A 57,237-nucleotide genomic window follows, 5' to 3' on the forward strand; every position below is an offset into this window, starting at 1 on the left:
GTGACGGCGGTCGCGCAGGAGTACCGCAAGCTCGGACGGCTGGTGCTGGAGAGCGAGTTCGGGCCGTATCTGGCGGAGGCCACCGGTGCTTGAGGGGCGGGCCGCGTGGCGTGACGTGACTACGTATACTCCCGCTACTCCCGCGGGCCGACCAGTTCCTCGTACAGCTTCCGCTTCTGGGCGGTGTCCTTGGCTGCCTCCAGCTTGCCCACCCAGTCCTTCTTGATGGTCTGGAGGAAGTCGTGCCAGTCCTCCCCGCCCATCTCCCCCAGTTTCACCCTCGTGGCACCGATCTTGTCCTGCTTGTGGCCGTGCAGCACGGACTCGGGGTTGGCGGTCGCCTCCGTGGACCTGATGCCGTGGTGATAGCCGACCGGGCTGCGGGCGTCGGGCTCCACCGTCTCGAGGCCGACCAGCAGGCCGCCGTCCGTGTCACCGGTCGGCGCGGTGAACACCAGGAGCATGTGGCCGTAGGAGCCGTTCGGCAGGACAACGTCGCCGTTCCAGTCCTTGGTTCCGAAGCCGCCGCCCGAGAAGTTGACCGCCAGCAGGTCCGGGTTGGTCATGCCGGGGGTGTATTCCGAGAGCTTGTTCTTCACGGCCGCCCCGACGCCGCCCTCCTCCTTGAACCTGCCACTGCCGGGCTCACCGTCCTTGTTCTTGCGGACGGAGGAGCGGTGCGTGGCGTAGTCGCGCTTCAGCGTGTGCTCGTGCGGGGTGCCTTCCTCGGTGACGCCGAGGAAGTCGAGCAGCTGATGGGTGCTCTCCCCCTCGCGGAGGGCGGGGATGCGGATGTTGACGCGTCCGCCGTGGGCGAGCGCCCGGATGACGTCGCCTTCCTTGTAGTCGACGTAGTCGCCGTCCTTGCCCGCGACTTGGAGACCGTGCCGCAGGATGAGCAGGACGTTGGTGAGGATGTTCCGGGCGAAGGCGTCCCGCCCTTTCATCTCCTTTGTCGCGTGTTCGCCGGCGGACTCGTGCTTCTGCTCCTCGCGCAGGCCGTCCGGGAACAGGGTGTCGACGGCCGTTTCCCGGATCTGCGCGTCCCGTTCGTTCTCCAGCGTCTCCCGTTCCGGATCGTCGGGCTCCAGCTGGTTGGTCCGCATGAATCGGCCCAGGGTGTAGGCCGGATTGATCGGCGTGGAGGCTCCCTCGACCGGCGCCTGTGTCTGGAAGGCGAGGGTCGCGGCGAGGATACGCCGTCCCGGGCTGAGCTTCAGCCAGGTCGAGTAGTCGGCACGCTCCCGCTCCGCGGCCTCGGCCTGCGCGTCCTTCCCGCCCTTGCCCTTGCCGCTCGCGCTCTTGCCCGCGGCGGCCATCTTGCCCTTGCCCGCGGCGATCAGCCTGCCCTCTGCCAGGGTGCCGATGCCCACTTTGTTCAGCCAGCCCGGCCTCTTCGCCGAAAGGATCTCGATGTCCCTGAGTTCGTCCGGCTGGAAGGCCTCCCCGAGGACAAGCCGCCGTTCCAGGACCCACTGCAACCGGGTATTCTCCGGCAGCCAGTCCTCCGGCCACTTCTTGTGCGGCTCCCAGAAGTTGAACTTCCGTTTCTTCTGGAGCGTGTGAGCCTCGATCGACGCGCTGAGCCGGACCATCACCGCGTCGGGGTCCTGGGAGGCCAGCAGTTCAGCCTCGTCGGCCGGCGGCGTGCTCTCCCTCGCGGGGGCGTCCGCTTCCATCTGGCTTTCCCCGGCCCGCTGGACGATCTCCGTCGTCGCCTGGTTGCCGGCCGCGGTCTGGAGCGCCGCCACCTCGTACTCCGCCGCCTCCTCGGTCACCCGCTGTACCGCCGCACCGGCGGCCGGTGTCCGCAGGCCGGGGCCGACGTCGTGATGCGTGGGCGCCGGACCGGACATGACACTCCTGGCATTGGCTTCCGCCGCCCGCTCGAAGCGGTCGGACGGGTCGGAGATCTTCAGGCCTGATCCGTTGTCGGTTCCCGCCACCGCGCCCTGGCGCTGCTGGATCACATGCGTCAACTCATGTGCCAGCGTGTGCTTGTCCCCGCCGCCCTCGCCGATGACCACATGGCTGCCGGAGGTGTACGCCCGTGCCCCGACCTCCGCCGCCGAGCGCCGTGCCTCGGTGTCCGCGTGCACCCGGACGTCGGAGAAGTCCGTGCCGAGCCGAGCCTCCATCTCGGCGCGCAGCGGCCCGTCCAGCGGCCGACCGGTCGAGCGCAGCACGCCGTGCACCGCCGACCGCTGCACCGGCTGTTCGTCCGCGCGGGTGCCGTCCCGCTGCTCTTCGAGCATCCGCGCCACCGCCGTGTTTCCGACGGTGCGTTGTAAGGCCGCTGCCGCCTGCGGGGACATGTGCCCGACGGCAGGTGGCACTCCCGCACCGGCCTGCCGCGGCGGGTTCGGCACGTGACGTGGACCAGCGCCCTTCTCCGGCTGTTCCTTCGCATACATGGCGGGACCTTCCTCGCGCCTCGGTCCGCTCGATGCGCGGCCTGGACGTCCGCACTCGCTGCTTCCTCGTCGGCGCACGCCTGCTGTGCCCTCCAGTCGACCGCGTGGGCCAACGGGTGTCCAGGTCCGCACGGGCAGTGCGAGGGCAAGGGCGAGCCACGCCCGCATGGTCGGCCCGGGGGCTCGGAAGGCAGCAGTCCTGCACCCGGCCAGGTCCGCAGGTCCCTGTCGTCCTGCCGGACCCGCCGCGCGGACTCGCCCTGGACACAGGTGACCCGTAAGGAAGCGAAGGAGTGAGTGGGCACTGGCCCGTGCTCCGTGGCCTCGTACATGCGTCGATCCACCCGAATGGTCATCCAGTAGCCGACCGGAACCCCGTCCGGGGTTCTCGGTAACAGGCCCAGGCGGCGAGGCGGGCAGTGCGAGCATCAGGCTGACACCAGATCAGCCTGGAGCGAGGCCCGGCTGACGGCCGGGCCCTGGCCGCCCGGGATCGTGAGCGGCTCGGGTCAGCGCGGCTCTGCCTGGGGAATCCAGCCGAGCGCGCCGACCTGACCGCGGCCTGCCTCGCGGCGGAGTCCGGCGAGCCGCTCACCACGCGGCAGGTGGTGACGGCGGTCGCGCAGGAGTACCGCAAGCTCGGGCGGCTGGTCCTGGAGGGCGAGTTCGGGGCGCACTTGGGGGGAGGCCACTGGCGCTCGAGGGGCGGGCCGCGTGGCCCGCCCCCGTCGGAAACGCGCGCCGGGCATTGCCCGTTTGGCCACGCTTGTCTGCCCTCTGGTGGTCTGGCGCCGCGATCGTCCACCGCGTATCCAGGAAGGGTTGCTGTTCCTGCGTGGGAAAGGCTCCTCTTCGTGCACGCCCGAGACAACGACAGAACCCCACGGACCGAACGCGGCCGTACTCCGGACCGCACCCCCGCGGGGGGCGGGACACCGCTGCGGGGTCTCATGGCGCTGCAGGCCGGGGCCGGGAACGCCGTCGTCGTCCAGATGCTCCGCCAAGCCGGCCACCCCTGGGCCCAGGAACAGCACCAGCACAGCTCCGGCTGCGGCCACCACCAGACCGAACCGGCCAAGCAGCCGGCCGTACAGCGGCGCTCCGCCGTCCACGACGTGCTCCGCACCCCCGGCCGCGCGCTGGACGACGCCACCCGCACGGACATGGAAGGCCGGCTCGGCGCCGACTTCTCCGACGTCCGCATCCACAACGACAGCGCCGCCAAAGCCTCCGCCGCCGAAGTCGGCGCCCGCGCCTATACCAGCGGCAGCCACATCGTCATCGGCGACGGCGGAGCAGACAGACACACCCTCGCCCACGAACTCACCCACGTGATCCAGCAGCGCCGTGGTCCGGTCGCGGGAACGCCCACCGCCGACGGGCTCAGCGTCAGCGATCCGTCGGACGCCTTCGAGAGGGAGGCCGAGGCCCAGGCGACGCGCGCGCTCGCCGGCCCGTCGCCGAAGCGGACTGCTCCCGGCGAGCCCGCTCGCCAGGACACCGCTCATGGCCAGGTGCAGCGCGTGCCCGCTCCCACGGACCTCACCGTCCAGCGCCTCACCATTGAGGACGCGCCTTCGTCGTGGCAAGGCCAAGCGGTGCGGCGCTCGGGCGAGGGAGCCGACGGAGTCTTCTTCGTGGGCCCGCCGGGGGCGGAGGTCGTGGTCAAACCACTGGAGGCCACGGGCAATGTGGAATACGCCCATCGGTTTCTGGAGCACATGAATATCCGGGCGCCCCGGATCGTCCGCCATGCGGTCACCACACCTGAGGGACAGGCGATCCATGACCTCCTGATGAAGAACCAGGCAGTTGGCCGGAACCCGGAAGAGATTCCGAGTCAGCTGGGCAGGGCTCAGGCATTCCTTGTCATGGAGGCAGCCCCGGGGGCCACGCTGCAAGCCATGGACCCCAATGCGGCACTGCAATTCCTGGGCGACCAGGCAACCTTGCGTCAAACCGGCCGCACGATGGTCACCGATGCCTTCCTCGGCAACGACGACCGGGTGATAGGCAGGGTCAACCTCGGGAATTTCCTCTACCAGGCAGCGACAACCATCGTGCCGACGGCACAGCTCACTGCGATCGACAACGACTCCAGGTTCACGGCCCCGCAGGTCGTTCCCACCCGGGCGGGCGGCAAGCAGCTGGACCAAAGGCTTGTGTTAAAGATCAACTACCTCCAGATGCTTCGCACTCCCGCCCGCGACAACATTTTCATCACCAGGTTCCTCCAGAGGTTCCGTCAGGCCCACCGCAACAGCCCGGAGGTCACTGGGATTCTGGACGACGATGCGCAGTCGGGCCCGATCAAGGACCGGATAGGAGAAGGGATCACATCCGCGTTCGCCGATCTCGCGAAGGTCTTCACCGACCACGTCCTTCTGCTGCGTGCCATCGGTTCGGGCTACGACGAGGCGAGTGCCGAGGACCGGTCCGTCTCCGGAGCCAAAGCCAGCGCGAAGTACGTCGCGGACACCCAGAAAGGCCTGACTCATGATGAGGCGGTCGACGAGCTGATCGGCTATGTGGAGCGACGCATCGCCAAGGACAAGCTGCCCACTGGCCTCAAGTGGATGGGCCAGCTGGTCGCCTGATCTTTCGAGATGGCGACTGTGTTCAGAGGCGTAGCCGCTGGAATAGCGGAGTCCTGCATTGCAACGTGTGGCAGCAGTGAGCCTCCGCCAACTTGAAGGCGCAGGTCAAAGGGCTGGTGTGACCGGCTCTGGGGGTGCTCACGCTGGTCGTCGGCGGCAGTCTGCGCAGTAGATCGTCCGTCAGCGGCTGACTTCGAGGTTTGTCAGAACAAGCAGGGCGCGCAGGAGGTGGGTGGCGCGAGCGGGATCGGTGCGGAGCTTGGTGAGGATCCGCCAGTTCTTGAGGTGGGCGAAGCCGTGCTCGACCGGTGCGCGGCCGACGGCGATGACGCGGTTGGCGGTTTTCTGGCCGGGGGTGAGCTTGTGGGTGCGGCTGGGGTGGAAGCCGGTGACGATCACGGGATCGCGTACGTCGCTGTCCAGGCAGCTCGGGGTCCAGCATGCACCGGATCCTAGAAGGCCGCCCGGTCACGGTGACCAAGATCATTACGATCTCGTAGGACACGGTCTGATACCGCAACGGTCTTTGGCGCGACTGGTTGCCAGCTATTCGCCGGCCTGGGCATGGATGGGGATTTTGGTGATGTCAGGGCGTAACGGGGAGGCTAGGGCCCTTCTGATGGATCTCCGCAGCGTCGCGACGCCCGGCACGCACGCTCGCCGCACGGTGCGGAGGGCCAGGTGGCTCCGCCACATGACCCTCCGCTCCGCACGCCGATCGCACGCACCGAACGCCGCTCCTTCTCCTGCGGAGATCCATCAGAAGGGCCCTAGCGAGGTGCCGCGAGTACGTCCCGGAGTACGTTCTCGAGCGTGACGCGGGCCAGCTCGTGTCTCAGGGTCTCCTCGATGCCCTCGTAGATGCCCTGCATTGCCGGCTGGATGCCGTGACCCACCACGCATCCCTGGTCCGGGGTGGTGCGGTGCATCGCGAACAGCGGGCCGGGTTCCACTGCCTCGTACACGTCGAGCAGGGTCATCGACTCCAGCTCGCGTGCCAGCGACCAGCCCGCGCCCACGCCCCGCCGGGACTCCACGAGCCCGGCCCTGCGCAGCTCGCCGAGCAGCCGTCTGATCACCACTGGGTTGGTGTTCGCGCTGGTCGCGATCTGCTCGGAGGTGGCGACCTCATGGCCCTGGCGCTGGTAGAGGCCGATCCAGGCCAGCGCGTGGGCGGCGATGGTCAGCCTGCTGTTGGCGCTCATGGACTCATCCTCTCGGCCGCAACGCTTCATGTTACGACAGTGCCGTCGTAACAGTGAAGGTTGCAACAGTGCGTCGTAACAATTAGCGTTACGACTGCCAGGAAGGGTCAATCAACGAGGTGAGAAGAATGAGCAAGCCACTCATGGGCAAGGTCGCCCTGGTCACCGGGGGGTCGCGCGGACTGGGAGCCGCGACCGTACGGCTGCTGGCCGAGCAGGGCGCCGACGTCGCCTTCACCTACGTCAGCTCCGAGAAGCAGGCGCAGGCCGTCGTCGACGAGGTGCACGGCAAGGGAGCCAAGGCCGTCGCCTTCCAGTCCGACCAGGCAGACACGAGCCGGGCGCCGGCGCTGATCGACGACGTGGTCGCGCGCTTCGGCGGCCTGGACATTCTCGTCAACAACGCGGCGATCTCCGTGGCTGGCACGGTGGACGACCCGGACGCCGACACCGCCGCACTGGACCGGATGCACGCCACCAACTACCTCGGCGTGATCGCCGTCATCCGGGCCGCCTCCCGAGTGCTGCGCACGGGCGGCCGCATCATCACGGTGAGTTCCGGACTGGGCTCCCGGGTCGGTGTGCCGGGAGCTGCCGACTACTCGGCGACCAAGTCAGGGATTGAGAGGTACACCATGGGCGTCGCACGCGACCTCGGGCCCCGGAACATCACGGCCAACGTCGTGGAGGCCGGACTGATGGAGGGCGGCATGCAACCGCCGGACCCCGAGACCCTCAAGGCCCTGGTCAGCTCGCTGTCCCTGCAACGCATGGGGCACCCCGACGAAATCGCCGCGGCGATCGCCTTCCTGGCGAGCCCCGCCGCGTCGTACGTCACGGGCGCGGTGCTGGACGCCCACGGCGGCTACAACGCCTGAACCCGAACCCCTGCCGCGCGCCCCGAAGGACATCGCGCCTTCGGGGCGCGCACCGCCGACGACCCGCGACAAGGCGTACGACTCGAAGGCTGTGCGCGGTGAGCTGCGACGCCGCTGCATCCAGGCGGTGATCTCCCGCAAGGGCTCCCCGAACATCAAGGGCCTGGGCAAGCTCCGCTAGTACCTGGGCAAGCTCCGCTAGTAGCCGAGCAGACCTTCGCCCTGCTCCACCGGTTCAAACGCCTCGCGGGTGTTGAGGCTCTTTGAAAATGGCTCTGGCCGTAGTTCCGTGAACAGTTGGTCGTGGGTGCTGCAAGACTGCTGTCGGCCGTCACATCGTGGCCGCCGCGTGCTGGCTGACTGTCCCTGTGACCGAACTGATGTGCATACCGGATGCCGAGGACGGCTGGGAGCCCGCGACGACAGCGGTCCGGACGCCGACCCGGCGGTGATCACTGGCTACAAGGCAGCCCGGAACCGGCCCCTGACCCGCGGTCAGAAGCTGTCCAACAAGGCACTGGCCGCGGTCCGCGCCCCGGTCGAGCACGGCTTCGCCCATCTGAAGAACTGGAGGGTCCTGGGCAAGGTCCGCACGGATCCGAGGTGGGCGACCGCGCTGGTGCGGGCCCTGCTGGTGCTGACAAACCAGGAAGTCGCCCGCTGATGACCGGTGATCTTGTCGATGGACTACCGCCCCGGACCTGGCCGAGCTTCCCGACGCCTACGCACACCAGACCATCTGACGTGCACTTTTCACGATGCACACTGCTCAGTGGACCGCGCGGGCGAACGGGCCGTCCAGGCCCGCGCGGGCAGTGCACGGGCAAGGTCGGGTGCCCCCCGGACGGTCAGCGCGGGAAGTACGGAAAGGCAGCGGTCCTGCCCCCGTCCAGGCCCCCCGGTCCCTGTCGCCGCGGCGGACCCGCCGCCCAGACTCGCCCTGGACACAGGTGACTGACCCGCAAGGACGCGAAGGAGCGAGCATGCCGACGTACCTCACCCCGGGCGTGTACGTGGAGGAGGTGCAGTCCGGTGCCCGACCGATCGAAGGGGTCGGCACCGCCGTCGCCGCGTTCGTCGGGTTCGCCGAGACCGGCCCGTTCCACGCGCCGACGCTGGTCACCAGCTGGGACCAGTACACCCAGCACTTCGGTGGCTTCACCGAGGGCACCTACCTGGCCCACGCGGTCTACGGGTACTTCGCCAACGGCGGCGGCTCCGCGTACGTGGTGCGGATCGGCGGGTCCGCCGAGAACGCCTCCGCCCCGGCGTCCGGCGGCGACAGGCGGCGGGGGACCAAGGCCGCGGAGCCGGTGGAGCTCGGTGGCTTCCTGGTCGGGGCCCGGCCGGGCGTGTCCGGGGTGTCGGTGGAGATCGCCGACGTGGAGGGCGAGAACCCGCCGGAGGACCGCTTCAAGGTCCTGGTCCGCCAGGGCGACCAGGTGGTGGAGACGTATGACGCCTCCACCCGTAAGAACGTCAAGGGGTACCTGGTCAACCAGGCCCGCGCCTCGAAGCTGATCGAGGTCACCGAGCAGCGGGGCGCCACCCAGAGCAGGCCCGCCGGCCAGACCGTGGCGGTCCCCGACGCTCCGGCCGCACCCGGCGCGCCCGGTTCCGGCGAGGTGTCCCGCCTCGACCCCGCCGAGTACGTCGGCGACTCCGCAGCCCGTACCGGGTTCGGCGGTCTGGAGACCATCGACGAGATCACCATGGTCGCGGTGCCGGACCTGATGAGCGCCTACCAGCGCGGCGACATCGACGCCGAGGGCGTACGCACCGTGCAGCTCGCCGTGATCTCGCACTGCGAGCAGATGGGCGACCGGGTGGCCGTCCTGGACACCCCGCCCGGGCTCTCCGCCCAGCAGGTGCGCACCTGGCGCAACGACGAGGCGGGCTACGACTCCCGGTACGCCAGCCTCTACTACCCGTGGGTGCGGGTCTTCGACCCGGCCGTCGGACGCAACACCACCGTCCCGCCGAGCGGTCACATCGCCGGTGTCTGGGCGCGCAGCGACGCCGAGCGCGGCGTGCACAAGGCGCCCGCCAACGAAGTGATCCGCGGCGCGGTGGACCTGGAGCTCCGGCTCAGCAAGGGCGAGCAGGACCTGCTGAACCCGATCGGCGTGAACTGCGTACGGGCCTTCCCCGGCCGGGGCATCCGGGTGTGGGGCGCCCGCACCCTCTCCTCCGACCCGGCCTGGCGCTACCTGAACGTGCGCCGCCTGTTCAACTACCTGGAGGAGTCGATCCTCCTGGGCACCCAGTGGGTGGTCTTCGAGCCGAACGACGACCGGCTGTGGTCGAGCATCCGGCGCAATGTCACCGCGTTCCTCACCGAGGAGTGGCGCGGGGGCGCGCTGTTCGGCCGCACCGCCGAAGAGGCCTTCTACGTGAAGTGCGACCGCGACAACAACCCGCAGGAGTCCATCGACCTGGGCCGGGTCATCTGCGAGATCGGCGTCTCGCCGGTCAAGCCCGCGGAGTTCGTGGTGTTCCGGCTGGCCCAGTTCTCCGACACCACCAGCCTCATCGACGAGTGAGACGAGTGACCCGCGGGTCCGCAAAGGAAGGTGACAGACAGTCATGGCAACGGGCGATGCTCTTTCCACCCACGTCTTCGGCGTGCAGCTTGGCGGCTACCTGGTCGAGTCGATTCAGGAGATCAGCGGGCTGACCGTCGAGGAGGAGGTCGTCGAGGTCCGCCAGGTCAGCCCGGAGGGCAAGCAGATCATCCGCAAACAGCCCGGCGCCCGGCAGGCCGGCGAGGTCACGATCGTCCGGGGAATGGACAAGAGCAGCGAGTTCACCAAGTGGATCAACGAAACCCTGAACAAGGGCGCCGTGGACGCCGCGCGGCAGAACCTCACCATCGAGATCAAGGACTCCGAGCTCACCACGGTCCGCCGCATCCAGCTGATGCAGGGCTGGGCCTCCAGGTGGGAGGGCCCGTCCCTGAGCGCGGGCGACTCGTCCCCGGCCACCGAGACCGTCACCATCGTGTTCGAGGAGATCATCGTCGAATGAAGCGCCGTACGGTGACGGCGGGCAACCTGGAGGAGATCCTCCAGGTGACGGCGCCCGCCCAGGCGACCGAGCAGGCGGCGGCACAGCCGGCCGCCGCCCCGCCGCCACGGGAGGACCACGGCCTGCGCACCGAGTTCGAGTTCGAACTGCCGCGCGGATACGTCGACGAGGCGGGGACCGTGCACCGCCACGGCGCGATGCGCCTGGCCACCGCCCGTGACGAGCTGCGCCCGCAGATCGACCTGCGGGTCAAGGAGAACCCGGCGTACCTGAGCGTGGTGCTGCTGAGCCAGGTGATCACCCGGATCGGCACGATCACCGATGTGCACGCCGGGATCGTGGAACGGATGTACGCCACCGACGTCGCCTTCCTCCAGGACTTCTACCGCCGCGTCAACAGCGAGGGCCACACCCGCGCGGCGGTGACCTGCCCGCACTGCGAGGGCGGCTTCGAGGTCGACCTCTCGGGTGGGCGCCTGGGGGAATCGTGACGTACGCCCTTCCCCGGCTCCGGGAGGAGATCGCGTACATCGCCTATCACTTCCACTGGCCACGCGAGGAGATCCTCGACCTGACCCACGGCGAACGCCGGCAGTGGGTGGCAGAGATCGCCCGTATCAACACCCGTGTGAACGAAGGCGGTTGAGCACATGGCATGGCGGGACAGGGTGCGCCGCCGGGCCGCCGCACCGGACAGCGCGGACCGTCCGCGGCGTACGGAGCGCTCCGGCGCCGGAGGGGACGATCCGTCCGGCGAGGGTCCGGACCGGAGCGTGCCCGGCGACCCCGGTGCCTCCGTGCCTGACGCCCCGGGTCCCTCCGTGCCCGGCGACTGGGACGGCGGCTGGCGCCGTACCCCACCGCCGGAACTCACCGTGTCCCGCGCCGCGCTCGGCGTCAGCGACGGCCTCGCCTTCCGCGCGGGCCTCGCCGCCTGGCAGAACCCGTCGTTCGACGCCGGCCTCGGCCACGCCCTGCTCCCCACGGCCCCGACCGGCCTGGTGCGCGGCGTCACTCGCCCCGCCGCCCCGCAGCCCACCCTCACCGGCGGGGGGCCGCTGCTGCTCCGGGCGCTGCGCCCGGAGGGGGCGGACGGCCCACGGGACGACGGTACGCCGGACGCCCCGACATCTCAGGGCGCGCGCGGGATGCGTCCGGGGGCGCGGCCGTCCGGTACGGCGCCGCTGTCCGGTTCCGTCTCGCCCGGTTCCGTCTCGCCCGGTTCTGTCTCGTCCAGCCCGGAGTCCTCCACCGCACTGCCTTCGCGTGGCGGTTCCGGGGCGCGTCCCGGTGCCAACAGCACGGCGGGAAAAGGGAGTTCGGATGACGCTCCACGGCCCCGTGGCATCACGTCCGCGGATTCCCCTGCCGCGCTCTCTCCGCCACGTCCCCCTGTCCAACGGGCCGCGGAGCCGGACACCGGCCCGGTCGTGACCCCGGCCGACACCGGCCGTCCGTCGGCCGCTCCGGAGACTGCGCTGGTACGACGTGTGTCGGTGGTCCCGGGCGCAGCCGCCGACGGGGGCGTGGCCCGGCCCACCTCGCCGACACTGCCCGGCGTGCCCCACCCGAACTCCGGGCCCGCGTCCCGGTCGTCGGCCGGTTCAGGGGCCCGTACGCCTTCCGGCCCGACCGTCCAGCGCACTACGACGGGGATGACAGGGCCACAGTCCGCCCGCGAAGGCGGCCGGCCGGAAGCACCCCGGACCTCCGGTGCCGAGGTGTCCCCACCGGCCGTCCGGCTCCGCCCGGTTGGGCCTTCCATGACCGTCGCTCGGCACCCGGCCGGACCCGTGCGCCGCGTTCCAGCCCTGCGGCCCGCCGCCACCCCTGCGCCGCCCGACCACAGCACAACCCCTGAAGCATCCGGCCCCGCCTCCACCACGACGGCACAGCGCGCCGCCCCGCGCCCGGGTAGCCGCGCGCCCCTCGGCGCCCCGCTGAGCGAACTGCCCTCCACGGCCGCACCGTTGGCGGAGGGCAACCCCGCCCCGCCCCCCGCGCCCGGTCCCGCGCTGCCCGTCGTCCAGCGCCACGCGGACGGCACGGTCGGCACCCCGCGCCCGTACGACAGCGCGCAGGGAACGGCCCACGACGCCACGGACGGCCCCGCCGCACCGGCCGACGCCCCGCGCCGGGCCCCCGGCCGTGCCGGGGCACGCGTGCGCGGCGGCCTGGGCGCGCCGCTGCCCGCGCTGCCGCCGAGCGCCGACCTGCCCGGTTCTGCCGCGTCCGGCGCCCGTGCCTCCCGCCCGGCGCCCGACCCGGCCGCGCAGCGCGCTCCGGCACGCCAGGACCGAAGGTCCACAGCCGCTCCGGCGGCGGCCACGACGGATCACGACCGGACGCCCACCGAGGCCGTACCGCGTACGGCACCCCTCGCGCCGGGAGAGAGCGGAGCGGACGCGCCGCTGCTGGGGGCGGCCGACGTCCAGCGCCGCCTCGCGGACCACTCCTACACCGGGGGCACCACGGAGCCCGGCGGCCCAGCGGGGCACGGAAACGGGCCCGCCACACCGATGGTGACGCCGTCCCCGGCTGCCGCGCCCCAGCGCCCGGCAGCACCTGAAGGTGCGTTGGGCACGGCAGGGTCGGCGGGGAACGCCACGCCGCTGGTGACACCTTCCCCGGCCGTCGCCCCCCACAGCCCGGCAGGACCGGCAGGACCGGCAGGAAACGCGCGACGACCCGGTACGACGTCCGGCGGGCCGGGCCCCGGCAGGCAACGGCCCCAAGGCCCCGCCGCCCCAGGCCCCGCAAACCCGACCCCCGTCGTCGTCGCCCGCGCCATAGCCCAAGGCGCCGGCGGCGCCCGGCCCTCCGGCGCGGCCGGACCGCCCCCGCTCACCGGGACCCGCTCCTCCGTAACGCACTCCGCCCCGGCGGCACCCCGCACCCTCTCGCTGCTCGCCGCGCGCCCGCTCCCCCTGAACACCCGGGCCCCGGAAGGGGTGGCACCGCCCGCCGCCTCCCGCTCCGGCGCCCGTCCCGTGGTGGCGGCGCGCTGGCCCGGCGCACCGGCTGCCGCCCAGGGCGACTCCGCGCCGCCCGCGCGGCCGACGCCGGGTCGGTCCGCGGCCACCCCGGCGACGCCTCAGGTCCAGCGGGCCGCGACCGCGCACCCCGGACCGGGGAACTCGGGCGTACGAAGGGCGAGTTCCGCAGGCTCCGTCCCGGCCTCCTCCGTCCCGGCCTCCTCCGTCCCGGCCTCGGTCCAGCGTGTCCCGGTCGTCCGCCCTGCGCCGCCCCACGGGGAGACACCGCCGCCCCACGGGGACACACCCGGGACGGTCGTCGCCCCTGCCGCCGCCGTACCGGCGCGGTCCCTGCCGGTGACCGCCCCGCCGGCGCCGCCGCTCACGGACCGCCCGTCGGTCCCGTCGGCACAGGCGCCGGTAGGGTCCGTCCCCGTGGTCCGGCCGCGGACCGTCGCGCCGGGCCGCGGAACGGCGGCAACCCCGGTCCAGCGTGACATCAGCGTCGCCGGCGACCTCGCCGTACCCAAGGACGCACCGGCCAAGGACGCACCGGCCAAGAAGGCACCGGCCAACGAGGTGCCGGCGCGCGGCCGGCCGCGGTCGGCCTCCGCGTCGACCACCTCGGCGTCGGCCACAGCCGGCAAGGGCGCGGCCCGGCGCGCCGAGACACCGCAGGACCCCGGCCTCGACCTGGACGACCTGGCGCGCCGCCTGCTCGACCCGGTGGCCCGGCTCCTGCGCACCGAGCTGCGGCGCGGCCGGGAACGCACGGGCCGTCCCTACGACGGACGCCGCTAGAGCCGGAACGAATGAACGACGGACGGATGACGGACGAATGACGGACAGCATCTTCGCGACGAGCGTGTTCTTCCGGCTCGCGATCGGCGGCAACGACCTGGGCGCCTTTCACACCTGCTCCGGCATGGGCGCCGAGGTCGAGATGGAGAACTACGCCGAGGGCGGCAACAACGGCTTCACCTGGAACTTGCCCGGGCGCGTGACCTGGTCGAACATCACGCTCACCCGGCCGGTCACCGCCGATACGGCGAAGATCGGCCGCTGGCTCGACGAGACGCTGCGGCGGGTGGAGCCCAAGGACGGCGAGATCGTGGCGCTGAAACCGGACCTGACCCAGATCATCAGCTGGCAGGTGTTCGGGATCGTCCCGGTGCGCTGGCAGGGGCCGTCCTTCGATCCCGCCAGCTCGGAGGCCGCGGTGGAGACCCTGGAGATCGCCCACGAGGGGCTGCGCCCTTCCTGACAGACCGTCAAAAACACTGTCAAAACTGGCCCCCACCCTACGCATCTTCTCCCGGAAAGGAAGTCCCGACATGTCCCCAGCGGCGCGCTCCAGCCGGGCCAGGGCTCAGCTGACCCTGAAGGAGCCCCCCGCTTCGGTCGGCGCGAAGCCCGGCGGGACGATCACGCGACTGAACCTCCAGTTCAACCCCTCCACCCTGGAGCTGCGCAAGAGCACCGAGTGGCGGCGTACCCCGTCCCGGATGGCGGGGCAGTCGGCGCTGCCCGAGTTCGTCGGCAGCGGCCCGCGCGAGCTGAGCCTCGAAGTGTTCCTGGACGCCACCGCCACTCACGACAACTCCGTGGAGAAGGCGGTGGAGAAGCTGATGAAGGCATGCGTGCCGACCCCGAAAAGCCTGGGCCGCAAGAAGCCGGCCAGCCCGTGGGTGCGGTTCCAGTGGGGCACCGCGCGGACGACCTCGTTCGACGGGGTGCTGTCGAGCCTGTCGGTGTCGTACACGCTGTTCGACGTGGACGGCAGGCCGCTGCGGGCCACCTGCGCGCTGTCGATCGAGGAGGCGAGCGTCGGCCCGGCGGGCCAGAACCCGACGTCCGGCGCGCGCACCGCCCGCAGTACGCACACCGTCGTGGCGGGCGACAGTCTGGCCCTGCTGGCCTGGCGGGAGTACGGCGACGCGACGGCCTGGCGGGTCATCGCGGAGGCGAACGAAATCGACGACCCGATGGCGCTCGCGCCCGGCACCGAACTCGTGGTGCCGGCGCTGGGGGACACGGGCGATGAGGAGGAGCGGTGACCACACCCGGGGCACGGGGCGGCCGGTCGTTCGCGGCGGACCCCGTCGTGGAGACGCCCGCCGAACTTCCGCAGGTCTGGGCCACCCAGCTGGTCAGCTGCGTGGTGGACGAGAACATGGGCCTGCCGGACGCGGCGGTGCTCACCTTCCGCGACCCCGACCACGAGTTCCTGAAGGCGACCGGCATCACCATCGGCACCCCGCTGCGGGTGTCGGTGGTGACCGTGTCCGGCAAGGCGCGCGAGCGGCTGTTCAACGGCGAGGTGACGGGCCTTGAGCTGGACCATGACGGCACGGGCTCGTTCACGGTGGTGCGGGCCTACTCCAAGGCGCACCGCCTCCAGCGGGGCCGGAAGGTGGTGGCGTTCCGGAACATGACGGCGGCCCAGATTGTCCGCCAGGTGGCCCAGGGCGCCGGGCTGACCTGCGGAACCGTGCAGGCCGCGCCGATCACCTACAAGCAGCTCTCGCAGGCGAACGTGTCCGACTGGGAGTTCCTGCAGTACCTGGCGGGCGAGAGTGGCGCGCAGGTGAGCGTCGACGACAAGGGGCTGCTCCAGTTCACCCAGCCGAAGAAGGCGTCCGGCGCGCCCGCGCCGTCGACGTCGGCCGTGCGCAACCCGATGGTGCTGGAGTACGGGGCGAACCTGCTGGCACTGCGGGCCTCGCTGTCGGCCGCGGACGGCGCGTCGTCGGTGGAGGTGCGCGGCTGGAACGTCACCACGAAGATGCCGCTGGTGTCCCCGAAGGCGTCGGTGATCAGCGACACGGTGGTGCCGGGCCTCAGCCCGGCGATGGCCGCCCGGTTCGGCAAGACGTCGAAGCTGACCGTCACGGACACCCCGTACCGCACCCAGGCCGAGACGAAGGCGGTCGCGGACGCGACGGCCGCCCAGGTCAGCGCCGGCTTCGGGGAGCTGGAGGCGGTGGCCGAGGGCAACCCCCTGCTGCGGGCGGGCAAGCCCGTGGCGCTCGGCAACGTCGGGCAGTTGTTCTCGGGCCGCTACACGGCCACGGCGGTGCAGCACGTCCTCGAGCCGAACGGCGGGTACCGGACGACGGTGTGGGTCAGCGCCAGCCCGGACCGCTCCCTGGCCGGCCTGGTGACCGGCGCCAACGCGCCGAGCCGGGGGCCGCGCATGCCGGGGCTGGCGATCGGCGTGGTGACGGACGTACGCGAGCCGGGCGGCGCCGAGAGCGGCGCGGTGAAGCTGAAGTTCCCCTGGCTGGACGACACGTACACCACCGACTGGGTGCGCACCGTGCAGTGGGGCGGCAAGGGCGGCGGAGGCGTGGTGAGTCCGGAGGTCAACGACGAGGTCCTGGTCGGGTTCGAACAGGGCCTGCTGGACAGCCCGTACGTCATCGGAGGGCTCTACAACGGCGTCGACAAGCCGTCACCCCACGACGTCCCGCTGATCGACAAGACCACCGGGAAGGTCAACCGCCGCTCCATCGTGTCGCGTTCGGGGCACCGGGTGGAGCTGCTGGACACGCGGGCACCGGGTCCGTCCGGACTCAAGCTCGTGACCGCTGACGAGCGCCTCGAAGTGAGCCTCGACGACCGGCTGGACCGGATCGAGCTGACGGTGTACGGCCCCGGCGCCGGCCCCAAGCGCACCCCCCTCACCTCCGTCCTGCTCGACAAGAGCGGCATCACGCTGGACGCGGGGACGGGCACCGTGAGCGTGAAGGGCCGGCAGGTGGAGATCGAAGGCACGACCGGGGTGACGATCGACGGCTCTTCGGTGGAGGTCACCGGCAAGTCGAACGTCACCGTCGACGGCGGTGCGCTGGGCGTCCTCAAGGCCGTGACGGTCCGGATCAACTGAGGCCCGGAGCCGTAACCGATGACCCGCCGGCCGTAACCGATGAACCGATGACCTGGAGCCGTAACCGATGAAAGGAGCACCGCATGCCGGCCGCAGCCCGTATCGGTGACCCCACCAACCACGGCGGTGTGATCGCCCTGCCGCCCGGCCCCGCCGCCCAGGCGGTGGCGCGCGTGCTGATCGGCGGCCGTCCCGCCGCCGTGACCACCGGCGTGGGCACCACCGCCGGCGTGGGCAGCCTGCACACCTGCCCGATGGGTCCGCACGCGGCCCTGCCGCTCAACGCGGTCCTGCCCAACCCGGCCGCGGCGGCCAGGGGCCAGGTGCTCATCGGCGGGTTGCCGGCCGCGCGGGCGCGCGACCAGACCACGTGTGGCGCGATGATCCTCACCGGCGCCCCGAACGTCCTGATCGGGGGTATCTGATGAGCGAGCGGTTCATCGGGCGCGGCTGGGCGTTCCCGCTGCGGGTCGGGCCCACCGGCGGGATCGGCATGGTCGAACGGGAGCGGGAGATCGAGGAGGCGATCCGCCTGGTGCTCGGCACCGCGCCCGGCGAGCGCCCCATGCGCCCCGAGTTCGGCTGCGGCATCCACGACTACGTCTTCGCCCCCGGCGACGGCGCCACCGCCGGACGTGTCGCGCAGCAGGTGCGCGAGGCCCTGGAGCGGTGGGAGCCGCGCATCGCGGTGGACGACGTGGTGGTCGCCTTCGACTCCGTCGAGGCCGGCACCCTCTACATCGACGTGCACTACACGCTGCGTTCCACCAACGACCGGCGCAACCTGGTCTTTCCCTTCTATACGATCCCCTCCGACGAGGGGCTTGAGGAATTGGTCGCCGACTGATGGCCCTGCCCTCCCCCAACCTGGACGACCGGCGGTTCCAGCAACTCGTCGACGAGGCGAAGCGGTACGTGCAGCAGCGCGCCCCGGAGTGGACCGACCACAACGTCTCCGACCCGGGCGTCACCCTGATCGAGACGTTCGCCTACCTCGTGGACCAGTTGCTGTACCGGCTGAACCGGGTCCCGGACAAGAACTACATGGCGTTCCTCGACCTGTTGGGGATCGGCCTGTTCCCGCCGGCCGCGGCCGGCGCCGAGGTCGACTTCTGGCTGTCGGCGCCGCAGCCCGACACGGTGGTGCTGCCCGCGGGCACCGAGGTGACCACCGCGCGTGGCGAGAGCGGCGGGACGGCCGAGAGCGACGAGGCCGTGGTGTTCGCGACCACGGACGAACTGCGCGTCGTAGCCAGCGAGTTGACCCGGCTGGTGACCGCGCCCCGGACCGGTGAGCAGACCGACCGGACCAGGACACTCGACGAAGGCCACGACGTGCGCTGCTTCCAGGCGGCACCGGAGCCGGGCGACGCGCTGCTGTTCGGCCTGCCGACGGCGGTGCCGCGCTGCGTGGTCGCCGTGCACCTGGACAGCCGCGTGGAGGGCGTCGGTGTGGACCCGCGCCAGCCCCCGCTGGTGTGGGAGGCGTGGGACGGTGGCGGCTGGCGGGTGTGCGAGACCGGCACGGACACCACCGGCGGGCTGAACCGGCCCGGCGAGGTCATCGTGTACGTACCGGCCGGGCATACGGCGTCGGTGATCGGCGGGACGCGGGCCGGCTGGCTGCGTTGCCGCGTCACCGAGGCGGAGCCTGGCCAGCCGTTCTACTCGGAGTCCCCGACGGTGCGCGAGGCGGAGGTGTTCACCGTGGGCGGCACCATGTCCGTCGAGCACGCCGAGACCGTGACCGACGTGCCGCTCGGCACCTCGGAGGGGGTCGCGGGGCAGACGTTCCGGCTCGGCCGCCCGCCGGTCCTCCTCGACGGCGAACCCCCGGTGGTGGAGGTGTCGTCGGACGCGGGGTGGCAGCGCTGGGATGTGGTGGAGCACTTCGGCCGCTCCGGGCCCGCCGACCCGCATGTCCGCGTGGACGCCACCACCGGCGAGTTCAGCTTCCCCCCGGTGCTGCGCGAGCCGGACGGCACGCTGCGGCAGTGCGGCGCCGTGCCGCCCAAGGGCGCCCAGATACGGGTGGCCCGCTACCGCACCGGCGGCGGCCCGGCGGGCAACGTCGCCCGCGGCGCGATCTCCGTGCTGCGCAGCTCCGTTCCGTACGTGGCACGGGTCGTCAACCGGGAGGCGGCGCGCGGCGGCGTCGCCGGTGAAACCGTCGCCAACGCCAAGCTGCGGGCGCCGGACGCGCTGCGGATGCAGGAGCGCGCGGTGACCGCCGAGGACTACGAGATCATCAGCCGCCAGGCGGCGCCCTCCGTGCGCCGGGTCCGCTGTCTGCCCGCCGCGGACGGTGCGGACAGCGCGGGCGCGGTGCGGGTCCTGGTGGTGCCGGACGCGGTGGCCGACGAGGGCGACGACCGGCTCCGCTTCGAGCAGCTGATCCCCTCGGACCAGGTGCTTCAAGCGATCACCGCGAGCCTCGACGAGCGACGCCTGATCGGCACCCGCCTGGTGGTGGAGCCGCCGGTCTACCAGGGCGTCACCGTGGTGGCCCGGCTCGCGGCGGCACCGGGCGACACCGACCGGGTGCGCGAGGCGGCGCTCGCCGCGCTGTTCCGGCACCTCAACCCGCTGCACGGCGGACCGGACGGCACCGGTTGGCCGTTCGGGCGGCCGGTGCAGTACGGGGAGGTGTTCGGCGTGCTGCAACGCGCCACCGGCGACGCGCTGGTGGAGGAGGTCCGGCTGTTCGCCGCGGACCCGATCACCGGGCGGCGCGGCGCGCCGTCGGACCGCATCGACGTGGCCGCGGGCGCGCTGGTCTTCTCCTACCAGCACCAGGTGGTCGTCACGGCCATGGAGCCGGAGGTACGGGGATGAGCGTGGTCGTCACGGTCACCGGGCCGGGGGTGTGGGGATGAGCCGCGCCGCCGTACCCGGCCTGCCGAGCCGGTACCCGATCGGCGGGCAACTGCCCGCCCTGTACGCCGACGACGACTTCGCGCAGCGGTTCACCGCCGGTCTCGACACCGTCCTCGCCCCGGTGTTCGCGACCCTCGACAACCTGCCCGCCTATCTCGACCCCCGGGTCACTCCGAGCGACTTCCTGGCCTGGCTGGCGTCGTGGGTGGGCGCCGCCGACGACCCGCGGTGGCCCGTGGAGCCGCGCCGCGAGGCTGTGGTCCGCGCGGTGGAGCTGCACCGGTGGCGCGGCACCAGGCGCGGCCTGGTCGAGGGCCTGCGGCTCGCGCTCGGTGTGCACGCCGAGGTGACCGGGGACGGCGGCGCGACATGGTCGAGGACCGCGGGCGCCGACCTGCCGCCGCAGCCCCCCGGCCGGCCCCTGGTCCGGGTGTGGCCGGACCACGAGGCGCGGGTGGACGCGGCTCGGGTCCACGAGATCGTCCGGGCCATGTGCCCGGTACACACCGTCTGCCGGGTGGAGATCCTGCCCGGCCCGCCCGCCGATGAAGGGAGGTGACGCCATGCGCGCGTGTCCCGCGTGCGGGGCGTCCAACGGCTCCGCGGACGACTTCTGCGGCAACTGCGGTGCGTACCTGGGCTGGTCGGACACCACGCCGGCCCCGAGCACGCCCTCGGAGCCCTCGGCTCCGCCTGACCCCACCACCCCGCCGGACCCCACCCCGGCGCCCGCATCGCCCCCGGCGGAGGAGCCCGCGTCCGCCGCGGCTGGTGGCACCTCGTCGTCGCGCACCCGGCTGACCGGCCGCGGCCGCAGCGAGGCGAGGGGGAGGGGACCGAGCGCTTCGCATGCCGCGGGCTCACGCTCCGGCGGCGACGAGAATCCCGGCGCCGACCCCGGCCAGGAGGAGGCCACGAGCCCTCCGCCCGAGGCCGGACCCGACGATGTCCGCACTGAGCACCCCGCCTCCGCGCACCACTCGACCACCGGCGAGACCACCGGCGAGACCACCGGCGAGACCACGAGCGAGACCACTGGCACCGAAGAAACCCCCCACACAGGCGAAGCTCCCCCCACCGCCCCGGCCGCACCGTCGACCCCCAGCACCCCACCTGCTCCGACCGTCCGGAACATGCCGGGCCCTCGGACCCCGGCCACCCCCACTCCCGAGGTTCCGTCGCCGGACCCCGTGCTGCCCGTACGCCCGGCGAAGCCGGTGGCGCCCCGCCCCGTCGTACGTCCCTCGGCGGTGCCGGACGAAGCGGCGGGGGAGCCCTGCCCCGCCTGCGGCACGCCCAACCCGCCGGACCGCCGGTTCTGCCGACGCTGCGCGACTGAGCTGAACCCCGCCGCGAAGCCCGCCCCGCTGCCGTGGTGGCGGACCATGTGGCCGCTGCGCCGCCGGGTGCGGGCGAGCTCGGGCAGGTTGGTGCGGCTCCTGGTGATCCTGGCCGTGGTGGTGGCTCTGTGCGCGGGCGGCCTCCTGCTGCTGCCGGTCGGACGCGCCCTGGTCGAGGACACCCGGGACAAACTGAGCAAGGCCAAGCCCGTGACCCCGGTGGACATCGAGGCGAGCGCCGAGCTCCCTCGGCACCCGGCGAAGAACACCACGGACGGGCTGAGCAACAGCTACTGGGGCGCCCCCGCGCCGGGCGCTTCGCTGACCTACACCTTCCGCGAGCCGTTCCGGTTGGTCGACCTGATCATCACCAACGGCCCGTCCGCGTCTCCGGAGGAGTACACCCGCCAGGCACGCGCGCTCCAGCTGGACCTGGAGGTGACGACGCCGGACGGCACGAAGCACGACAAGACACTCACCCTCAGCGACAAACCGGGCCCGCAGACGATCCCCACCGGGATCAGCGACGCGAAGACGGTACGCCTGGTCCTGCGCTCGGCCGCCGGCCTGACTGCGGGCCGTCATCTGGCCCTGGCGGAGGTGGAGTTCTTCCAGCGAAGCTGACAGCGACCGCCCCTGCATCCATCCAAGGCGCGCGGGGCCGCGCCCGCATCGGCGCGGCCCCGCGTTGTCACAGTCCTCCGGTGTACTCGAAGATGTAGAGCCCGTGGTCGCGGTCGGAGGCGGCGACGTACTCCTTGCCGCCGGAGGCGAAGACCTGGGCGCCCCAGAAGTTGTTGCCGCCCTCGTCGATGTAGTGGCCGACCTCCACGATCTTGTCGTCGACGATCTTCGCGACGCGCAGCCCGGCCGCGTAGTACGAGAAGTAGAGCAGGTCGGCCCGCTTCTCTGAGACGGCCACCTCGTGGATGGACAGGTCGCCGGAGCCCGTCGCGTGGGCGGGGTCGTGCGCCTCGGGAACGGCGTAGGTGTCCAGCTCGGTGAGCTTGCCGCTCTCGTTGCGGTAGAGGTGCGCGTACCCCCAGCCGTCGAAGTACGACGAGAAGGTGAGCCGGTCGCCCTTGGTGCCGAGCGCCACGGGCAGTTGCTCGGGGCCCGTTCCGGCGAGGCAGGCCGCGTCGTCGTAGGGCTGTCCGAAGAGGGCGAAGCCCTGGCCGCGCGGTGCGACACCGAACGTCGGGATGTCGCCCTCGACGCTCATGCCGAGCGTCTGGTCGCAGGCGTCCGTGCCGGTGCGGTTGAAGGTGAGTACGGCGTCGTAGCCGCCCGCGGCCATGACGCTCGCGACCTTCTCGCTGAAGGTGCACACGCCACGCTCGACGACGGCGACGTCCACGGCGTTCGGGTCACCGGCGGGGACCGCCGGGTCACCGGGGCAGGCCCGGCCCGCGAAGACCGAGTCGCCGGTGATGGTCCGGCCCTCCTCCAGGCGCGTGGTGTTGCTGCCCTGGCTCGCCGTCAGCTCGGTGCCGTCGGTGAGGTTGCGGGCGGTGAGCGCGTACGGCCCGAAGTCCTCGTCGGCGCCGATGACGTACTTGTTGTCAAGGGTGAACTCGGCCTGGTGGGCGTTGCCTTCGGGCACGACCTCGAATCCGCTCTCCAGCATCTCGGGGTCGAGTGCGGCGAAGTCGGTGTCGCCGAGGTAGGTGGCCTTCGTCGGGTCGGTCACGTCGAGGGTGACGTAGCCGCCGTCCCAGTAGGAGGCGAGCATGATCTGCCGGCCGCCGATCTCCTTGACGACCATGTCGTGCAGGAAGATCTCACTGAGGTTGGCCGGGGCGCCCTGGACGATCCGCGGGAACGCCTCGTCGAGGTCGTACTCCGCGATGACCTTGGCCTTCTTGGGGTTGGTGATGTCGACGATGTCGACGTCCGGGCCCTCTTCGTTGTCGACGATGACCGCGTACGCCTTGCTGCCCGCGTCCCAGGCGTAGACGCTGTGGATCTCGTTGGCGTCTTTCTTGCCCTGACCCGCTGCCGTGTGGTCGCCGACGCCCTCGGCGAGCGGGGTCGGGTGGGCCGGATCGCTGACGTCGTAGAGGTTCATCCCGCCGAAGCCGGCGGTCTCCTTGCACTTCTCGTTGTTGCTGACCAGCACGTCACCGTCGAAGTACGGGGTGTCGATGTGCAGGGTCTGGATGCCCTCGCCCGGTGCGCTGCCCTCCTTGGCCTGGATGAAGGCGACCTCCTTGGGCGTGGCCGGCTTGCGGATGTCCACCACGTGCACGCCGTTGTACTTGCAGGTCGCGCCGCCCCAGGCGGCGAGGTAGGCGTACCCCTTGAAGACGCCGACGTCGGCGATCTTCTCGGGTTCGACGTTCTTCAGGCCGAGTTCGCTGACGAGGCGGACGTTCTCGCTTCCGGCGGGGAGATGGCCCTCGTCACCACCGTGCTGGTGGCTGTGGTGATCGTGTGTGGCCTTGGCGTTGTCGATACCGCCGTCGTCGGCGGAGACACCGTCATGTGCGTGGGCGACACCGGCGAAGGCACCTGCGACAAGGCCCACCGCGGCGAGACAGCCCAGGGCGCGTACGCGGGTTCTCGCTCTGCCCATGGCTCTTCCCATGGCTCTCCTTGGTCTGAGAGTGAAGAAGGCGCGGGGGGCAGCGAGGGGAACGTACTCTGTGGCCGGCCTGTGAGGAAAGGGTTGCGGAGCCGCGTTAACGTGATCGTATTGACTGTCGGCTTCGGACGGTGCGTCAGGGGACGTGGCGGTCAACGGGAGTTGATGGTGCTCGGCGGGCGGGTGGACGCCGTGGCATCCACCCGCCCCTGGCCGCTACACGCTCCGGCCCGGCCTACTCGCCGGAGCGGTAGACAGCGATCTCGGTCAGCGTCGGGGTGTACTGCTCCGTCGCGATCTGACCGGTGAGCGCCACCCGGAGCCGCGAGGTGGTGACGTCGCCGAAGCCGGTCACGGTGAGGTCGTGCCCGATGCCGGTGTCGCGGCTCGCGAAGGTCACCCATGTGCCGGTCCCGGGGTCCCAGCGCTGGAGCTCGAAGGACCGCACCCGCGGGTTGGTGCCCGAGTCGGTGTACTCGTCCAGGTAGACCTCGTCGAAGGTGGTGTCCACGCCGAAGTCGATGTCGAGCGTGATCGGGTAGGCGGCGTCGTCGGCCGCGGCCCAGCGGGTCGTGAGGTCGCCGTCGGTCAGCCTGTCCGCGGTGAGCGTCCCGTTGGCCCCCGGGTGGGTCGAGCTCGCCGTGACGGGTTTGCCGAGCGCGAGGTCGACCCGGTTGTCCGCCTCTTCCTCGATGGGGTCGTCGTCGACCGGGTTGGTGACCTGGGGACCGATGCGGCTCTCGGCGATGCCCATGTCCGGTGCTTTGCCGTAGTAGATGTGCGTGCCGAGGAAGTCCTTGGTGCCCAGGTGCGGGTTGTACCGGCCGGCGTCGATGAGCGGTGAGTCGTTTCGGAGGGCGAAGTGCGCCGCGGCCTTTCGGATCTTGTTCACGCCCGCCCCGGTGACGTAGTCGGCGGGGTCACCGACGAATCGCGGGTCGGTTCGCAGCCCCTTCGGGTCGGCCGGTTCCTGGGGGGAGTGGGTGCCGCCGGCCTCGTAGTAGTCGTTGTTGGAGAACACGGCCTGCCGTAGGGCGCCGGTTCGGCGGTACCACGGTGTCTCAGTGGTCTTCGAGGTGTTGTAGAAGATGTTGTTCAGGAAGTAGACGCGGCTGAGGAACGTCTCGTCGTGGACGTAGTCGAGGTCCGCGCCGTCGTAGACGAAGGTGTTGTTCGTGAAGTACGTCGGCGAGTAGTTCGTCGACAGCATGTTCTTCACCAGGACGCCGTTGTCGTTGACGCTCAGGTTGTAGCGGGCCACCGAGTTGGAGCTGTTGCCCATGTAGGCCATCCAGCCCGCCGCGTTGTCGTGCGAGTAGTTGTACTGGTACGTGACGTTGAAGTTCGTGTACTCGAGGTCCCACGGGGTGCCGTCGAACTCGTTGTTCGGGCCGCCGTAGACCTCGTTGAACTGCATGACCGAGTCGGCTCCGGCCCACAGGTAGAGCGCGCAGGAGACCGCGTCGTAGCGCTCCAGATAGCCGTTCACCTCGTTGTACTCGACTGTCATGTTCTTGGTGTTGGCGAGCTGGATCGCGCCCTGGCCGATGCTCTTGGCGTAGTTGTGGCCGATGTAGACATCACGGCTGTACAGGTCGCGGGTGCGCACCCACAGCTGTTCCCAGCCCTCGTGCCACTTCCCGCTCTCGTCGTACTGGCCGGAGTCCGCGTCGCGGTCGTAGAACCAGTTGAACGCGAACTGGACGGCGTGCAGTTCGACGTTCTCGAAGGTGTTGTTCTCGATCCGGACGTCCTTGAAGTAGTAGCCGCCGGTGTCGTACTCCTTGTAGCTGCGGCTGCCGAAGACCTGGAAGTCGACGGCTCCGTAGTGGATCCGCTGCCAGGTGCTCGGGCCGTCGAGGTTGTGGACGAACACGTTCGAGATGCGGAAGTGGTCCATGATGTTGTCCGCGCCGTCCTTCAGGAGGTCGGCGTTGATCGAGACCATGATTCCGTCGCGGACGTAGGACCCTGTGGTGATGTCGGTCGCGAAGTCGTCGTCGTTGGACAGCTCGACGTTGTTGATGTTCCAGTACTGCTGATTGCGCAGCACGATGGCGCCGGTCAGGCCGACGGTGGCGGGATTCTTCGTGCCGTCCGCGTTGAACGGGTTCGGCACCTTGCCGTTCGTCGCGATATACGGACGGCCGGCGCTCGGGTCGCCGTACGCCGAGATGGTGATAGGCCTGCCCGAGCTGCCCGAGCCCTTCGGCCACAGCTGCTCGTCCTGCCACTGCGCACCGGCCTTGAGCAGGATGCGGTCGCCCGGTGCGAACGTCTTCGCGTTGGCCTTGGCCAGGGTGCGCCAGGCGGTCTTCGGTGAGGTCCCGGCCGCGTTGTCGCGACCGTTGGTGGCGTCGATGAAGTAGTCCGTACCGCCGGTCGTGTTCGGCATGTTGCCCGGCCAGGACGGTTTGGCGGCTGCGGGGGTGGGGGCGGGTGCGCGGTCCGGGGCCGCGGCGGCGTGCGCGGTGGGAACGAGCGAGCCTACGAGCAGCGCGGCGAGCAGGGCGACGAAGCCCGCGTACAACGACCGTATGAGGGGTGGTCCGGTATCGACAGGTGTCATGGGGACAGGTCTCATTGCTGCACATCCTCTGCGTTGATGGCGTCCATCGCCGAGGTGTCGACATCGATGTCGCCGCTCTTGACCCGGCGCTGGAGGAACTGGGTGAACTTCTCGTCGACGAGCGACTGCCGGATCCGCTGGGAGTAGTCGGCGAACGCCTTGTCCTCGTCGACGTTCTTGCCGTCGAGCTCGTAGTAGGTGATCTGGCCGGTGCCCTTGACGGGGGCGGAGATCGTGCCCGGTGCGAGTTTGCCGAGCACCGCCATGAGGTCCTGGTCGTGGGTGTTCAGCCCGGTCGAGCCACTGCCGTCGTACGTGCCGGTCGTGAGCTTGGCACCGGGTTCCCCGGCGGCGACGGCCGCGAGGCGCCCGGCGGCGGTCACCCGCCGCTGCAGGCCGGCTGCGTAGTCCGCGGAAGCGCCGTCGGGGATCGGTACGACGAGCTGCGCGTACTTGTAGGTCGTCGCGTTGGCGCTCCAGGCGTCCCGGTCGGCGTCGAACTCGCGCCGGACCTCGGCGTCGGTGACGTGGAGCGGGGCGCCGGCGTCCGCGCTGAGCCGCTTCTTCAGGCTCGTGGTGAGCTCGGTCAGACGGTGTGTGTAGAACTCCTCGGGGGAGAACCGCGCGACGCCGTAGACGGTCCGGCCCGCGGCGATGGCCTTGGCACGGGCCTCGTTCTCCTGGGCCAGTTCGGCGAGGAAGTCAGCGTGGTCCACGGAGTCGACGAGCCCCTGCTCCTTCGCGAGGACGAGCGTGGTCTTGTCCCGCCAGATCTCGTAGAGCGCCCGGGTCTCGAGGCGCTGGAGCGCGGTCTTGTCGCCGGCCTTCGCGTTCCAGTCGATCGTGCCCCGGACGTCGTACTTGTTGCGCAGCTCGTTCTGCACGGTCGGCGCGAGCCGCCGCATGTGGAAGAGCAGTTCGTCGCGGGTCACGGGGTGCCCGTCGAGGGAGGCGACCTCGCTGGTCTCGCTGGTGCGGTCGCTGAGCATCGTCACTGCGGTGATCACCAGGGCGGCGACGGCTGTGCACACGCCTGTTACGAGGAGAACGGCCCGGCGCGACGGCTTGCGGGAGGTGGCCGGCTTCCTTGAGGTGCCCGGTCTGCCTGGTCTACGGGAGGTGGCGCTTGGTTTGCGCGAAGGGCCTGGCTTACGCGACGTGCCCTGCCTGGCCGAAGTGCCCTTCATGACACCGCCCCGATCGCAGCCACCCGGGCGACGACGGGCGTGTCCCGCGCCTCCGGCACCTCGACCCGTACGGCGTCGACCTCGACCGGCGGAAACGTCAGGATGCGCTGATGGCCCACCGCGTGCGCCTCCGCGAGCGTCGTCCACCGCCCGTCCCGGCGGCCCCGGACGACGACGTGCTCGATGCGCTGCCCCCGCGTGATGTCCTCGCCCAGGACGACCGCCTCGACCGGGTGGGGCCGTGCGAACGTGAGTGTCACGCCGGGCCGGGGGTCCGTGTCGTCCGGCCGCCACGGCGTACGCCCAGCGCCCGGCCACGCGGTCGCGACGTCGCCCGCGGTCCCCGACGAGACCGTCGCGGTCGCCTCGATCCGCCCCGCCCGGAAGTCCTCGATACGCCGCCCGAGTTGATCGAGGACCGCCACGTCGGTGTCCCGTATGCGCCCGTCCCGGGCCGGCGGGACGTTGAGCAGGAAGCAGGAGTTGCCGCCGACAGCGCGCAGGTAGATGGTGAACAGCTCGTCCACGGAACGGACTTCGGCGTCCTCGGCCGGGTGGTGGAACCAGCCGGGACGGATCGAGGTGTTGACCTCGGCCGGATACCAGACCAGGTCGTTCTCGTGCCCGGCCAGCGCCGCGCGGCTGCCGAGGTCGCGGTCGTCGCTGCGTACGAGCCGGGCGAAGGTACCGTCGTCCGCCTGCTGCGAGCGGTCCGCGGTGCGCTCGGCGTCCCGCAGGGCGCGCGGCACCACGCTCCACTCGTCGGGGCGGGTGTCACCGGCCTCGTTGCCGCACCAGCGGACGTCGGGTCCGCACACGCTGATGACCGCGTCCGGTTGAAACTCGCGGACCACCGCGTAGTACCGCTCCCAGTCGTACACCTGGGTCTTGCCGTTGGGGCCCTCGCCGTTCGCGCCGTCCAGCCAGACCGAGAACACCGGCCCGTACCGGGTGAGCAGTTCGGTGAGCTGGGCGACGTAGAAGTCGTCGTACGCGGTCCCGGAGCCGTAGGACGCCTCGGTGCGGTCCCACGGGGACAGGTAGATCCCGAATCGCAGGCCGTGCCGGCGGGCCGCGTCGGCGACCTCCGCGACCACGTCGCCCTGTCCGCCTCGCCACGGCGACGAGGCGACCGAGTAGGCGGTGACGTCACTCGGCCACAGGCAGAACCCGTCGTGGTGCTTGCAGGTGAGGATCACGCCGGTCATCCCGGCGCTCTTGAGCGCCGCGACCCACTGGTCGGCGTCGAGCCCGGCCGGGTCGAAGGCGGCCGGGTCGTCGTGTCCCTCGCCCCACTCCCGGTCCGTCATGGTGTTCATGCCGAAGTGGATGAAGCCGTAGAACTCCATTGCCTGCCAGGTGAGTTGGCGCTCGCTCGGGCGGACCGCGGCCAGCGCCCGCGCCTGTCCGGGCGCCGCGGCCGCGGTCACCGGAACCGCCGGTTGTACGAGGCGAGCAGGGCCAGCAGCCCGGCCAGCGCGGCGAGCATGAGCAGGAGGTTTCCCCACCCGACCGTCGTGCGCGCGGTGACGACGAGCGTGAGGCAGGCTGCCGCGACGAGCGTACGGGCGGTGACGAGCAGCGCCGTACGTGTCGATTCCTTCATGACGTTTCCTTCCACTGATGCCGCGAGCCACTGATGCCGGCCGGGGGTCAGCCCTTCACTCCGCCGGATGCCATGCCCGCGATGAGGCGGCGCTGGATGACCGCGTAGAGGATGAGGACGGGAACGATGACGATGACCATGCCGGCGTAGAGACGTCCGTAGTCGGCCGCCGCCTTCTGCGCGGTGAACAGGTTGAGCAGGCCGACCTGCAGCGTCTTGCCCTCGCCGGGGAGCAGGGTGAGCGCGATGATGAAGTCGTTCCAGTAGGCCAGGAAGTTGAACAGGATCACGGTGGTGACCGCCGGGCGCGCCATCGGGAGCATGACCTGGGTCATGATCCGGAAGCGGGACGCCCCGTCCAGGGCGGCGGCCTCCTCGTACTCGACCGGTATCGACCGGAAGTACGCGGTGAGCAGGTAGATGGTGAACGGGATCGACGTGGCCGCGTAGACGAGCGACAGGACTCCGGGGTTGTCGATGAAGAAGCCGCCGGGGAAGACGTCGACGAGTGCGCGGTCCCAGTCGACGAGCATGAGGAAGATCGGTACGACGATGTAGTTGACGTTGACGAAGAGCCCGGCCAGGAGCGCGGTCTCCACGACACGGCGGCCGCGGAACTCGTAGCGGGCGATGACGTAGGCCGCCGGCACCGAGACCGCCAGGACGAACACCAGCCCGAGCACCGTGACGAGCACCGAGGTCAGGAAGTACCGACCCATGTGCGCGGTGACGAAGGCGTCGACGTAGTTCTGGAAGTGCAGGCCCTTCGGCAGCGTCCAGGGGCTGCCGAAGAACTCGCCCTTCTGTTTGAGCGAGGCGAGCAGCACCCAGGCGACCGGCACCGCGATGGCGAGCGCGAGGGCGACGACGAGGGCGTAGGTGAGTGTCCGGCCCGTGCGGGGGCGGCCCATACGGGAGCGGGACGACGAGTTGATCGTAGTCATGGTGTCTGTCCTCGAAGAGCTCTCAGAACTGGAGGGGTTCGCGCTTCGTCGCCCGGCTCACCAGGAGCGACACGAGGAACGAGAACGCGAAGATGACGACACCGATGGCCATGCCGTAGCCGTACGACGAGTTCGTGTACGCCTGCTTGTACATGTAGTTGAGCAGGACGTCGGAGGAGCCGTCGGGTCCGCCGCCGGTCATCGCGCGGACGAGGACGAAGCTGAGGTTCACGGCGCTCATGACGAAGAACGTCAGCGTGGTGCGCAGGCTCTGCCAGATGAGCGGCAGCGTGATGGCGAAGAACTGCCGGGTGGCGGAGGCTCCGTCGAGCGCGCTCGCCTCGTACAGCTCCTCCGGGATGCTCGCCATGCCCGCCATGTAGAGGACCATGTAGTAGCCCAGCGACTGCCAGACCATCGCGATCGCCACGGAGTAGAGCACGATCTTCTGGTCGCCGAGCCAGACCTGTTGCAGGCCGTCGAGGGACAGCAGCCGGAGTGTGCCGTTGAGCAGGCCGTTCTTCTGGTCGTACACGGCGGAGAAGATCGCCGCGATCACGACCACCGAGAGCACGTTCGGGATGTAGAGGACGAACCGGTACAGGTTTCGCCCGCGCAGCCGTTGCCGGGTCATGATCGCGGCGAGGAACAGGCCCATGCTCATCGTCACGACGGTCACCACGACCAGGAGCGCGACCGTGTTCTGGAACGCGCGCACGAACTGCTTGTCGTCGAGGAGGTGGGTGAAGTTGTCGAGCCCCACGAAGCGCATGTCCGGGGAGAACCCGCCCCAGGAGTAGAGGGACATGCGGAACACGTTCACGGTCGGGATGATCATGAACACCGCGAAGAGCGCCAGCGCGGGGAGCAGGCAGGCGAGCACGAAGCCGGTGTTGCCCTGCCTGCGGGCCGGGGCCCGGGCGCCGTGCCGGGAACTCGCGGCGGACGGCGCCTTGTCGGCCGTTTCGGAGGTGCGGTTCGTCGAGCCTGGGGAGGGGGTGGAGAGGGTCGTCACCGTGCCGGTCCTTGGGTCGTACGAATACGAGGCAGTCCTGGGTGAGCGGAGAGGGGCTCCCGGGTCTCTCCCGGGGTGGAGAGGCACCGGCGGCGGCCCGGCATGGGCGGGCCGCCGCCGGGACCGTCAGTCGCCCGCCTGGCGCAGCTTCTCGCTGGCGTCGTTCAGCGCGGTCTGCCACTTGTCCTCGGTGGTGTCGCCGCTGATGATGCTGTTGGCGGTGTCGAAGAGCGTGGCCTTGATGTCGACGCCCTCGACGGGCGCGGCGGAGGCGAACCCGCCGACGAGCGCGGAGACCGACGGGTCCTCGTACACCTTGTAGAACTCGGCGTTCTCCCCGGACAGGCTGCTCGCGATGCCCTCGATCGGCTGGATCGCGTTCGACTTGGCGAAGGTCTTCGCCGCCTCGTCGGAGTACAGGTAGGCGATGAAGTCCTTTGCCGCGTCCTTGTTCCGGGCGGCGCTTGGGACCCAGGCCGACTCGACCGACGTCGTGATGTAGCGCTTGCCGCCCGCGGTGACCGCCGGCAGCGGCGTCAGCCCCCACTGGAAGCCCTTCGCACGCGGAGCGTCCGCCATCTCGCCGACGATCCAGGTCCCGTTCGGCATGAACAGCGCCTTGTTGTCGAGGACCAGCTGCTGGTTCTTGGTGAAGTCCTGCTCGTTGGCGTATCCGACGGTGGCCGGCGCGGCGTAGCCCAGCAGCCTGGTGGTGATGTCGAGGGCCTTGCGGGCGTCCGCCGACTTCCAGACGTCCTTCTTGTACGTCATGACGTCGGTGTAGAACTGCTCCCCGCCGACGTCGGCGAGGAGCGCGAAGAAGAACGAGTCGAGGTACCCGGCGGTCGGGTAGGTGAACAGCGGTATGCCCTGCTTTTTGGCCGTGTCTCCGAGCGCGAACATCTCGTCCCAGGTGCCGGGGACCTTCCAGCCCTTCTGCTCGAACAGGCCCTGGTTGTAGAAGAGTCCGGTCGGCGCGTAGTACATCGGCATGAGATACGTCTGATCGTTGCCGTACGGGTTGGTGTTGAGGTTGCCGACGATGTTCTTGGTGAGCTTGTCCCCCACGGTCCTGTCCTCGCCGGGGACCTTCGCCTTGAGCACCGGGGTGAGGTCCTCCAGGGCCTTGTCCTTGATGAGGGTCTCGGTGAGGGCGGCCTTGCGGCCCTGGCCGAGCACGACGACGTCCGGGTACTTGCCCGCCTTCATGTTCGGGGTGATCTCGTCCTCGATGCTCTTCGAGATCTGCAACTGGACATCGATATCGGGGTGCGAGGCCTCGTACTGCTTGATGACCTGCGTGTACATGGCGCGGCCGTAGCCGCCTTCGAGGGCGGCGACCTTGAGGGTCGTCTTGCCGGATTCCGAGCTGCTCCCGCCGCCGGAACAGCCGGCGAGCAGTCCGAGCACCGTGACCGCGGCGCCCGCGAGGACGAGCGATCTCCTCATGTGGGGTCCTTCCCGTGGACAGTTGCCCACCTGGCTGCGAGCGGTGGAGCAGGTCCGGGGCCGGCCCCGTCGGAGGCCACACCGCCGTGACGCCGCACCACCGCGCCCGAGGTCCGGACCACATGGCGATCCGGACTTGTTACGGTGGCACCGATAACATGAGGCCTTACGGTGGCACCGATCCGTATGAAGGCGCAAGGGGCCCACATGAGGCATTTCAGAGAGCGGGCACACGGAGCCCGGTGGGCTAACGGCCCACACAAGGTCGGTCGGTGAACGGCTGACCCGAGCCCCGGTCGGCGAACGGCTGAGCCGAAGCTCAGGAGGAGCGCGGCGGTGCCGTGGAGGCGCGTACCGACAGTGACGCGGTGGTGACGGATTCGTCGGCGTCGGCGTCGTCGCCCCGCAGCAGCAGGGCGACGGCCGCCGCGCCGTAGCGGTAGAAGTCCTGCCGGACGGTCGTCAGCGGCGGAGAGCAGTAGGACGCCAGGGCGATGTCGTCGACGCTCACGATGGACACGTCGTCGGGCACCGACCGGCCGCGCTCGCGCAGGGCGCGGATCACCCCGAAGGCCATCTCGTCGCTGGCGACGAAGATCGCGGTCACTTCCGGGATCATCGCGATGATCTGTCCCTGCCGGTGTCCCGAGTCGGGCGACCAGTCGCCTTCGAGGACCGGCGGCGCCTCGATCCCGGCCGCCGCCAGGCATTCCTGCCAGCCCTGTCGCCGCTGGCGCGCCTCGATCCACTCGTCCGGCCCGGAGATGTGCCAGACCTGGCGGTGTCCCAGGTCGAGCAGGTGCCGCGTGGCGACACGGCCCGCTTCCTGCTGGTCGATCCCGAGCACTCGGGCGCCCGCCGTCCGCGAGCCGTCGAGGGTGACGGTCGGGATGTCGCGGGTGATGTCCTCCATTTTCGGCGTCACGGAGATGAGCGGCACGGCGATGACGAAGCCGTCGACGCCCTGGTCGGCGAGCTTGGACAGGGCTCGCTCCATCAGGCCGGTGTCGAGCGCGGCGATGGTCGCGATGTTCACCGCGTACCCGGCCTCACCGGCGGCCGCCTCGACGCCGGCCGTCACCGCCGAGCGCGAGTAGTACCCGCCGGACGCCAGCAGTACGAGCCCGATGGTGTGGCTGCGCCCGGAGGAGAGCGCCCTGGCGGCGCTGTTGAACCGGTAGCCGACCTGTTCCACGGCGGCGAGCACGCGCCTTTTGGTCTCGGGGTTGACGTTGGGTGAGCCGCGGAGCGCACGCGAGACGGTCTGCGCCGACACGCCGGCGGTCCGGGCCACGTCGGTCATGGTCGGCTGCCCCGGCCTCGCGGTGCCCTCGGTCATGGCGCTCCTCTCGCGCGGCCGGCGCGCCTGCTCGTCGCGGCCGTCCATCAGATCCTATCCAACCTTGTTACTCATGGCATCGATAACATACGCTCACACGGTGACTGAGCCGCCCACCACACACATGTCTGAGGCCCACACCACGACCGACGCGGCGGCCGGTGCCGCGACCGACGCCGCGGTCACCGCCGCCGTCGGCGCGCTCACCTGGCACCGAGGCCGCGTCCACCGGCACGGCGTCCCCCATCGCATCCTGTCCGGGGCACTGCACTACTTCCGCGTCCACCCCGAGCTCTGGCGGGACCGGATCCGCCGGCTCGCCGACCTCGGGCTCAACACGGTCGACACCTACGTGCCCTGGAACTTCCATCAGCCCCACCAGGACGAGGCGCCACGCTTCGACGGCTGGCGGGACATCGAGCGGTTCGTCCGCACAGCGGGCGAGGAGGGCCTCGACGTCATCGTCCGGCCCGGCCCGTACATCTGCGCGGAGTGGTCCAACGGCGGACTGCCGAGCTGGCTCACCGGCCGGGACGTCGCGGTCCGCAGCTCGGATCCGGCGTTCACCTCCGCCGTCGGCCGCTGGTTCGACGAGCTGGTCCCGCGTATCGCCGCGCTCCAGGCATCCGAGGGCGGGCCGGTCGTGGCGGTGCAGGTGGAGAACGAGTTCGGCAGCTACGGCGACGACCACGCCTACCTTCGCTGGAATCGCCAGGCCCTGACCACACGGGGCATCCGGGAGCTGCTGTTCACCGCCGACGGCCCCACCGAGCTCATGCTGGACGGCGGCACCCTGCCCGGGACGCTGACGGCCGTCACCCTGGGCTCCAAGCCCGACGCCGCCCGGCAGCTCCTCGCCGCGCGGCGACCGGACGAGCCGTTCGTCGTCGCCGAGTTCTGGAACGGCTGGTTCGACCACTGGGGCAAGCCGCACCACGTCCGCGGGGTGGACAGCGCGGTCCGCACACTGCGCGGCATCATCGCCGACGGCGGCAGCGTGAGCATCTACATGGCCCACGGCGGCACCAACTTCGGGCTGTGGGCGGGCGCCAACGACCACGAGGGCCGACTGGACCCCGTGGTGACGAGCTACGACTCCGACGCGCCGATCGCCGAGGACGGCAGCCTGACCGCCAAGTTCTTCGCCATGCGCGAGGCGCTCGGCGCACGCGGCCCCCTCCGCTCCCTCGCACGCCTGCCGACGCTCCCCCCGACCCGCGTCCCGCTCGTCCACCGCGCCGACCTGCTCGCCGGCCTCCGCGCCGTACCGGCCCCGACCTCCACCGCCCCGCGCCCCGCCTCGTTCGAGCGTCTCGGCCTCGACGCGGGAATGGTCCTGCACACCGCGCACCCGCGCATCCCGCCGGGCGAGCACCGGCTGGTCCTGACCGACGTACGCGACCGGGCCCTGGTCTTCGCCGACGGCACGTTGCTCGGCGTCGCCGATCCCGATGCCCCGGAACTCCCCCTCCACGGAACCGGCGACGTCGTACGGCTGGAGGTCCTGGTCGAGAACCTCGGCCGGGTGAACTACGGGCCGGGCATCGGCCGGCACAAGGGCCTGCTCGGTCCCGTCCTCGTCGACCGGCGCATCGTGCAGGGCTGGGACAGCACGCCGGTCGCGCTGCAGGAGTGGTCCTTCACGGAACTGGCGGGCGCGGTCGCCGCCGGTCCCGCGAGCACGCACGCCGGATTCGCCGTCGCGACGGTCGACGTCGACACGCCCGCGGACACCTTCCTCGCGCTGCCCGGATCGAGCCGTGGCCTCGTCTGGGTCAACGGGTTCCTGCTCGGCCGCTACCGGGAGATCGGGCCGCAGGTCACGCTGTACTGCCCGGCACCGCTGCTGCGCGTCGGCGAGAACACCGTGACGGTCCTCGAGCTGGAACGGCTGGGCGCCACCCTGGAGTTGCGGGATCGTCCCGAGCTGGGACCGCCGGAGGAGTACGTCGAGGAGTTCGGCTGACGACGTTCGCCCTTCTGAACGGGTGGCCCCTGTCCCTGCGCCATGTGACCCGAGGCCTCGGGTTGTCCGGAGTCAGGCGAAGGCGGCGACCCAAGAGAGCGCGGAAGTCACGAGTCTTACAGGCACGGACCGGGCACGGCCGCGGTTTCACCCGGGCAGGTCATGCCGCGCCTCCGTATTCGCGGAGGTACGCCTCGATGGCATGTATGTCTGGTAAGTCTTTGGCGCGGCGTAGGAGTTGCTTGTAACGCAGGACTTGTTCAAGTCGGACGAAGCGAACCCCGTCGACGGTGATGGCCTCGTCGATCATGGCACTGACATCGTCCCCGTCGGTAACCCAGGTGGAGAAGACCTCTATTCGCCCACCCCAGAACTTTGCGACTGGATTTCCCTTTATCTTTGATCGTCCCATGTCACCGATCTCTGTCGCCTTCTCCCACGCTCGCCCGCGAGCTACCACGTCCAGATCGCCGATGCCGGACCTCAGGCCGGCGACGAGCATGGGGCCGCTGCCATGGACGGCAAAGTCTTCAGCGGGTAGGTCCAGGGCTTTCAGTCGCTGGATCAAAGGGTGGGTCGACACGCGTGAGGCAGAGCGAGCAAGCACGAGGATCTCCAGGTCGTCCGAGGGGTTCGGTACCGAGCGTGCCTTGCCTCGAGGGCTCACCGCATGCGGTCACTGCCTCAGTGGGCGGGGAGGGGGATGAGTAGCTTCGCCTATTCACGACGGAGATCACTTCGGTGTACGGGACCCGCTTCGCCGGTTCGGCAGCACGAGGAGCGAGGTCGGCCTGGATGCCTTGCATGTGCGGTAGGCGACAAGAGGGGAAGCATCTCATTTTGAGTGTGGACAACTACACTCTTCTCTATGGTGAATAACGCTTCCTTCTGCATCGTTGATGTATTGAGCGAGAGGCAGCGGGCCGAACTCGAGGCCCAAGGCTCGCCGGTGCGCTTCCCCGTGGGCCACACGATCTTCCTGGAAGGTCAGCCCTCGCGATCCGTTCTGGTCATCCAGGAGGGCAACGTGAAGATCACGCAGCGCGCCGAGGACAAGACGGAGGTGCTGCTCGCCGTCCGAGGTCCCGGCGAGGTCATGGGGGACGAGGGAGTGCTCATGCAGGAGCCGCGTTCTGCCACGGTGACCACCGTCACCGAGGTCGCCGGGGTGGACATCGCAGCCGCTGATCTACTGGCCTTCGTCGAGAAGCATCATCTATGGCCGGTCATGTATCGGGCTGCGGTTCGTCGTCGCCGCGAGTCCGACCAGACATCACTGCTCGCCCGGTTGGACGTGAAGAGCCGGTTGGCTCGTTGGCTGGTGGAGCTGGTCGACGACATCGGCAAACGCGAAGAGGAGGGCTGGGTGATCTCGGCAGCGCTGTCACAGCGCGATCTTGCCAGTCACATCGGCGCGTCCAGGGATGCGGTGGCCATCGAACTGAGGCGCCTGCGCGAGCTGGGGGTCGTCACCACGGGTAGGCGCCAGATCGTCGTCAATGATCTAGACGAGCTGCGGAAGATTGCTGAGAGCTGAGTATGGACATCATCTTTCGTGTGTGTAGTAATACACAGAGAGGAGATGAGTGGTCCGAGATGTAAGGAGGAGTGGGTCATGACCTTGGAGCTGATGGGCGCCGCGTGCCTGGCGATCGCTATCGTCAGTGGAGGCCTGAAGATCAACGAGGTGGAGCTGCCGCGACTGCCCCGACACTGGCATGTGGCGCTGGTTGTGGCAGGGGTGATGTTCATCGGATTGGGTGTGTCATCGCCGGAGGTGACCGTGCAGGCTGAATCCCTCGGCAGGGGGACGGTCGTGTATTGATCCAGCCCTCTCGTGGAGAGGGTGGAGAATGGAGTGGCGATATGGACGAGGAACTCGGCCCCTTCCAGGACATCTGGGATGCTTGGGAGGAGGCTCACGAAGAAATTACTCGTAAGCCACTCTCTCATTTCCGCAAAGCCACGGAGATTCAATTCGACGAGATGGAAGAGCATCTCGCCATGAAAGACCGGGACGCTGCGGGGCGTGAAGCGGCTGACATCATCAGCATCGCTCTGAATACCTTGCGCTGGCTCGGCTATACCCCGTCCCAGGTCGCTGAAATCGCGAGATCTCGCGCGGAGAACCGCATGAAGGGGCAGGCTCTCGCGATCCTCGACAAGTACGAAGGTCGCTACGGAATTTGATCCTTCGTTCTTCGCCCTTCGCGGTGCTCGGGGAGCGCGTAGGGAGCGGAAGCATCCGAGGGCCGGGCACGTCGCCCGCCCGGGCGAGAGGCCGCCCTCAGCGCGGTGGACGACCTCCGGCGGTGGATGAGCCGAGGCGGCGTCATCATGCCGGAGATCACGGAGACGACCCGGGTGCCGCCCAGTCCGTTCGGACCCATTACCGCGCGCTGGACATGGATCTCGCCGACGCCGTGAACTGGCGCTCGCCGCCGAGGTCCTGGCCTCCCGCACGATCTCCGGTATGTCGCTCCCCGACGATTCGGGATTCACGCTCGGGTTCTGGATCGCCACCGGATACTTGGATGGCCCGGGAAAGATTCATCCCTGCCGCAATCTCGGGACCCTTGAAAACCCGCACGGGAAGCCTTCCTGGCTGGAGGGATCTTGCCTGGTCCCGCCCGCGACACCGCACGGTCCGACCTCTCTCGTCGGCCTCGGCCTGTCGCTGTCGATCCCGGGCCTGTGACCGTGTGCGCGCTTGCCGACGTGGGGGGCAAGCCGTGCGCCGACACGAAAACTCCTGCGCGCACTCGATCCCGACCGGCACCCGCTGATCGTCATGGGGCACGCCGAGTCCCTCGGAAGGCGACAGGACCGCCCTGGAGACCCGGCGTGGCGCAGGTCGGCTGTCGGTCCTTGCCGGTGCCTTGCCGCGCTGGTGGACGACCGTGCGCTCCATGGCGGCGCTGGTCGCGAACCGTGAGATCGCCCCGTCACAGGCCCCTGTCAAATCCCCACGTTCCGGAAGCACTTGGGAGTCATGACCCGATCGCGGTGCGAATGAGCCGATTAAATCGTTTCAATATCAACTCAAGTCAATTCCGCGCCATCTGTTGACCCTCTTCTGTGCCTGCCTCTAACCTCCCGGCACCCTGACTGAAACCTTTCACCCTCGAAGGTGCCCCATGCCCAGACCCCTGTCGCGCCGTAGCCTCCTCCAACTGGGCGGCGCCGTGGCCGCCTCCGTCGTCCTCACCGGGCCTCGCGCGGTCGCCGCCGCGCAGGGCAAGGGCGGGCCCCCCGCGCCGACCGGGATGCTGACCGACCTGCTGCCGAAGGGGCTGGGTACCACCGCAGGGAAGCAGCCGCGGTTCAGCTGGCAGGTCCCCGACTTCGGCGTAGGCACCCTCCAGCGCGCCTACCAGCTGCAGCTCGCCGCCACCCCGGCCGGGTTCGAGGACGACCAGCTGCTCTGGGACAGCGGGAAGGTGGTCTCCAGTGCATCCACCGCCGTGAGCTACGAGGGACCGGCGCTGAAGCCCCGTACCGCCTACTGGTGGCGGGTCAGCAGCTGGGGGGACAAGGGCGAGCGGTCGTCCTGGTCGGAGCCGGTGCTGCTGGCCACTTCGGTGGAGGACGAGTGGGAGGCCGAGCCGATCTGGGTCAAGGCCGGGCCGACGATGACCGACGGCACCTTCGCCACCCGGCTGAAGATCACCACGGTGGCCGCAGGCCTGTGGTTCCGGGCCGGCAACACCGCCAACAACTACATGTGGCAGCTGCGCGCCGGCAGCACCGCCGCAGTGCTGCGCAAGCACGTGTGCGTGAACGGGACGTACACCGTCCTCGGCGAGGTCACGCTGCCCTTCCCGGTCAACACCGGTGAGTGGGTGGACTTCGCGGTCACCATGTCCGGCTCCACCTTCACCACCACCGTCAACGGCACCGTCGTCGACACGACCACCCACACCCGCTACACCTCGGGCAACGTCGGCCTGCGCAACGGCTCCACCGAATCACAGGCGTACGACAGCGTCCGCTTCACCGCCGCCGACGGCACGGTGCTGCTGCAGGACGACTTCGCCTCCGACAAGGGCACCTTCTCCGCCGGCACCGTGGCGAACGGCGTGCTCACCTTCCAGAACGGTGCCTCCTCGCTCTCCTCCTACGGCGCCGACGACACCTGGGCCCTGCTCCGCCACGAGTACGACCTGGCCGGCAAGGACATCGCCGCCGCCATCCTCTACGTCGCGGCCACCTCCGCCACCCCCGCCCGGCAGTACGTGGCCAAGGTGTGGAGCAACGGCAGCCTGGTCGGCCACGCCTCGGTGCGCTCCGGCAGCGGGGTGGCGTACCAGGCCTTCGACATCACCGACACGCTGCGCTCGGGCAAGGCCAACGCTCTGTCCGCGCTCTGCCACACCACCTCGCAGCAGAAGTTCCTGGCCCAGCTGGAGGTCACGTATGCCGACGGCAGCCGGGCCACCATCGGCTCCGGCGGCGACTGGAAGGCCCGCCGCCAGGCCGGTCTGCTGCCGGCCAAGGGCAGCGCCGGCAGCAGCTACTTCACCGTTCCCCAGGAGTACTGGGACCTGCGCCAGGAGCCCGTCGGCTGGACCGAGCCCGGCTTCGACGACAGCGGCTGGTCCGCCCCCGCCGCCCGCGCAGCCATCGACGGCCTCGTCCCCGCGCCGATCGAGCCGGTACGGCTGCACGACGTCACCCCGGCCAAGGTCACCAAGGTGGCCGACGGCCGCTGGCTGGTGGACCTGGGCCGGGAGATCGTCGGCGGGCTGGCGCTGGAGGTCACCGGAACCGCCGGTGAGACCGTCGAGGTGCGCCTCGGCGAGGAGCTGAACACCGACGGCACCGTGAAGTACCAGCTGCGTGCCACCAACACCTACCGCGAGGTGTGGACCCTGCGCGACGGCGCCCAGCGCTTCGAGCACTGGGGTTACCGCGGCTTCCGCTGGGCGGAGCTGCGCACTTCCCTGGACCTCTCCGGGGCGACCGTCACCGGCCGCGCCTGGAAGCTGGACTGGGACGACTCCCAGACCTCCTTCCGCAGCTCCGACCCCGGCCTGGACCGGGTCTGGGAGCTGTGCCGCTACTCCATCGAAGCCACCCGCGGCGACCTCTACACGGACACCCCGACCCGCGAGCGCGGCCCGTACGAGGGCGACGCGCTGATCAACCAGCTCTCCGAGTACGGCGTCCAGCGCTCCTACGCGCTGGCCCGGTGGTCCAACGACTACCTGGTACGCCGGGGCACCTGGCCCACCGAGTACCGGCTGATGTGCGCGATATCCGCCTGGGAGGACTACCTCGCCACCGGCGACGACCGGCAGCTCGCCAAGGACTACGACCTGCTCGTCGCCAAGAACCTCACCTCCTACCTGGGCTCCGACGGCCTCGTCCACAAGTCGCCCGGCAACACCAGCCAGGACCTCGGCGACCTGGTGGACTGGCCGGCCGCCAGCCGCGACGGCTACGTCTTCACCAACGTCAACACCGTCGTCAACGCCTTCCAGTACGCGGCCTTCGACGCCCTCGCCAAGTGCGCCACCGCCCTCGGCAAGACCGCCGACGCCACGTCCCTGCGCCACCGGGGCGACACCCTCGCCGCCGCCATGCGCGACACCCTGCTCGACAGCTCGGCGGGCAGGTTCCGCGACGGCGCCGGCACCGCCCACAGCGCCCAGCACGCCACCGCCTTCCCGGTGGCGCTCGGAGTCGCCGACGCCCTGGACGACGTCGTACTGGCCAGAATCGGCGACACGCTCGCCGCGGGCGGCATGAGGGTGAGCGTCTACGGGTCGCAGTTCCTCCTCGACGCGCTCTTCCGGCTCGGCCGGTCCGACGCCGCCCTCGGGCTGCTCACCTCGAAGGCCACCAACTCCTGGCTGCACATGCTGGACGACCTGAAGGCCACCATCGTCACCGAGGCCTGGGATCCGTCGCTGAAGCCCAACATGACCCTCTCCCACGCGTGGGCCTCCGCCCCGGCCAACGCCATCGCCAGGCATGTGCTGGGCGTGCAGGTCACGGAGGCGGGCGCGGCCGAGTTCCGGATCCGGCCCAGGACCGGTGACCTCACCGAGGTCGACGGCATGGTCCCGTCCCTGCGCGGCCCGGTCTCGGTCTCCGTCCGCCGCTCCGCCGGTGCCCACTCCCTGAAGGTGACCGTGCCGCCCAACACCCGCGCCGTTTTGGAGCTGGAGATCGGCGACGCCGACCCGGCGTCCTACCAGGTGACCGCGGCCACCCAGGGGAACAGCGGCAGAGCCAAGGCGACATCGTTCACCGATCTGACCGGAACGGTGCTGCGGGTCGGCCCGGTCGGCTCCGGCACCGCGACGGTCGCGTTGACGCGGTAGCCCACCAGCGAGAGCGCGGTGGGCCATCCTCAGCGGTCGCCTAGGGCCTGTCCGGCGGATCAGGTCGCAGGAAATCGGCGGGGACCCGTTAACGCAGGTGAGCGGGGTCTGGTGCGTGCAGCTGCAAGGCGGAGGAGGGAGTCGACGCGATGGGGGCCCTCCGCGAGTGCATTCGCGCGTGGGGGAGTCGGCGACCGACGACAACGCGGCAGATGGGCGTGTCAGACCCCGCGTCTGCGGCATGATCCGCCGGACAGGCCCTGGCCGGCCGGAGTGGCCGCCCACGCCCTGGACCTCGGTCACGTCGGCCGGGAGAGGTTCAGCGGCTCGCGGAGTCCAGCGCCGGCTGGAGTGACTGTCGGTAGCCCTCGCTGGTGTACGTGGCTGCGGAGACGGTGTCGGTGTCGGCGCCTCTCTCGTCAGCTGCGGGACGGCGCAGTCGGCGGCGGTTCATGGTGGGGCAAGTTCATGGTGGGGCGCCGTCGGCCACTGGTCCCGGCTGTGCCTCACCCTGCGCGTTCGAGCCCACAGGCCCGTGCCGACGCACTCAGCTGGAACCGTCGGGCCCTTCCTTCGCGGCGCGGCGGTACTCGGCGTTGATGCGCTGTGCTTCCTCAAGCTGGTCCTCAAGGATGACGATGCGGCAGGCAGCCTCGATCGGTGTCCCTTTGTCGACGAGTTCACGGGCGCGAGCGGCGATCCGCAGTTGGTAGCGGGAGTACCGCCGGTGCCCGCCTTCCGAGCGGAGCGGAGTGATCAGACGGGCCTCACCGATGGCCCGGAGGAATCCGGGGGTGGTGCCGAGCATCTCGGCGGCCCGGCCCATCGTGTACGCGGGGTAGTCGTCGTCGTCCAGACGACCGCTGAGCGGAGTATCTGCTGTCATTTGACCTCGTTGTGCGACGCGTCGAGGGGCCCTGGTGCCGTACGGCACCAGGGCCCCGAAGGAAGTTGAACACCATCTGTCGGCCCTACTGCTGTGCCGACCTTCTGTTTCCGCTACCCGGCCCGGGAGAGGGGCGGGAGTGCGGGGATCGTGGATACGTGACCGGGGACCACCTTCCAATCCGGGGTCTTGCGGTACCCGGCCGAATGCTGCTCGGGCCGGGTCATCCTGATGGCGTCTGCTCCCTTCGTGCTTCCTCTGTTGCTTGTCGGCAGCCCCTCAACCTGCGAGCCGCCCAGTGCGACTGTCAGTCCCGTCACCGTCCTGCGAACAACGTGGCTTCGGAACTCCACAGTCGCCCTGACCTGCGAACTTCATGTACTGCTGCCCGCCAGTTCGTGTCTGCCGGGCTTCCTTGACCCTGTCTACGAAAGGAACCTTAACCAGAGCGCCAGCCAATGTCTACTCCAGCGAGCACAGGTTTCGGCTCTCTTGGGGCGTAAGTATTCTGCGACAGTTGGCAGCGCGGGCACGGTGGACCATGGCTCCAGCGCCCGGATCCCTCACCGTGCTGGCCGGCAGCCTCGTGTCGGCGCCCGCGGTGACGTCCGGGAAGTGAGGGCAGAGGTCCGGCCGCCGCCTAAAATCGGCTCATGTCGAAACCTGACGACCTGCTCGTGGACATTTCCGCCATGGTGGAGTCCGCGCAAAGCAATCAGATGTCGCTGACTGTGGTTGTCGGCGGAGCTGTCATCACCGGCCGACTGGCTCCCGAAGCCGTGTGGAGGGAGCGCGTGTCGGAGGTGCTGAAGGGCTCGGACCGTCTCGGCCCGTTCTCCGATGTCTTCACAGCCGACCGGACGGAGGACCGGCCCGACCGCGGCGAGGCGCCCACGCATCTGCACTTCCATCTGGCTCGGATCCTGCAGGGCAGTGTCGGGATCCCCGAGACGGGTGGAATGTATCGTGTCGCGATCAGCGACGTCAGTGCCTGGACCGTGGGCGACTTCAGTTACTCCGAACGCTGAGACGCCCCGTGACGAGGGCCCTGCCGACGTGCGTCGGCAGGGCCCTCATCGATGTTCTGGTGTCGGCTTCCGCCGGTCCTCAAGGTCTCAGGGGGTGGGCCTGCCGAGCAGGGCCTCTGCGGTCTGCAACGGTGTAAGGGCGCGCGCGGTGGGTGCGCTCTCATGGCCGTTGCGGCAGGTGAAACCGAGGCGGCTCATGGCGCGGGTGACTTCACCGCTGGTGAAGTCGCGGCGGTCCTGTCGGGTGATGACCTCGCCCACTTGCTTGACGGGGTAGTGGCGGCGGCCGATGAGCACGGACTCACCCGTGACGGGCTCGGGCTTGACGCCCTTCATGGAGGCCAGTACCTCGCTCTTGGACAGGTCGAACGGGAACCGGGCGATGACACAGCGCATGATGCCTCACAGGGAAGGGGGAAACGAGTACGGGGCTGATCGGGTGAGGCGGATCAGGGGGAGAGCGTGAGCACGCCGAGGGCGCGGCCGTGCACCCCGGTGACGATGGGCAGGGCACTGGGTTGCCGGTGCCGCGTCGCGGGCCCGTCTCCGACCGTCATGGTCGCGGGTGAGGTGGACGGTCCACCGGCGCCGAGGATGTCCCGTAGCCGGATCCGGTCCGTGTAGGCGCAGCTGTCGCGGACGACGGAGAGCTGGGCCCGGGTGATCGAGCTCGTGCACTGTTCGTCCTTGTCACAGACGAGCAGATACCCGACTTGGGCACTGGCCATGACCGACAGGGCCACCTCGACGGTCATGTCGTCAGGGACCCGCAGTGCGGATACGCCGACGGCGCCGACCACGGTCGGTGGCGCTGAAGCGGGGTCCGCAGGGCGCTGCAGCATCTGAACCGGCGTCAAGGTGGAGCCTCCTGTGAGGACGGGCCTGCGAAGTCGGGTGAGTTTTCCGCCCACGTGGGCGGCATGATCCGCCGGACAGGCCCTAGGCCGCCTGGTTGGAGGCGGACGGCCGCTGTGCCGCGCGGCCGCGGCGGCGGCCCCGGGAGGGGGACGAGGAGGAGGCGCCGCGCCGGGGGCGTTCGACGATCGGCCTCGCGATGGTGACCGGGACGCCCGAAGGGGGCTGAGCGCCTGTGATGCGGCTCAACTCCGCTTCACCCGAGTTCACCTGGGTGACTCGGGGGGTGATGCCGGCGGCAGCCATCAGTCGGCTCACGTCGCGGCGCTGGTTGGGGATCACCAGGGTGACGACGCTGCCGGACTCGCCGGCGCGTGCCGTGCGGCCGCCACGGTGCAGATAGTCCTTGTGGTCGCTGGGCGGATCGACGTTCACGACCAGATCGAGGTTGTCGACGTGGATTCCGCGCGCCGCGACATTGGTCGCCACCAGGACCGTCACATGCCCGGTCTTGAACTGGGTCAGGGTCCGTGTGCGCTGCGGCTGGGACTTGCCACCGTGCAGGGCGCCGGCGCGGACGCCACTGTTCAGCAGGTGCTCGGTCAGCCGGTCCACCGCGTGCTTGGTGTCCAGGAACATGAGCACCCGGCCCTCGCGTGCCGCGATCTCGGTGGTTGTCCGGTGCTTGTCCACGCCGCGTACGTGGAGTACGTGGTGCTCCATGGTGGTGACCGCACCCGCGGACGGGTCGACGGAGTGGACCACCGGGTCGGTCAGGTAGCGGCGGACCAGCAGGTCGACGTTGCGGTCCAGAGTGGCCGAGAAGAGCATCCGCTGCCCCTCGGGACGCACTTGGTCGAGCAGGGCGGTGACCTGGGGCATGAAGCCCATGTCGGTCATCTGGTCGGCCTCGTCGAGGACGGTGACGGCGACGCGGTCGAGCCGGCAGTGGCCGCGGTCGATGAGGTCCTTGAGCCGGCCCGGCGTGGCGACGACGACCTCCGCACCGGCACGCAGCGCACCGGCCTGCCTGCCGATCGACATCCCGCCGACCACGGTGGTCAGACGCAGCCGCACAGCGCGGGCGTACGGAGTGAGCGCGTCGGTGACCTGTTGGGCCAGCTCGCGGGTGGGTACGAGGACGAGGGCCAGCGGCTGCCGGGGCTCGGCGCGCTGACCGGCCGTACGGGCGAGGAGCGCGAGGCCGAAGGCGAGGGTCTTGCCCGAACCGGTGCGGCCACGGCCGAGTACGTCGCGACCCGCGAGGGAGTTCGGCAGGGTCGCCGCCTGGATCGGGAACGGTACGGTCACGCCTTCGTGGCCGAGCGCGGCCAGCAACGGCGCCGGCATGGCGAGATCGGCGAACGCCTCGACGGCACCGAGCGCCGGGGTGATCGTCTTCGGCAGTGCGAACTCGCCCTGAGGCGCGGCCTGTCGACGTCCGTGACCTTCGGGACGGCGCGGAGCACCGTAGCGGCTGCCGCCCCTTTTGGAGCCGGAACTTCCGGTGCGAGTGCGGGCGAAGCGATCGTTTGTACGCGTGCGGTCCATGCGGAACCTTCCTTGATGTGGCGCGTATCAAGGAATTCCCGCAGCGAATGAGCAGCGCAGGGAATCGCGAGAACGAGCCGAAGACAATGCGGGCGGAGTCTGCGCCCTGAAAAGCGATCAGCTGGGGCCCGCACCCCAAGGTGCGGGCCCCAGCTGCGAAGTACGTGTCAGCGTCAGGCGGGAACGATGTTCTCGGCCGTCGGGCCCTTCTGGCCCTGCGCGATGTCGAAGGTCACCTTCTGGCCCTCCGACAGCTCACGGAAGCCCTGAGCGGCGATGTTCGAGTAGTGAGCGAAGACATCGGCGCCGCCGCCGTCCTGCTCGATGAAGCCGAAGCCCTTTTCCGCGTTGAACCACTTCACAGTGCCGGCAGCCATCTCGAATCTCCTTTGGGGATGCTCGGAGTTCACACTTTGCGGACTCCGCGTCGCCGTGATGATCACCCCGCCGGAAATTAACCGGAGACGTAAGAACCTCTACCGGTATATGAAACCGGTGAGGGTGCTCCCAAGTGTTCGGAAACCACAACTGCAACTGAGGTCGACAGTAGCACGGTGCGATCGACCGTGTGCGGTGAATGACTCTGCTCTGCCTGTCGAGTAAGGAACCTTCATCGAGCGCGGCGTCCATTTCTCATTTCGTGGACACAGATATTGGATTGCCCGGACCACAACGTGCCCCGCGTCCCGCGACGAGTTCCTCCGAACCCGCACCGCTGAGAGTGCTCAGGACGGAGAAGACTCCGACGACCGCACCGTGCGGGCGGCCCTGACAGGGCGGACCGCCGCCGTCTACAAGGAGCTGGTCTGCAAGGGCGCGGCCTGGGGCGTCGCCAACCCGTTGCTCATACCGACCCGGCGCCGCCGCGTGGTGCGGGAACCGGCCCGGGCGGACTCGACGGTCAAGGCGCCGGCCTGACTCGCACATCAGAGCACACCGCCGTTACCTCGGGTTCGGCTAGGTGGGTGACGGCGTCTGTGATGGTGTGGCGGCCTCTTCCTGGTCCAGGACGAAGCTCGATTGCGCCTTCTCATTCAGCACAAGTGCCTCGGCCAGGTAGGTGCCGGAGGATGCGGGGTCGGCCTGGTAGCAGCCCTTGGTGTTGGGCCTGCGGTCCCAGTGGAAGTCGACGGTGACGGGCTTGTTGTGCGCAAGCTGTGCCCAGCGCTGCCCGTTATGGCCGAACGTGCAGGCAGATGACTTCCACGTTTCCCCGGAGTCCCCGGCTCGGGCCACCATGAGGTAGGCATCGGTACGGCTGAGATTGATCCGGCAAGGCAACGCACCGCCGGCACCGGTGTCCGCCCTCACCGACAGTTTCAGGTGCGGGTCCTCGTCGACGTAGACGTTGAAAACCGAGGACAGCTGCACGGTGATGTCGGCACCGGTGCAGGCCCTCAATTCCATGACTGCCGCTGTGTTGACCGGCCGGTTGCCGATGTCGGCCACGTCATCGGCGGCCGACCGGCTGGGCAGCGCGGTGCGGGACGGTGAGGCCGACGAAGACTTCGGTGAAGCCTCATGGCCCGCCGGAGTCTCGGAGCCCTCGGGAACCAGCAGCAAGGCCAGTCCCAGGCCCACCCCGACAACGCTTGCGACCGCCACCGACAGCGCACGCCACGGCACACTGTGTCCGTTCCTGACCGGTTCAACGCCCCCGCCCCGTGACCGCACGGAGAGTCGGGGCAGTGCGGCAGACTCGGACGAGTGGGGAGAACGGATGGCTGCCGGGGCGGGGCCGTGCCTGTCTCGGTGTGCGTCGAAGCGGCCCAGCAACTCCTCGGCGGTCTCTCCCATGCCGAGGTCACGCAACGAGCGCGCCATCCGGGCCACCGGCCGGGGCGGGTTCTGCTCAGCCACCCAGATGCTCAGATGCCTGATCCGGTGCTGCTGCCTCGCAGCATGGAGCGCCTGTACGACGCGCGCTGTCTGTACGTCCGAGTCCTGACGTGAACTCAGCCCCAGGAACACGGCCTCCATGTCCGTCACCGCGCCGGACGTGGTCTCCAGGAGGGTCAGAAGCTCGGACAACGACGCAGGGGACAGCTCGCGCCCTGCCTGCCTCAGTCGTTCCGGAGCCATTCGATGACCGAGGGGATGCCGCGCGTTGCCCAGCGAAGCCCACTCCTCCCAGACCCGCACCGCGTCTGCGTCCCGCCCTTGTTCCCGCCACGCCTGTGCCTGTCCGACCTGTCGGGCTCGCAGCTTCCACAGGCGAGTGACGGCGGCTTCCGGAATCGCCGGATCCCGGAGGACTTCCACGAAGTCGAGTCGGTCCGCCACGCATGCCAGTCCTGCCTGCGCATCGACCCCCTCGATGGGAGCCAGCGTTGCGTACAGGCGCCCGACATCCGGCCCCGGAAGATCGGCGAAGAGCTCCCGGACCAGCACGTCGAGCAGACCGAGTGCCTCGCGCCCGCCTTGCTCGCGCACATGCCGGACCAGTCCGGCCAGTCCCTCCGCAGGTGCTTCGCAGAGCATCCGGCCGATGGCGAGCAGCAGTTTCCTGCGCCGCGACGACGGCCTGGTGACAAAGCAACGCAGCACGCGGACAACGGCGGGGCCGGTCAGTCGTCCCATGGCAGGGAAGAGAAGTTCGACCAGCTGCGACCATCCCTTGCGGCGCTGGGCCGCTGCGCCCAGCAGGTCCTCGAGGGCGCTACCCGTCCCCTCTGCAAGGAGGTCGAGCAGTCGGTCGGCCTCCGCCAGGCGGCCGTCCGTCCAGAGGTGGCCCAGTAGCGGTTCGAGCCCCGCCGCCGGCATGTGAGCGGTGACTTCAGCGTGCAGGACGTCGATGCCCATGGCGTCGGCGAGAGGCACGAGCGCCTCCAGCACCTCCTTCTGCGGGCGGTTCCGAGCAGCGGCGACGAGGGTCCCGGCATCGTCCGTGAGCCCGGATTCCCGGAGGGTCAGGGCGGCGGTTGCGGAGAAGACAGCGGGCTGCCGCGCCACCCACTTGAGGAGCCGCTCGGGCTCACCGTGCGGGGCGCCCCGGAGGGCAGCGACGAGCAGCCCGGCTACGACGGGCCCGCGCTCCGCGGTGGTCTTCAGCAGCTTGTGGCTGTCCAGCGGACGTCCCACGTCCCGCAGGGCATCGGCGAGGCGTACGACATCAGAGGGGTCGCGCCCCTCGCTCGCCCACAGGAACAGATCCAGCAGTCTGTCCGGGTGGTCACGGCGCAGTTGCGCCGCGGCGTCCAGCACCTGTTCGGGGGTGGCCCGGCTTGTGGCCTCGCGGGCGGCCTTGTCGGCCCAGTCGAGATCCAGAGACCGCAGCGCGAAGGCCCAACCCACCTGGTGGAGTGGCGCGGGTCCCCCCTTGAGCAGGGCTCCGAGGAGTTTTCGGGGGCCGTCGAAGTGACCGCTGTCCGCCATCTCCCGCAGCAGCAAGGCGATCTCGTGCCGGGACTTCGCGGCGGCGAGGGCGTCCGGCAGGCGCCGATACAGGCGGAAGGCGAGGCCCTTCACTCCGGCGGTTCGCAACAGATCCGCGACGGTGAGCATGTCCTCCGCCGGGCGCTCCGTCCACATCGCGTCGAGCGCCTGGTACAGGAGCTCACTCCTGACCTTCCCCTGCAGGGACTCCACCAGCCGCGCCGCGTCCACCGGCTGCTGCCGGATCAGTACGAGGGAGACCAGCCGGACCGCGGCGGCCTCCTGCCGCTCCCGCACGAGCAGCAGGGTGCTCGCCGCCACATGGGCCGGCTCTCGGCAGGTCAGGCAGGACAGCACCTCGTCGGCCAGAGCGTCGGCTCCCAGCCGGGCCAGAACGAGCAGGCACCCGACGGCCTCGGATGCCTGCCGCAAGGCGAGGCCCGCGCAGACCTGTCCGGCTTCCGCCCGCCGGTCCGCTCTCTCCAGGTGCAGCAAGAGGGCCGCGACCTCCTGGACGGGCCAGCGGGACGCGGCGGCCGCGAGGACCTGGTCGGCCTGCCCCTCCGCTCCGCGATGGCGCAAGTCCTCGGCATAACCGGCCAGTTCAGCGGGAGTGCCGCGCAAGGCGTTCGCGTGGCTGGGCGGCAGGTCCACGCGCTCCTGCGCAGCAGGGACCGGCAGCCGTTGTCCCTGCCGGTTGCGTACGAGCGCGATGGAGTGACCGCCGTTGCGGATCCGCTGCTGCGGAATGGGATGGCCCTTCGCCCGCAGCTCGCACAGCACGGACCTGTAGATGGTCTCCATGTCCAGGAATTCCGGGCCGTCGGGAATCCCCTCGGACAGAACCCTGAGCAGTTCACCCGTGAAAGCGGTGAAGCGGTCGCCCGGTGGTGCCAGCGCCAGTCTGTTCTCCGCGGAGGCGGTCATGACGTAGGAGCCGTCGACTTCGGTGTGATCCGCCATCTCCACCGCTGGGCCCATGTGGCCCTCCAGGGCCAGCCCACTGAAGCAGCTGTCCACGATGACCACCTTGTTGCGTGCCCCGCCGCCCGCATCCAGCATCACGTTCCGCAGCTTGGAGAACTCCAGGGCGCGGTAGAGCCGATCGCGGCGGGTGTCCGGCAGGGCGAGGCAGAGCTCGGAGTGGGGGGAGACCAGGCCGTGCCCGGCGAAATACAGCACGAAGGTGTCGCGCGTTTCGGCTGCGGCCTCGTAGACCGCCTCCAGGACCTCTCCGCCGCTGGCGGGGTTGAGCAGAGTGGTGCAGTGCTCCTTGGGAAGGCCCCAAAGATCATCGCGGGTGAAGAGGGCGCCCATGTCGGTCACGTTGTTGGCAACAGCCGGCAGAGCCTCGAGTTCCGTGTAGTCCGAGACACCAATGATCACGGCCCGCGATGCGGTGGTATCGGGCAGGGGCATTACTGGCCTTCCACGGTCCCTTCCGCAGTACCTGTGGCTTCGGCGGTGCGAAGCGCCTCGACGATGCGCCGCACGGTCTCCTCGTTCCCGTCCTGGACCGTCAAGGTGCCACCGGGGAAGGTGATGGTCACCGCGGGCGCGGAAGGGCGCGCGGTACGCCAGGTCGCGTACGCCACCGCAAGGTTGAGCGCGGCGATTCCGTGCTCCAGCACGAGCTCGATGACGTCCGTCGCACCCATCGTGCCCGCTTCGCCACGGCTCTGGAGACTGAGCGCCCGCACCTCCCGCCGGAACTCCATGTCGCCACGCAACCAGCCGTAGAGATCGACGACCGCCATGCCGGCGTCGTCCTGCTCGGCAGGACCGATGGTGATGCGCACCTAGCCTCCCCCTGTGTGCGCGTCGAGTGCAGTGACGCGCACACGGTCCGGACTGACGTTGAATAAAACGCACAAGTCGCTGATCGGACACTCCACCCTGAGGTCCTCACCACGTCGCCTTCTCGGCGACGGCCTGGTTCGTGGCTGCCGCGATGGGGTGGACGGTGGTGCCGACCGCGCCCAGAGTGCGCTCGGCCTGGACCAGGACGGCGATGTCCCCAGGCTGTGGAGGGCCGCCGGAGTTGAGCTTCTCGGCGATCTGGTCAGCTCGTCGATGTCGTCGTCGAGCGGGGTGCGCCGGCCGGGCAGGGCTGGTAGCCGGTCGACCACGCTCCCGGGCGGGGGGGGGACAGTCACGTGAAGGACGGCCACCGATCGGCGGCCCACTCGAGCCAGCCCGGCCAACCGGGAGGCGGAGCGCCGATTTCATGGCCATCGAGTTCCGCGGAGTCGGGCTCCTCGAACAGTGTCCTCCAGTGCAAGAGGTCCGCCTCGCTCATCGGGAAGGTCTGATCAGGAGTGGTCGACTGGCGATGGGCGACCCGAGCGCGTTGGGTCTCATGGTCCACCGGCACGTACACGAGGTGACAGGACGCGCCCACAGACTCCACCAACCAGCGGATCGCGGACCTCTCGTCACGAGACCAGCACCCGAAATCCAGGACCACGCTGGTTCCAAGCCTCAGTGCCTCCACAGCAAGCGAGAGCAGCCGTCCTTCCAGGACATCGCGCTTCCCGTCCGCATCCGACTCGCCGAACAGCGGAATCATCCACTCATCAGGCGTCAGCCGCAGCGCGCTGTGCTCCTTGGCCAGCTGCCGAGCCCTCGTGGTCTTTCCGGCCCCCGGCAGGCCGACTGTCAGAAACAACGTGGTCACACCCGGATCGTTCATCGAAGCCACGCAGAGGACAACTGCTTTCTCCGCCGAGATCGCCGGGGCCGGGTCCTGGCCCCGGCGTCACGCATCGATCACGAGATCCTCCAATGGCCGTGAGCAGCGGAGCAGGATCTTGTTCTGGGCGATCTCGCGTGGACGGATGCCTCCGTCGTGCCGCATGTCGACGGAATCGGAGAGCAGGGTCGTCTTGCAGGTGCCGCACATGCCCTGCGCGCACGAGGCGGGCAGGTTGAGTCCGGCCCGGGCCGCGGCGGCGAGGATCGCGGTGTCGGCTTCGCACTCGATCGTGTGCCCGCTGCGGGTGAACTCGATCTTGTGGCCGGTACCCGTGGCGGCGGCGGTCGAGGCGTCGGCCGGTGCGGTCGGCGGCTCGAAGGTGAAACTCTCCTCGTGGTGGTGGTCCATGTCGAAGCCCGCGTCCGACAGCATGTGCCGCACGCCGGCCATGTAGCCGGCGGGTCCGCAGGTGAAGACCTCCCGGTCGAGGAAGTCCGGTGCGATCTGCCGGAGCATGTCCAGCGTCAGCCGGTCGCGGTATCCGCCCCAGGGTTCGTACGGGCGGTCCTCCTCGCAGACGTGGACCACCCGGATGTTCGGCGCGGTCGCGGCGATGAAGTCGAGTTCGGGGCGGAAGACGATGTCTCGCGGTGTGCGGGCGCTGTGCACGAACACCACGTCGGTCGGGTCGGCCTCGCCCAGGTCAGGCACGATCCGGTGGCCGTGCTGCCGGCGGATGGAAGCGGCATCTCGCCGAGCGTGCGACGCGCATGTGGCAGCTGTCGCTGTGTCTTCAGCCGGTCGCAGTTGAGCGTCCCGGCGCTCGGGGCGACGGGGCGCTGCCGAGTGGGACGGCGGTGAGCATGGACAAAGGGGTAGCGGTCATCCGGCCGTCGCAGTCGGGCTGTACAAACCCCGGGCCGGTGACCTGGGGTCTCAGTATGGAGCGGGTGACGAGAATCGAACTCGCGCTCTCAGCTCGGGAAGCGACGCGCTTCTACTGCCGCCTGAATTCGTCCAGGTATGCGGGCCTTCATGCCTCCGTATGCGGGTACTCGGCGTCGTGCGCAACGACCGCCACGAGGAGGACCCATGAGCACGGTGAAGGAAGCGGTGGACGTCGAGGTGCCCGTCCACACGGCCTACAACCAGTGGACGCAGTTCGAGGAGTTCCCGAACTTCATGGAGGGCGTCGAGGAGGTGCGGCAGCTTGACGACCGGCACAACCACTGGACCACCAGGATCGGCGGAGTGCGGCGCGAGTTCGACACCGAGATCGTCGACCAGCTGCCGGACGACCGGATCACCTGGCGGGTCGTCGGCGGCGAGACCCGGCAGCGGGGATCTGTGAGGTTCGAGCGGCTGGACGACACCCATACCCGGGTGGAGCTCATGATGGACGTCGAGCCCTCCGGCATGGCCGAGAAGGGCGCGGACATGCTCGGCGTGATCGACCGCCGGGTGAAGGGAGATCTGCACCGCTTCAAGGACTACATCGAAGGGCGCGGGGGAGAGACGGGTGCCTGGCGAGGACGTATCCGGCCCGAGAACCCCGGTTCGGCCTTCTGACAAGCGAAGACGCCAAGGGGTGGGCGAGGTCTGTCGCCGAGGGGTGACCGGGTGGTTCGGGTCCGACTGGGCGCCGTGCGGGGATCGAGCAACTCGACGTCACCCGGCTTCCGGAGGCCGCCGACGTCATCGACCGGCCGGCCCCGACCGCGCGGCGGATTCCCTGCGTAAAGCTCCGTTGTGAGACGGACGACGGCATGCAGACCTTCTTGCCCTATCCCGACTTCAGGGCCTCAGCGCTGGTCCTGGACCGTCGCCGACTCGGTAAGCAGCGGGTTGAGGCGTTGCAGGTCCTTCGCGGCCTCATCCTGCCGGGGTACGGGTGGCGCCGGCATCCGGCCGTGCGTATGTGGGCGGGATATGAGGAGGCGCTGGTTCGGTATGGCCTGGAGGTCTGCAAAGTGTGGTGTGACCAGGGCCATCAGGACAGCTGTGCGGCCACACTGGTCGCCGATCTCGCAGCGTTCCGTACCGACGCACCGACACGTGACCAGCCGCGACTGGCGGCCGCCGGGGAACTGCCTCCTTGGCTCGGCGAGGATGCCTTTCACCGCAGCCACCGGTCGGCGCTGATACGCAAGGACCCGGCCACTTACGCACCGCTCTTCCCCGGCGTGCCGGACGATCTGCCGTACATCTGGCCGCCCTCGGATCGGGAAGGTGACTCACCTTCCAACGGGAGATCCAGCTCTGCCCGCTAGGTCCACACCGCTCGACCCGCCGGTCCGGACATCCACCCGGCCTGCACCCCCGGGTCTCTGACCTGGGCGGCTGCCGTCATATTGGGGTGATGCGCAGGGCTGATCGCACCGCTGGACGACTGTGCTCGGCTGGCCGCACGCCCTCGCGGTGGCGGACGCCCACGGCGTCTCGGCTGAGGAAGTCTCGCCGTCGGCGTCATCCTCACTGTCCGGCATGCCGGACTTCCTGGCCTTCTGCACGCCGCGAATCGATGCGGGTGAGCATCCGGGCGACATCGACAGGCTCGCCATGGGTGCGGCGAGCGTCGGCCATGTCCTGCAGACCGCCAGGGACGCCGGCTCGACACCTCGCTGCCGAAGGCGGTCCTGGACATTTTCCGGCGGGGCACGGCAGCCGGTCACGCCGACGACAGCGTGACCGGTTCGATCAAGGTCCTCAAAGACCCCGCCGTATAGCCGCTTCGCGCCAGTGCCGGTCCGGTCCTCGGAAGAGCGGGTGACGAGACCGAACTCGCGCCGCCGCGGTGTGCGCGTTCCGGTGGACGTCAGCCTGAGGGTCACTGATATTCCAGTCCTCAATTGTCACTGGCATGCCATACGCTGCGTTCCAGGCGGCGTCCACACACCCGTAGTCGGTGTGAGGGGGGACGCGCGGCCTGCTCATTTCCGCCCGGCGACCACCGGGCTTCTTCTGTGGGGGTACACGTCACTGTGCGCAGGCGCAGCATCTCGACCGCGACCGCACTCGCGGTCGTCCTCAGCTCCGCGGCCCTGGCCGTGGGCACGGCGGGGCCGGCGGCGGCCGACTCCGCGAAGATCCTTCCGGTGAAGTCGGTCGGCGACATCGTCGTGGACGGCGCCCACCAGCGCGTCTACGTCTCCGACCCGACCGGCGGCAAGATCGTCGTCACCGATTACGCGGGCGCCGTCAAGGCGACCCTCAGCGGACTGGCCGGAGTGACCGGCCTGGCGCTGTCCGCCGACTCCGGGCAGGTGTACGCGGCGGTCAAGAACAGCGACCGGATCGTCTCGGTGGAGACACAGACGTACACGCAGACCGCGAGCTACCCGCTGGCGGGCGCGGACGCTCCGGCCGACGTGGAGGTCGTGGACGGCCGTATCTGGTTCGGCTACGGCTCGAACCTCGGATCGCTCGACGTGTCCGGCGCCGAGCCCGTCGTGCGGCTCGACCAGGAGGCGGGTGTCGGCTTCTCGACCGGCTCGATGCTTCTCGCCGCCGATCCGGCCGTGCCGGGCGTCCTGGTGGCCGGGGCCGGTGGCACGCTCGCCGTGTACGACGTCTCCGCCGACGGGGCCGTGCCGCGGGTGAAGGGCGACATGGACACCGCAGTGAAGCAGCTGGACCTGACGCCCGACGGCAAGCAGGTCATCACCTCGTGGGACGGCTCCGGCGCCGGCTACGGCCTTCCCGCCTACTCCACCACCGACCTGACGGAGGTGGCGAGTTACCCGATCGACGCCTACCCGAACGCCGTGACCGTCGCGCCCGACGGCAGCATCGCGGGCGGCAGCTTCTCCTGGTACGAGCCCGACGTCCACATCCACCGGCCCGGTGACCCGAAGCCGACGCGGGAGTACGACTTCCCCAACACCGGCGACAGCAGCGGCGCCGACACCCTCGTGGACGGAGCGCTGGCCTGGGCGCCGGACGCGAGCCGCGTCTTCGCCGTCTCCGTGAACACCTACGGCACGTACACCCTGCGTGCCCTGACCGACCCGACCAAGGAGCTGCCCACCCTCACGGTGTCGGCCCCCGCGAAGGCGGAACGGGCCAAGAAGCTCACCGTCACCGGCAAGCTGACCTCGAAGACGCGCCTCGCCGCGGGCACCAGCCTGACGGTGACCCGCACGGACCTCGACTCGCCGAACGGCAAGGCACTGGCCGCCGTCAAGACGAAGGCCGACGGCAGCTTCTCCTTCACGGACACCCCGCCCGCCGGCGGCAAGGTCACCTACAAGGTGTCCTACGCGGGCGACGCCACGCACGCCGCGGCCTCCGGCTCGGACGCGGTGCAGGTCTCCCGCAAGGCGACCACGCTGACGCTGAACAACAACGGCAAGCTGTACTCGTACGGCAAGGACGTCACCTTCACCGCACACCTCGGCACGACGTACAAGAACCGCACCGTCGCGATCTACGCGGACCCCTTCGGTTCCGACAAGCCGAAGAAGCTGCTGAAGAAGGCCAAGGTCAACGCCGGCGGCAACCTGTCGGCGACCGTCGACATGACCCGGGACACCACCGTCACCGCCGTGTTCGACGGCGACGCCCGCTACGCGTCCAAGACCGTGAAGTCGACCGCGTACGCCAAGGCGAAGATCTCCACCACCGTCTCCAAGCACTACAAGACGGGCAAGATCGGCTC

At 69.9% G+C, this 57,237-nt stretch carries 52 protein-coding genes and 2 pseudogenes (2 of these 54 cut by a window edge); 30 read left to right on the top strand and 24 right to left on the bottom strand.

Annotated elements, in window-relative coordinates; translation table 11 throughout:
* Positions 1–93 carry the 3' end of an ATP-binding protein gene (locus tag ABT063_RS31235; RefSeq protein WP_351063044.1) on the top strand. It extends 2,016 nt beyond the left edge of the window, so the window shows 93 of its 2,109 coding nt (coding positions 2,017–2,109); its start codon lies beyond the left edge, outside the window; its stop codon occupies positions 91–93.
* Positions 94–134: 41 nt separating this feature from the next.
* Here ABT063_RS31235 and ABT063_RS31240 read toward each other — a convergent pair whose 3' ends face one another.
* Together ABT063_RS31240 and ABT063_RS31245 are read right to left on the bottom strand one after the other, a co-directional pair.
* Complete coding sequence (locus ABT063_RS31240) at positions 135–2,255, bottom strand: eCIS core domain-containing protein (protein WP_351062936.1); 2,121 nt, start codon at positions 2,253–2,255, stop codon at positions 135–137.
* 668 nt (positions 2,256–2,923) lie between these two features.
* Complete coding sequence (locus ABT063_RS31245) at positions 2,924–3,106, bottom strand: hypothetical protein (protein ID WP_351063048.1); 183 nt, start codon at positions 3,104–3,106, stop codon at positions 2,924–2,926.
* Between the two features lie 423 nt (positions 3,107–3,529).
* Here ABT063_RS31245 and ABT063_RS52365 point away from each other — a divergent pair, with 423 nt between their 5' ends.
* On the top strand, positions 3,530–5,011 hold the full coding sequence (locus tag ABT063_RS52365; protein WP_502990920.1) for an eCIS core domain-containing protein: 1,482 nt from the start codon (positions 3,530–3,532) through the stop codon (positions 5,009–5,011).
* Positions 5,012–5,191: 180 nt separating this feature from the next.
* On the opposite strand, the gene ABT063_RS31255 is transcribed toward ABT063_RS52365, so the two are convergent.
* Together ABT063_RS31255 and ABT063_RS31260 are read right to left on the bottom strand one after the other, a co-directional pair.
* Positions 5,192–5,410, bottom strand: a complete 219-nt coding sequence (locus tag ABT063_RS31255; RefSeq protein ID WP_351062937.1) for a transposase family protein — start codon at positions 5,408–5,410, stop codon at positions 5,192–5,194.
* Positions 5,411–5,781: 371 nt separating this feature from the next.
* A complete protein-coding gene (locus ABT063_RS31260) occupies positions 5,782–6,216 on the bottom strand; it encodes an Rrf2 family transcriptional regulator (RefSeq protein ID WP_257561414.1) in 435 nt (144 codons plus the stop codon).
* Between the two features lie 128 nt (positions 6,217–6,344).
* On the opposite strand from ABT063_RS31260, the gene ABT063_RS31265 reads away from it, so the two are divergent.
* The 15 genes from ABT063_RS31265 (at position 6,345) to ABT063_RS31335 (ending at position 21,826) form a co-directional block, all read left to right on the top strand.
* Positions 6,345–7,094, top strand: coding sequence for an SDR family NAD(P)-dependent oxidoreductase (locus ABT063_RS31265; RefSeq protein WP_351062939.1), 750 nt, complete (start codon positions 6,345–6,347; stop codon positions 7,092–7,094).
* A 382-nt stretch (positions 7,095–7,476) separates the two neighbouring features.
* Positions 7,477–7,758, top strand: coding sequence for a transposase family protein (locus ABT063_RS31270; RefSeq protein ID WP_502990921.1), 282 nt, complete (start codon positions 7,477–7,479; stop codon positions 7,756–7,758).
* Between the two features lie 319 nt (positions 7,759–8,077).
* Entirely contained in the window at positions 8,078–9,637 is a 1,560-nt protein-coding gene (locus tag ABT063_RS31275; protein ID WP_351062941.1) for a phage tail sheath family protein, read from the top strand.
* A gap of 43 nt (positions 9,638–9,680) precedes the next feature.
* Positions 9,681–10,121: a phage tail protein gene (locus ABT063_RS31280; protein WP_351062943.1), complete on the top strand. Its 441-nt coding sequence runs from the start codon at positions 9,681–9,683 to the stop codon at positions 10,119–10,121.
* Entirely contained in the window at positions 10,118–10,612 is a 495-nt protein-coding gene (locus tag ABT063_RS31285) for a hypothetical protein (RefSeq protein ID WP_351062944.1), read from the top strand. Before ABT063_RS31280 ends, ABT063_RS31285 begins: the two co-directional genes overlap by 4 nt.
* Positions 10,609–10,767: a DUF6760 family protein gene (locus tag ABT063_RS31290; protein ID WP_166681600.1), complete on the top strand. Its 159-nt coding sequence runs from the start codon at positions 10,609–10,611 to the stop codon at positions 10,765–10,767. The genes ABT063_RS31285 and ABT063_RS31290 overlap by 4 nt, the downstream gene beginning before the upstream one ends.
* Positions 10,768–10,771: 4 nt before the next feature.
* Positions 10,772–13,897: a hypothetical protein gene (locus tag ABT063_RS31295; RefSeq protein WP_351062946.1), complete on the top strand. Its 3,126-nt coding sequence runs from the start codon at positions 10,772–10,774 to the stop codon at positions 13,895–13,897.
* 37 nt (positions 13,898–13,934) lie between these two features.
* The gene (locus ABT063_RS31300) at positions 13,935–14,360 is read left to right on the top strand and encodes a phage tail protein (protein ID WP_351062948.1); all 426 of its coding nucleotides are present in this window, start codon (positions 13,935–13,937) and stop codon (positions 14,358–14,360) included.
* 70 nt (positions 14,361–14,430) lie between these two features.
* Entirely contained in the window at positions 14,431–15,153 is a 723-nt protein-coding gene (locus tag ABT063_RS31305; protein ID WP_351062950.1) for a CIS tube protein, read from the top strand.
* Positions 15,150–16,985 (top strand): VgrG-related protein, encoded by a 1,836-nt coding sequence (locus ABT063_RS31310; protein ID WP_351062952.1) that lies wholly within the window; start codon positions 15,150–15,152, stop codon positions 16,983–16,985. Before ABT063_RS31305 ends, ABT063_RS31310 begins: the two co-directional genes overlap by 4 nt.
* Before the next feature lie 83 nt (positions 16,986–17,068).
* Positions 17,069–17,410, top strand: a complete 342-nt coding sequence (locus tag ABT063_RS31315) for a PAAR domain-containing protein (RefSeq protein WP_351062954.1) — start codon at positions 17,069–17,071, stop codon at positions 17,408–17,410.
* Positions 17,410–17,832, top strand: coding sequence for a GPW/gp25 family protein (locus tag ABT063_RS31320; protein WP_351062956.1), 423 nt, complete (start codon positions 17,410–17,412; stop codon positions 17,830–17,832). The genes ABT063_RS31315 and ABT063_RS31320 overlap by 1 nt, the downstream gene beginning before the upstream one ends.
* Positions 17,832–19,820 carry a putative baseplate assembly protein gene (locus tag ABT063_RS31325; protein WP_351062957.1) on the top strand — a complete coding sequence of 663 codons (1,989 nt, stop codon included), beginning with the start codon at positions 17,832–17,834 and terminating at the stop codon, positions 19,818–19,820. The genes ABT063_RS31320 and ABT063_RS31325 overlap by 1 nt, the downstream gene beginning before the upstream one ends.
* A gap of 37 nt (positions 19,821–19,857) precedes the next feature.
* Positions 19,858–20,421 (top strand): phage tail protein, encoded by a 564-nt coding sequence (locus tag ABT063_RS31330; RefSeq protein WP_351062959.1) that lies wholly within the window; start codon positions 19,858–19,860, stop codon positions 20,419–20,421.
* 4 nt (positions 20,422–20,425) lie between these two features.
* Positions 20,426–21,826 (top strand): NADase-type glycan-binding domain-containing protein, encoded by a 1,401-nt coding sequence (locus ABT063_RS31335; RefSeq protein WP_351062961.1) that lies wholly within the window; start codon positions 20,426–20,428, stop codon positions 21,824–21,826.
* A gap of 67 nt (positions 21,827–21,893) precedes the next feature.
* Here ABT063_RS31335 and ABT063_RS31340 read toward each other — a convergent pair whose 3' ends face one another.
* From ABT063_RS31340 to ABT063_RS31380, 9 genes are all read right to left on the bottom strand, one after another.
* Positions 21,894–23,777, bottom strand: a complete 1,884-nt coding sequence (locus ABT063_RS31340; protein WP_351062963.1) for a PA domain-containing protein — start codon at positions 23,775–23,777, stop codon at positions 21,894–21,896.
* Positions 23,778–24,021: 244 nt separating this feature from the next.
* Complete coding sequence (locus ABT063_RS31345) at positions 24,022–26,355, bottom strand: discoidin domain-containing protein (RefSeq protein ID WP_351062965.1); 2,334 nt, start codon at positions 26,353–26,355, stop codon at positions 24,022–24,024.
* 11 nt (positions 26,356–26,366) lie between these two features.
* Positions 26,367–27,386 (bottom strand): peptidyl-prolyl cis-trans isomerase, encoded by a 1,020-nt coding sequence (locus ABT063_RS31350; protein ID WP_351062967.1) that lies wholly within the window; start codon positions 27,384–27,386, stop codon positions 26,367–26,369.
* A gap of 152 nt (positions 27,387–27,538) precedes the next feature.
* Positions 27,539–28,972 carry an alpha-L-fucosidase gene (locus ABT063_RS31355; protein WP_351062969.1) on the bottom strand — a complete coding sequence of 478 codons (1,434 nt, stop codon included), beginning with the start codon at positions 28,970–28,972 and terminating at the stop codon, positions 27,539–27,541.
* Positions 28,969–29,148: a DUF6903 family protein gene (locus ABT063_RS31360; protein ID WP_351062971.1), complete on the bottom strand. Its 180-nt coding sequence runs from the start codon at positions 29,146–29,148 to the stop codon at positions 28,969–28,971. The genes ABT063_RS31355 and ABT063_RS31360 overlap by 4 nt, the downstream gene beginning before the upstream one ends.
* A 47-nt stretch (positions 29,149–29,195) precedes the next feature.
* Complete coding sequence (locus ABT063_RS31365; RefSeq protein ID WP_351062972.1) at positions 29,196–30,092, bottom strand: carbohydrate ABC transporter permease; 897 nt, start codon at positions 30,090–30,092, stop codon at positions 29,196–29,198.
* A 22-nt stretch (positions 30,093–30,114) separates the two neighbouring features.
* Positions 30,115–31,107 (bottom strand): carbohydrate ABC transporter permease, encoded by a 993-nt coding sequence (locus tag ABT063_RS31370; protein WP_351062973.1) that lies wholly within the window; start codon positions 31,105–31,107, stop codon positions 30,115–30,117.
* 126 nt (positions 31,108–31,233) lie between these two features.
* A complete protein-coding gene (locus tag ABT063_RS31375) occupies positions 31,234–32,556 on the bottom strand; it encodes a carbohydrate ABC transporter substrate-binding protein (RefSeq protein ID WP_351062975.1) in 1,323 nt (440 codons plus the stop codon).
* A 319-nt stretch (positions 32,557–32,875) separates the two neighbouring features.
* A complete protein-coding gene (locus ABT063_RS31380) occupies positions 32,876–33,895 on the bottom strand; it encodes a LacI family DNA-binding transcriptional regulator (protein WP_351062977.1) in 1,020 nt (339 codons plus the stop codon).
* A gap of 100 nt (positions 33,896–33,995) precedes the next feature.
* Between ABT063_RS31380 and ABT063_RS31385 the strand changes: the two genes are divergently transcribed.
* On the top strand, positions 33,996–35,861 hold the full coding sequence (locus ABT063_RS31385) for a glycoside hydrolase family 35 protein (protein WP_351062979.1): 1,866 nt from the start codon (positions 33,996–33,998) through the stop codon (positions 35,859–35,861).
* Between the two features lie 160 nt (positions 35,862–36,021).
* On the opposite strand, the gene ABT063_RS31390 is transcribed toward ABT063_RS31385, so the two are convergent.
* Entirely contained in the window at positions 36,022–36,429 is a 408-nt protein-coding gene (locus ABT063_RS31390) for a hypothetical protein (protein WP_351062980.1), read from the bottom strand.
* 300 nt (positions 36,430–36,729) lie between these two features.
* Here ABT063_RS31390 and ABT063_RS31395 point away from each other — a divergent pair, with 300 nt between their 5' ends.
* From ABT063_RS31395 to ABT063_RS31420, 6 genes and pseudogenes are all read left to right on the top strand, one after another.
* Positions 36,730–37,398 carry a Crp/Fnr family transcriptional regulator gene (locus tag ABT063_RS31395; RefSeq protein WP_351062982.1) on the top strand — a complete coding sequence of 223 codons (669 nt, stop codon included), beginning with the start codon at positions 36,730–36,732 and terminating at the stop codon, positions 37,396–37,398.
* Between the two features lie 78 nt (positions 37,399–37,476).
* Positions 37,477–37,686, top strand: a complete 210-nt coding sequence (locus tag ABT063_RS31400; protein WP_351062984.1) for a hypothetical protein — start codon at positions 37,477–37,479, stop codon at positions 37,684–37,686.
* A 41-nt stretch (positions 37,687–37,727) separates the two neighbouring features.
* The gene (locus ABT063_RS31405) at positions 37,728–38,051 is read left to right on the top strand and encodes a hypothetical protein (RefSeq protein WP_351062986.1); all 324 of its coding nucleotides are present in this window, start codon (positions 37,728–37,730) and stop codon (positions 38,049–38,051) included.
* Positions 38,052–38,117: 66 nt separating this feature from the next.
* A pseudogene (locus ABT063_RS31410) lies at positions 38,118–38,290 on the top strand (VapC toxin family PIN domain ribonuclease); the annotation flags it as partial.
* Between the two features lie 44 nt (positions 38,291–38,334).
* Positions 38,335–38,559, top strand: coding sequence for a hypothetical protein (locus tag ABT063_RS31415; RefSeq protein WP_351062988.1), 225 nt, complete (start codon positions 38,335–38,337; stop codon positions 38,557–38,559).
* A gap of 439 nt (positions 38,560–38,998) precedes the next feature.
* Positions 38,999–42,190, top strand: coding sequence for a family 78 glycoside hydrolase catalytic domain (locus ABT063_RS31420; protein WP_351062989.1), 3,192 nt, complete (start codon positions 38,999–39,001; stop codon positions 42,188–42,190).
* Positions 42,191–42,509: 319 nt separating this feature from the next.
* On the opposite strand, the gene ABT063_RS31425 is transcribed toward ABT063_RS31420, so the two are convergent.
* Positions 42,510–42,644 carry a hypothetical protein gene (locus ABT063_RS31425; RefSeq protein ID WP_502990922.1) on the bottom strand — a complete coding sequence of 45 codons (135 nt, stop codon included), beginning with the start codon at positions 42,642–42,644 and terminating at the stop codon, positions 42,510–42,512.
* A gap of 93 nt (positions 42,645–42,737) precedes the next feature.
* A complete protein-coding gene (locus tag ABT063_RS31430) occupies positions 42,738–43,076 on the bottom strand; it encodes a helix-turn-helix domain-containing protein (protein ID WP_351062991.1) in 339 nt (112 codons plus the stop codon).
* A 653-nt stretch (positions 43,077–43,729) separates the two neighbouring features.
* Here ABT063_RS31430 and ABT063_RS31435 point away from each other — a divergent pair.
* On the top strand, positions 43,730–44,104 hold the full coding sequence (locus ABT063_RS31435; RefSeq protein WP_351062993.1) for a GvpU-like protein: 375 nt from the start codon (positions 43,730–43,732) through the stop codon (positions 44,102–44,104).
* A gap of 87 nt (positions 44,105–44,191) precedes the next feature.
* Here ABT063_RS31435 and ABT063_RS31440 read toward each other — a convergent pair whose 3' ends face one another.
* The 4 genes from ABT063_RS31440 to ABT063_RS31455 form a co-directional block, all read right to left on the bottom strand.
* On the bottom strand, positions 44,192–44,500 hold the full coding sequence (locus ABT063_RS31440; RefSeq protein WP_351062995.1) for an SCO5918 family protein: 309 nt from the start codon (positions 44,498–44,500) through the stop codon (positions 44,192–44,194).
* Positions 44,501–44,553: 53 nt separating this feature from the next.
* Positions 44,554–44,961: a CBS domain-containing protein gene (locus ABT063_RS31445; protein WP_351062997.1), complete on the bottom strand. Its 408-nt coding sequence runs from the start codon at positions 44,959–44,961 to the stop codon at positions 44,554–44,556.
* Positions 44,962–45,043: 82 nt separating this feature from the next.
* Entirely contained in the window at positions 45,044–46,510 is a 1,467-nt protein-coding gene (locus ABT063_RS31450) for a DEAD/DEAH box helicase (RefSeq protein ID WP_351062999.1), read from the bottom strand.
* 173 nt (positions 46,511–46,683) lie between these two features.
* Complete coding sequence (locus tag ABT063_RS31455) at positions 46,684–46,887, bottom strand: cold-shock protein (RefSeq protein ID WP_030872951.1); 204 nt, start codon at positions 46,885–46,887, stop codon at positions 46,684–46,686.
* Between the two features lie 364 nt (positions 46,888–47,251).
* Between ABT063_RS31455 and ABT063_RS31460 the strand changes: the two are divergent.
* Positions 47,252–47,428: pseudogene (locus tag ABT063_RS31460) on the top strand (oxidoreductase); the annotation flags it as partial.
* A 39-nt stretch (positions 47,429–47,467) separates the two neighbouring features.
* On the opposite strand, the gene ABT063_RS31465 reads toward ABT063_RS31460, so the two are convergent.
* The 4 genes from ABT063_RS31465 to ABT063_RS31485 form a co-directional block, all read right to left on the bottom strand.
* Positions 47,468–51,304, bottom strand: coding sequence for a caspase, EACC1-associated type (locus ABT063_RS31465; protein ID WP_351063002.1), 3,837 nt, complete (start codon positions 51,302–51,304; stop codon positions 47,468–47,470).
* On the bottom strand, positions 51,304–51,684 hold the full coding sequence (locus ABT063_RS31470; RefSeq protein WP_351063003.1) for an effector-associated constant component EACC1: 381 nt from the start codon (positions 51,682–51,684) through the stop codon (positions 51,304–51,306). Before ABT063_RS31470 ends, ABT063_RS31465 begins: the two co-directional genes overlap by 1 nt.
* 353 nt (positions 51,685–52,037) lie before the next feature.
* Positions 52,038–52,562: a P-loop nucleotide/nucleoside kinase family protein gene (locus tag ABT063_RS31480; RefSeq protein ID WP_351063046.1), complete on the bottom strand. Its 525-nt coding sequence runs from the start codon at positions 52,560–52,562 to the stop codon at positions 52,038–52,040.
* 81 nt (positions 52,563–52,643) lie between these two features.
* Positions 52,644–53,291 (bottom strand): 2Fe-2S iron-sulfur cluster-binding protein, encoded by a 648-nt coding sequence (locus tag ABT063_RS31485; protein WP_351063005.1) that lies wholly within the window; start codon positions 53,289–53,291, stop codon positions 52,644–52,646.
* A 381-nt stretch (positions 53,292–53,672) separates the two neighbouring features.
* Here ABT063_RS31485 and ABT063_RS31490 point away from each other — a divergent pair, with 381 nt between their 5' ends.
* The 4 genes from ABT063_RS31490 to ABT063_RS31505 all read left to right on the top strand — a co-directional run.
* A complete protein-coding gene (locus tag ABT063_RS31490; protein ID WP_351063006.1) occupies positions 53,673–54,149 on the top strand; it encodes an SRPBCC family protein in 477 nt (158 codons plus the stop codon).
* A gap of 197 nt (positions 54,150–54,346) precedes the next feature.
* Positions 54,347–54,850 carry an MSMEG_6728 family protein gene (locus ABT063_RS31495; protein ID WP_351063008.1) on the top strand — a complete coding sequence of 168 codons (504 nt, stop codon included), beginning with the start codon at positions 54,347–54,349 and terminating at the stop codon, positions 54,848–54,850.
* Between the two features lie 121 nt (positions 54,851–54,971).
* Positions 54,972–55,268, top strand: coding sequence for an imine reductase family protein (locus ABT063_RS31500; protein ID WP_351063010.1), 297 nt, complete (start codon positions 54,972–54,974; stop codon positions 55,266–55,268).
* A gap of 293 nt (positions 55,269–55,561) precedes the next feature.
* A protein-coding gene (locus ABT063_RS31505) for an Ig-like domain repeat protein (RefSeq protein WP_351063011.1) crosses the window boundary here: on the top strand, positions 55,562–57,237 show its 5' portion. 298 nt of this gene lie beyond the right edge of the window; 1,676 of the gene's 1,974 nt are visible here — the first part of the coding sequence; it begins with the start codon at positions 55,562–55,564; its stop codon lies off the right edge, out of view.

Origin of the sequence: Streptomyces sp. NPDC002838 (assembly GCF_040295365.1) — a bacterium.
Taxonomy (GTDB): Bacteria; Actinomycetota; Actinomycetes; order Streptomycetales; family Streptomycetaceae; genus Streptomyces.

Bases quoted from the DNA above. Each gene is read 5' to 3' on its own strand.
- ABT063_RS31240 (WP_351062936.1), bottom strand. From the start codon at position 2,255: ATGCTCGAAGAGCAGCGGGACGGCACCCGCGCGGACGAACAGCCGGTG.
- ABT063_RS31260 (WP_257561414.1), bottom strand. From the start codon at position 6,216: ATGAGCGCCAACAGCAGGCTGACCATCGCCGCCCACGCGCTGGCCTGG.
- ABT063_RS31265 (WP_351062939.1), top strand. From the start codon at position 6,345: ATGAGCAAGCCACTCATGGGCAAGGTCGCCCTGGTCACCGGGGGGTCG.
- ABT063_RS31275 (WP_351062941.1), top strand. From the start codon at position 8,078: ATGCCGACGTACCTCACCCCGGGCGTGTACGTGGAGGAGGTGCAGTCC.
- ABT063_RS31280 (WP_351062943.1), top strand. From the start codon at position 9,681: ATGGCAACGGGCGATGCTCTTTCCACCCACGTCTTCGGCGTGCAGCTT.
- ABT063_RS31285 (WP_351062944.1), top strand. From the start codon at position 10,118: ATGAAGCGCCGTACGGTGACGGCGGGCAACCTGGAGGAGATCCTCCAG.
- ABT063_RS31295 (WP_351062946.1), top strand. From the start codon at position 10,772: ATGGCATGGCGGGACAGGGTGCGCCGCCGGGCCGCCGCACCGGACAGC.
- ABT063_RS31300 (WP_351062948.1), top strand. From the start codon at position 13,935: ATGACGGACAGCATCTTCGCGACGAGCGTGTTCTTCCGGCTCGCGATC.
- ABT063_RS31305 (WP_351062950.1), top strand. From the start codon at position 14,431: ATGTCCCCAGCGGCGCGCTCCAGCCGGGCCAGGGCTCAGCTGACCCTG.
- ABT063_RS31315 (WP_351062954.1), top strand. From the start codon at position 17,069: ATGCCGGCCGCAGCCCGTATCGGTGACCCCACCAACCACGGCGGTGTG.
- ABT063_RS31320 (WP_351062956.1), top strand. From the start codon at position 17,410: ATGAGCGAGCGGTTCATCGGGCGCGGCTGGGCGTTCCCGCTGCGGGTC.
- ABT063_RS31325 (WP_351062957.1), top strand. From the start codon at position 17,832: ATGGCCCTGCCCTCCCCCAACCTGGACGACCGGCGGTTCCAGCAACTC.
- ABT063_RS31330 (WP_351062959.1), top strand. From the start codon at position 19,858: ATGAGCCGCGCCGCCGTACCCGGCCTGCCGAGCCGGTACCCGATCGGC.
- ABT063_RS31335 (WP_351062961.1), top strand. From the start codon at position 20,426: ATGCGCGCGTGTCCCGCGTGCGGGGCGTCCAACGGCTCCGCGGACGAC.
- ABT063_RS31340 (WP_351062963.1), bottom strand. From the start codon at position 23,777: ATGGGCAGAGCGAGAACCCGCGTACGCGCCCTGGGCTGTCTCGCCGCG.
- ABT063_RS31345 (WP_351062965.1), bottom strand. From the start codon at position 26,355: ATGACACCTGTCGATACCGGACCACCCCTCATACGGTCGTTGTACGCG.
- ABT063_RS31360 (WP_351062971.1), bottom strand. From the start codon at position 29,148: ATGAAGGAATCGACACGTACGGCGCTGCTCGTCACCGCCCGTACGCTC.
- ABT063_RS31365 (WP_351062972.1), bottom strand. From the start codon at position 30,092: ATGACTACGATCAACTCGTCGTCCCGCTCCCGTATGGGCCGCCCCCGC.
- ABT063_RS31375 (WP_351062975.1), bottom strand. From the start codon at position 32,556: ATGAGGAGATCGCTCGTCCTCGCGGGCGCCGCGGTCACGGTGCTCGGA.
- ABT063_RS31380 (WP_351062977.1), bottom strand. From the start codon at position 33,895: ATGACCGAGGGCACCGCGAGGCCGGGGCAGCCGACCATGACCGACGTG.
- ABT063_RS31395 (WP_351062982.1), top strand. From the start codon at position 36,730: ATGGTGAATAACGCTTCCTTCTGCATCGTTGATGTATTGAGCGAGAGG.
- ABT063_RS31400 (WP_351062984.1), top strand. From the start codon at position 37,477: ATGACCTTGGAGCTGATGGGCGCCGCGTGCCTGGCGATCGCTATCGTC.
- ABT063_RS31405 (WP_351062986.1), top strand. From the start codon at position 37,728: ATGGACGAGGAACTCGGCCCCTTCCAGGACATCTGGGATGCTTGGGAG.
- ABT063_RS31415 (WP_351062988.1), top strand. From the start codon at position 38,335: ATGTCGCTCCCCGACGATTCGGGATTCACGCTCGGGTTCTGGATCGCC.
- ABT063_RS31420 (WP_351062989.1), top strand. From the start codon at position 38,999: ATGCCCAGACCCCTGTCGCGCCGTAGCCTCCTCCAACTGGGCGGCGCC.
- ABT063_RS31425 (WP_502990922.1), bottom strand. From the start codon at position 42,644: ATGAACCGCCGCCGACTGCGCCGTCCCGCAGCTGACGAGAGAGGCGCC.
- ABT063_RS31430 (WP_351062991.1), bottom strand. From the start codon at position 43,076: ATGACAGCAGATACTCCGCTCAGCGGTCGTCTGGACGACGACGACTAC.
- ABT063_RS31435 (WP_351062993.1), top strand. From the start codon at position 43,730: ATGTCGAAACCTGACGACCTGCTCGTGGACATTTCCGCCATGGTGGAG.
- ABT063_RS31440 (WP_351062995.1), bottom strand. From the start codon at position 44,500: ATGCGCTGTGTCATCGCCCGGTTCCCGTTCGACCTGTCCAAGAGCGAG.
- ABT063_RS31450 (WP_351062999.1), bottom strand. From the start codon at position 46,510: ATGGACCGCACGCGTACAAACGATCGCTTCGCCCGCACTCGCACCGGA.
- ABT063_RS31455 (WP_030872951.1), bottom strand. From the start codon at position 46,887: ATGGCTGCCGGCACTGTGAAGTGGTTCAACGCGGAAAAGGGCTTCGGC.
- ABT063_RS31465 (WP_351063002.1), bottom strand. From the start codon at position 51,304: ATGCCCCTGCCCGATACCACCGCATCGCGGGCCGTGATCATTGGTGTC.
- ABT063_RS31490 (WP_351063006.1), top strand. From the start codon at position 53,673: ATGAGCACGGTGAAGGAAGCGGTGGACGTCGAGGTGCCCGTCCACACG.
- ABT063_RS31495 (WP_351063008.1), top strand. From the start codon at position 54,347: ATGCAGACCTTCTTGCCCTATCCCGACTTCAGGGCCTCAGCGCTGGTC.